Here is a 56,118-nt window from a genome sequence, read left to right on the forward strand (position 1 = left end):
GTGAAGGCCACCTTCATCACGTCTGGCGACAGGAACTCGGCCTTCACGCGATCCCAGGTGTCCCGCTGGCATCGCAGGCCACGGCAGCCCCACCAGCCACACCCGTAAGGCAGCAAGGGAGCTTTACTACCCTTCTTCGCTAGTAAAGCTCCCTTGCTCACCCCGGCGCCCGACTTTGCCGGGGCCCTGACGTTTCAGAGGGATTCTCAATCCACCTGCCGGACCCGCGTGATGCAGGCCGCGGCCAGCAGGGTCGCGGCGGCCGACGCCGTGAACAGCAACCGGTAGGAACCCGGAGCGGCGAGCAGGCCGGTGGCCAGCAGCGGGGCGACGACCTGCGGCAGCGAGTTGGCGATGTTCACCAGGCCGAGGTCCTTGGCCCGGTCCTCCGCCGCGGGCAGCACCTGGGTCAGCATGGCCAGCGCCACCGCCCAGTACGCGCCGAACCCCACGCCCAGCAACGGCGCCGCGACCAGTGCGGCAGGCCAGGTCGGCCACGCCACCAGCACCAGTGCCGCCGACGCCATCAGGCCTGCGGACAGCAGGACGTAGCGCCTGCGCTGTCCCGACCGGTCGGACAGCCGCCCGACGACCAGCGACCCGGCCACCAGCGCCAGCCCGTAGCACCCCATCAGCACCAGCAGTCCGGTGTCCGGATCGGGGTGTCGCGCCGCGTCCTTCAGGAAGAACAGCAGGTAGAGCGTGCCGAGCGCGTTGCCGAGGCCGACGAGGAAGTGACAGCCCCACGCCCAGGCGAACCCGGGATGCCGCCGCGGCGACACCCACAGCCTGCCGACGGCCTGCCGCAGCGGCTGCACCGGCAGGTCGACGGGATCGTCGGGCGTCCTGACGACGAACGCCACCGCCCCGAGCAGCACCACCACCGCGCAGGCGACGTACCCACCGGCCAAGTCGCTGATCAGCACCGTGACCAGGACGGCCCCGAGCACGGTCCCGAGCATCTGGCTGATTCCGACGAACCCGCCGATCTGCGCGCGCTGGCCGACCGGCACGCGGTCCGGCAACGCGGCGGTCAGCGTCGCCAGCATGCCGTTCAGCCCGGCCTGCACCAGGCACCAGGCGACGACCATGACCGGCACCGAACCCGCCGACGCCAGCAGCACCAGCCCGCCCGCGCCGACCACCGCGCCGGCCAGCGTCCACGGGTGCCGCCTGCCCCAGCGGGACCTGGTGCGGTCCGACGCCAGCCCGATGGCCGGGTTCGCCACCAGCGACACCGCCGCTCCCACGCCGGTGACCAGGCCGAACACCATTTCCTTGCCCGCCGCGTCGATCAGCTCGGCCTGCCGGGGCAACAGGACCTGGATGGGGGCGTAGAACCCCAGCCACATCCCGAAGTTCGCGGTGAACAGCAGCGCGACCCAGCCGGGCCGCACCCGCCGGACCGGCTCAGCGAGCGCGGTGTCCACGCACCACGTCCCGGTACCAGCCGAAGGAGTCCTTCGGCGTGCGGACCTGCGTCTCGAAGTCGACGTGCACCAGCCCGAACCGCGGGGCGTACCCCTTCGACCACTCGAAGTTGTCCAGCAGCGACCAGACGAAGTAGCCCCGCACGTCGACGCCGGCGTCCATGGCCTCGCGCAGCGCCGAGAGGTGGTCGCGCAGGAACGCGACCCGTTCGGGATCACGCACCCGGCCGTCGTCGCCGACGACGTCGGGGAAGCTGCAGCCGTTCTCGGTGATGTGGATGGGCGGCAGCGCGTCGCCGTACCGCTCCCGCATGCCGACCAGCAGCTCACGGAACGCGTCGGGCACGATCGGTGAGTCGTTGTTGGTCATCGGGTAGCCCTCGACCGGCCGCAGGTCGAACGTCAGCGGGTTGCCCTCGCTGGGTGCCGCCGCGACCTGCGGCTCGTAGTAGTTCACGCCGTAGAAGTCGAGTGGCTGGGCGATCGTCGGCAGGTCGGCGGCGTAGCCGTCGGGCAGGTGCCCGGCGTACTCCTCCGGGTAACTGCCGAGCAGCACCGGGTCGGCGTAGAGCCGGTTGACCAGTGCGTCCAGCTGCCGTGCCGCCTCCACGTCGGCGGCCGAGTCCGACGCGGGCCAGATCGGCCCGTGGTTGTTGGCCGTCCCGACCGTCTTCGCGCCTGCCGCCCGCAGTGCCTGCACGGCCAGGCCGTGTGCGAGGTGCTGGTGGTGGGCGGTCGGGATCGCGTCGAGCAGCATGAAGTGCCCCGGCGCGTACTGGCCGATGGCGTAGCCGTAGATCGACGTGACCATGGGCTCGTTGAGCGGGATCCACAGGTTCACCCGGTCGGCGAAGCGCTCGCCGACGATCGCGGCGTAGTCGCCGAACCGCTCGGCGGTGTCCCTGGACAGCCAGCCGCCCGCGTCCTCCAGCGCCTGCGGGGTGTCCCAGTGGTAGAGCGTGATCATCGGCGTGATGCCGGCGTCGGCCAGCTCGTCGATCAGCCGGTCGTAGAAGCCGAGCCCGGCCGGGTTGGCCGCGCCCTTGCCGTCGGGCTGGATCCGCGGCCAGGCGATCGAGAGCCGGTAGGCGCCGACGCCGAGCGCGGCCATCAGCGCGACGTCCTCGCGGTAGCGGTGGTAGTGGTCGGCCGCGACCCTGGCGTGTTCACCGCCCGCGATCTTGCCCGGCGTCGCGGTGAAGGTGTCCCATGTGGACGGTCCGCGGCCGTCCTCGTCGACGGCCCCCTCGATCTGGAAGGCCGACGTCGAAACACCCCACAGGAAGTCGGACGGGAAGGTCGGGGTCTGCACCGGCATCGCCTCCGGACACGCCTGGGTGAAATATGAATTGTTCTCGGATATTAGCCATTACCTCGACCGGAGGAAAGGTGCATGACCCGCTACAGTCGGCGAGCAGCAGGGAGGAGAGGCTCGTGTCCACGCTCGGGGGCAACACACCACTACGCAGGCAGCCGGTCCAGCAGCGCAGCGCCAAGCGGGTGGAGCAGATGCTCGACGCAGGCGCGGCGCTGATCGACGAGATCGGCTACGACGCACTCACCACCACGCTCATCGCCAAACGGGCGGGTGTCGCGGTCGGTTCGCTCTACCAGTTCTTCCCCGACAAGCGGGCCGTCGTACGGGCACTGACCCACCGCAACCTCGAACGCTTCATGGCCGAGATCCGCGAGCGCCTGGAAGGCGTCGACCACCAGCACTGGTGGGACGTCGTCGACTCGATCCTGGACATCTACCTGCACATGCACCGCACCGTGCCGGGCTTTTCCAAGGTGCACTTCGGCGACGTCGTCGACCGGCAGCTGCTCGACGAGAGCAAGAGCAACAACAAGGTCATCGCCGACGAGCTCACCGACATGCTGTCGAAGTTCCTCGACGTGCCGGCCGAGCGCGTCTCCTTCGCCATCACGATCGCCAACGAGGCCGCCGACTCCCTGCTCAAGCTGGCCTTCCACCGCGATCCGGACGGTGACGCCGAGGTCGTCGAGGAGACCAAGTTCCTGATCAAGAACTACCTGGCCACCAGGCTCAGCTAACCGAAGGTGCGGCCCTCGCCGCGGTAGGTCGGCACGGTGCGCTCGACCCGATCGCCACTGATCAGGTGATAGTGGGTGAACCGCTCGGCCAGCTCGCCCGCCTTCGCGTGCCGCAGCCACACCCGGTCGCCCACCCGCAGGCGCCGGGCCGCCTGGCCGGTCACCGGCGTCTGCACCTCCCCGGCCCCCTCGATGCCGAGCAGGCGCAGCCCCTCCGGTGAGTACGGCGACGGCAGCCTGGACCGCTGTGCCGAACCGGACGCGACGTAGCCACCGGCGAACAACGTGGCGATGGCGGGGACCGGCTTACGGACGACCGGAAGCGCGAACAACGCGGCCGGCCGCGGGTGGAAGCGGCTGTAGCCGTCGAACAACGTCGGTGCCAGGAAGCCCGATCCCGCGGCGATCTCGGTGACCGAGGAGTCGGCGCCGGTCGTCTCGATGCTTCCGGTGCCGCCGCCGTTGACGAACTCCAGGTCCGCCACCGCACGCACGGCCCGCACGGCGGCGCCGCGCCTGCGGGTCAGCTCGGCCGCGGATCGGCGCTGCATCCACTGCACGACCCGCGTCCGCGCGCCGTTGCCGACGTTGTCCGGCAGGCCGGCGATCTGCCCCTCGTACGCCATCATCCCGACCAGCCGGAATCCCTTGCGGGACACGATGGTCCGCGCCAGCTCGGCGGCCTGCCGGGGAGTGAACACCGGCGAGCGGCGGGTGCCGACGTGCACGCCGGGCAGCGGACGCCAGGACGCGTCCAGTTCCAGGCACACCCGGATCTCCGGGTGATCGTGGCCCAGCGCCGCGTCGACCAGGTCCAGGTGCTCGGCCGAGTCGACCATGATCGCCACCGCGGCCCTGGCCCGGTCGTCGGCGGCCAGTGCCCGCAGTGCGGCGTGGTCGGCGGTCGGGTAGGCGACCACGACGTCGTCGGTGGTGCCCTCGCCGACGAGCCACACGGCCTCGGCGAGCGAGTAACACATGACGCCCGCGAACCCCGGCAGCGCGAGTGCGCGTTCCAGCAGCGAACGGACCCGGATCGACTTGCTGACCACCCGAACGGGCCGCCCGGCCGCACGCCGGGCGAGGTCGGCGGCGTTGGCGTCGAACGCGTCGAGGTCCACGATCGCCAGCGGCGGATCGAGGTCCTTCGTAGCCAGGTCGTACGCGGGGCTCACCAGCGCTACGTTACGACAAAGAGGCTTGAAACGCGAATTCCATTCACTTATCGTTCCGGTAATCACACTGGGAAAGGCCCGCGATGACACGCTGGACCAACTGGGCAGGCACAGCCACCGCGAACCCGCGACGGGTGCACACCCCGCGCAGCGTCGCCGAGATCGCGTCGGTGGTCACCAACGCCGCGGTGGAGAACCGCCGGGTCCGGGTCTGGGGCAGCGGCCACTCGTTCACCCCGATCGCGGTGACCGAGTCCGACGCGATCGACCTGCGTAACTGGACCGGTGTCGCGTCGGTAGACAAACCGGCCGGCTCGGTCACCGTGCGAGCCGGAACGACCCTGCGGGCGCTGAACGCCGAACTGGACCGGCTCGGCCTGGCCATGACCAACCTCGGCGACATCGACGCGCAGACCATCGCGGGCGCGGTGTCCACCGGTACCCACGGCACCGGTGCCCGTTTCGGCGGGCTGGCCACCCAGATCACCGCGCTGGAGCTGGTGCTGGCCGACGGCTCGGTGGTCACCTGCTCCGCCGAGCGCAGGCCGGACCTGTTCGCGGCGGCCCGGGTCGGCCTCGGCGCGCTGGGTGTGATCAGCTCGGTCACGCTGAAGTGCGAGCCGGCGTACGTGCTGGCCGCCGAGGAACGGCCGGAGCCGCTGGAACAGGTGCTGGAGACGTTCCACGACCAGGCCGACAGCAACGACCACTTCGAGTTCTACTGGTTCCCCTACGGCCGAAACGCCCTGGTCAAGCGCAACAACCGGCAGCCGGCCGGAAGCGAGCCGCGGCCACTGAGCAAGGCACGGCAGTTCGTCGACTACCGGATCATGGAGAACACCGCGTTCGGCACGCTGTGCCGGGCCGGGCGCGCGGTCCCCGGCCTGGTCCGGCCACTGGGCAGGCTCGCGTCGAACCTGCTGTCGGCCCGCGAGTACAGCGACCGGTCCCACCGCGTGTTCGTCACCCACCGGGCGGTGCGGTTCGTCGAGTCCGAGTTCGCCGTGCCCCGCGAGTCGGTGCACGACGTGCTGGCCGAACTACGGGCGCTGGTGCCGCGACTGGAGAACCCGGTGGCGTTCCCGGTCGAGGTGCGGGTCGCCGCGGCCGACGACATCTGGCTGTCCACCGCGTACGGCCGCGACTCCGCCTACATCGCCGTGCACCAGTTCGTCGGCATGCCCTACCGCGAGTACTTCGCGGGCTTCGCCGCCATCGCGGGCGAGGCCGGCGGCCGCCCGCACTGGGGCAAGATGCACGACCTGGACGCGAACGCGCTGCGCGAGCGCTACCCCCGGTTCGACGACTTCCTCAAGGTACGCAAGGACGTCGACCCGAACGGGGTCTTCGGCAACGAGTACCTGGAACGAGTGCTGGGTTAGAGGCGCTCGACGGCTTCGGCGATGGGCGTGTGCCCTTCGACCAGCTCCAGCGTGCGGCCGATGCTGCGCGGCACGTCGTCGAGCAGTGCCAGCGTCACCGCGGCAACGTCGTCCCTGCTGATCGAGCCGGGGTCGACCGAGTCGGTCAGGTGCACCTGACCGGTGCCGGGATCGTCGGTCAGGCGGCCCGGTCGCAGGATCGTCCAGTCCAGGTCACGGCCCCGCAGATCCTCCTCGGCGGCGGCCTTGGCCCGCAGGTAGGCGGCGAAAACCGGCTCGGTGTCCGGGTTGCCGGCCCGGTCCAGCCCCATCGCGCTGATCTGGATGTGCCTGCGTACCCCGGCCTGCTGAGCGGCCTCGGCGAACAACGCGGCGGCAGCGCGGTCGACGGTGTCCTTGCGTCCGGCGCCGCTGCCCGGTCCGGCGCCCGCGGCGAACACGGCCGCGTCGGCGCCGTCGAGCACCGCGACCACCTCGGCGAGCCCGGCCGTCTCCAGGTCGAGCACCGCCGGTTCGGCGCTGATGTCGCGCAGGTCGGCCGCGTGGTCGGTGTTGCGGATGATCCCCACGGCGGTGTCACCGCGGGGAGCGAGCAGCTTCTGCAGCCGCAGGGCGATCTGCCCGTGGCCGCCGGCAATGACAACACGCATACCGGCGAGCTTAGGACGCGTTGGCAGCCGTGTCCTGTGCGACGAGCAGCTGCTCGTAGACGGCCTCGTTGACCCAGCGGGACACGGCGTCCTCGCCGAGGACCATCCGCTCGGACCGGATGGCCAGGTCGGTGTCGACCATGCCGGTGTCGTGCGCGGTGAGCACGCCGAGGCCGTAGATGCGGGCCCTCGGCAGGCAGTTGGCGACGTAGTCCTCGGTCATGACGGCGGCCATCGGCAGCACCATCGCGGCGTTGCCGTACCGGACGAACGGCACGGTGCTGGCCATGCCGGTCCGCCAGTGGCGGGCGACGGCGATGACACCGGAGATCTCGGCGGCGGGCGCGGGGGCGGTACCGGCCAGCTCGGGCCAGGTCCAGGTGTCGACGGTGGCGCGGTCCAGCGTCGGGCCGACGCCCATGGCGATCCGCTCGGCGTGCACGTCGGTGCGCAGCCGGGCGACAACGAACACCTTGCGGCCGAGCATGGTCATCTCCGGCAGCAGGTGGCCTTCCCAGCCCAGCGCGGCGGCCGCCTCGGCGGCCAGCGCCTCCGGCTTGCCCGGCAGCTCTAGTGGCGGAACAACCCGCGTGGGAAGCGATCGTGTGCCGTTCGCTCCGCCCGTCACCGCGGTGCGCCCTGGGGTAGCCGCCACGAGTCCGCCTCCTCCGCCGTTCGCCTTCACCATGTCCGCCGCGCCCCGGTGCAAAAGGGCACACACTGTGACTACCAGTGCCACCGGCCGATGACCCCACGGCAACTGGGCACCTGCGATCGGCGGCGCTCAGCGGTCGGTGACCGGTCGATGGGCGGTCAATGGAATTCGGTCGGACGGTGCCGCCTAATGGGTGAGGAACCGCTGAACGGTGTAGTCAGCGCCAGGTGGCGTTCGCGAGGAGCTGTTCCAGCCCCGGTGTGTTCCATTCGTCGAGGACGACCTCCTCGCGACCGGGCACGTACCAGACCTGCTGCGTCACCTTGACCTCTCCGGCGCCGCCCCGGGTGCCCTTCGGCACGCACTGGATTTCCCAGCGCTGGTAGGTGGCCTGCTCACCGGCCACCGTCGACGGCCGCTCCTCCAGCAGCACGGCGTCGCCGTCCTGCCACAGGTCCTTGCGCCCGGCGGCGTTGCACGCTCTGCCGTTCGCGCTGCGCCGGTACGGCTTGCCCGGCTCGTAGCGGGGCTGCTCGGCCGACTCCTTGGTGTTGTCGGTGACCATGAAGTAGGCGCAGTTGGCGTAGCGGCGTGGGTCGGGACAGGACCGGCTCGGCAGGTCGACGACGACGTCCTCCAGTCCCTGCGGCCGGACGGTGAACCGGCCGCCGGACTCGATCACCAGCCTGCTCGCGGCGACTCCCTGCCGCGGCCCGCCGTCCGGCCGTGACGTCGGCGCGGGACCGTCCTTGGGTACGAGCGCCATGATCTCCGGCCGCAGCAGGCCGGCCGCCTCGGTGTACGCCAGTGTCTTCGTGCGGGCGCCGCACGCTGTCGAGCCGCCCAGCGCGGGCATCTCCAGGTCGAACTCCACCCCGCCGGGGGCGAGGGCGAACTCGATGGGCCGCTCCTGGGGGTCCGGGTTGTCCAGGTTCGCGGCCTGGTAGGTCACGCCCGCCGTCTCCGGGCAGTCACGGGGGTCCCAGATCTCGCGCATCAGCCTGGTCACGCCGTCGTCGGTGACGACGCTGTCGGCGAACACGTCCTTGGGGCCGAGCTGCCTGCCGGTACGCAGGTCGATGTTCAGCGTGGTGACCTTCATGTCCCAGGTGGCGTGTGGAGCCCCCTCGGTCCGGTGCTCGTACCGCACGACCAGCAGCGAGTCGGTGTGGGTGCGTACCGAGGCGTTGTTGCGGACCCCGGGGTTGCGGGTGTTCGGTCCCCAGCCGGGCACCGCGTCGCTGATGTAGCGGGTCCAGGCGTCGACCGGCGCCCGCAGCTGCTGGTTGATCCGCTCGGTCAGTGCCGGGTCCGCTCCGCCGGTCACCTGCACCAGCTGCGCGTTGACCGGCACGGTCGACCCGGGTGCCCGGTCGGTGGTGGTGACGACGCTGGCCCGCAGCGGCGCCGCGGCGACGACCGGTGGCGGCGGTTCGTCGCCGCCGCTCACCACGATGACCGCCCCGGTGGCGACCGCGGCGATGCCGGCCGCGATGGCGCCTGCCTTGACCAGGACGCCGCCGCCCGCACCGGTGGCGATGGCCGTCCCGCTGCCCGCGGCGACCGCGGCTCCACCGGGCGCGAGCGCGGCGGTCGCCCCGGCGAGCATGGCCAGCGGGGTGATCGCCACCAGGGCGGCCGCCCGCTGGGCGAGCCGGGTCCGGCCGCGTTCCTCCCAGTCCTCGCCGTAGCCGGCGACGGCGAACCGTTCCAGCTCGCCGAGGAACACGGCGGCGCTGGCGGGCCGCTCGGTGGCCCGTTTGGCCATGCCGAGGTTCACCAGCTCCCGCACCGGCTCGGGTGCCTCGCCGAACGGGATCGGTGCGTACTCGTGCAGGTTGCGCAGGACCTCGGTCTCCTGCGCCTGGTACGGCTTGTGGCCGGTGACGCACTGGAAGAACACGCAGGTCGCGGCATAGACGTCGGTGGCGGGTGTGGCCGGGCCGCCTGCCCACTGCTCGGGCGCCATGTAGGCGGGGGTGCCGACCGGCAGGCCGGTGTCGCCCGCGAGCACGGCTGTTCCGAAGTCGACGAGCTTGCTCTGCCGGTCGCCGGTGACCAGCACGTTGTCCGGCTTGTAGTCGCGGTGCACCACTCCGGCGGTGTGCGCGGCGGCGAGGCCGAGCAGGGAGCCCTTCAGCAGCGCGAGCGCCGCCTCCGGGTCGAGCACGCCGTCGGCCTCCAGGATCGCGCGCAGCGAGACACCCGGCACCGCCTCCATCACGATGGCCGCGCCCTGCGGCGTTTCGAAGAACTCGTACAGCCGCGCGACGTGCGGGTCGGCCACCCGGTGCAGCGCCGCCGCCTCCTGGCGGAAGGCACCCAGCTGGGTGGTGTCGGTGACGAACCACGGGAACAGGTACTTGATCGCCACCAGGTGCCCGGTGACGTCCTGGCGTGCGAGCACGACCCGGCCGAAAGTGCCTTCGCCGAGGGGTTCCAGCTCGGTGAACCCTGGCAGGGCCCAGTGCTCGGTCATGTCCACGCTCCCTGTGCCGGGTGGAGTGTCCCACCGGATCGGGAATCAGAGGTGATTTCCGCCGCAGCGGTTCCCGTGGCACGCCGTTAGGGTTACCAGTCGGTAGGCAACCACCCCGAGGAGTCACGATGCGTTCGCCGAAGGACTTCTTCGCCCCCCTGGCCGTCGGCGCGCCGGAACCGATCAGGCAGATCCCGGCGCTGCCGTCGCGGATGATCCACTTCTTCGACCCGTCGAACGAGAAGATGGCGGCCAAGGTGCCGCAGCTCGCGCCGAAGGTCGACGTGCTGCTGGGCAACCTGGAGGACGCTGTCCGCGCCGACCGCAAGGAGGCCGCCCGCGAGGGGCTGGTCGCCATCGCCAAGGCCACCGACTTCGGCGCCACCCAGCTGTGGACGCGGGTGAACAGCCTGGACTCGCCGTGGGTGCTCGACGACCTGATCACGCTGGTCACCGAGATCGGCGACAAGCTCGACGTGATCATGGTCCCGAAGGTCGAGGGCGCGCAGGACATCCACTACGTCGACCGGCTGCTGGCCCAGCTGGAGGCCCGCGCCGGGCTGACCAGGCCGTTGCTGGTGCACGCGATCCTGGAAACGGCGAGCGGGGTGGCGAACGTCGAGGAGATCGCCGGCGCGAGCCCGCGGATGCAGGGCATCTCGCTCGGGCCCGCCGACCTGGCCGCCAGCAGGCGGATGAAGACCACCCGCGTCGGTGGCGGGCACCCGGGCTACCTGGTGCGCACCGATCCGGTCGGCGACGATCTGACCGAGGGGCGGACGACCTACCAGCAGGACCTGTGGCATTACACGGTCGCGCGGATGGTCGACGCGTGCGCGATGCACGGGGTGCTGCCGTACTACGGGCCGTTCGGCGACATCCGGGACGTGGTGGCCTGCGAGGACCAGTTCCGCAACGCGTTCCTGCTCGGCTGTGTCGGCGCGTGGAGCCTGCACCCGGCGCAGATCGACATCGCCAAGCGGGTGTTCTCGCCCGCGCCGGACGAGGTCGCGTGGGCGCGGCGGGTCATCGCGGAGATGGGTGACGGCACCGGTGCGGTGATGATCGACGGGAAGATGCAGGACGACGCCTCGGTCAAGCAGTGCAGGGTGGTGGCGGAGCTGGCCGACGCGCTGGCCGCGCGCGACCCCGAGCTGGCCGCGGCCTACGAGGAGGCCGGCCGATGAGACCACGCAGATCCGTGCTGTACATGCCGGGTGCGAACGAGCGCGCGCTGGAGAAGGCCAAGACGCTGCAGGCGGACGCGTTGATCCTCGACCTGGAGGACGCCGTCGCCCCGGACGCCAAGGAGGAGGCCCGCGACCGCGTGTGCGCGGCTGTGTCGTCCGGCGCCTACGGCGAGCGTGAGGTGACCATTCGCGTCAACGGCCTGAACACCGAATGGCATGACGCGGACCTGCGGGCCGCCGCCCAGGCCGGTCCGGACGCGGTCGTCGTCCCCAAGGTCGACTCCGCCGCCGACGTGCGCAACATCGAGCGGGCCCTCGAACTGGGCGGCGCGCCGGAGCGCACGGCGATCTGGGCGATGCTGGAGACGCCGGTCGCCATGCTGCGTGCCGAGGAGATCGCGGGTGCCAGCGAGCGGCTCACGGTGCTGGTGCTGGGGACGAACGACCTGGCCAAGGAGCTGCACGCGGAGTTCGTGCCGGGCAGGGCGCCGCTGCTGGGTGCGTTGTCGCTGTGCCTGCTGGCGGCGCGGGCGGCTGGCAAGGTCATCCTCGACGGCGTCTACAACGACGTCGCCGACACCGACGGGTTCGAAGCGGAGTGCCGGCAGGGCAGGCAGTTCGGCTTCGACGGCAAGACGCTCATCCACCCGAAGCAGCTGGAGCCGTGCAACCGCATCTTCGCGCCGTCGGAGGAGGAGGTCGAGCGGGCCCGCCGGGTCATCGCGGCCTTCGAGGAGGCGCGGGCGGCCGGGCGCGGCGTGGTGACGGTGGACGGCCGGATGGTGGAGAACCTGCACGTGGAGGACTCCCGCCGCATCCTGTCCCTGCACGAGGCGGTCACCTCCCGCGCCTGATCCAGCCGGTTGTCGTCCGGTGGCCGTAAAGTGAGCGCATGGCCCACAAGCCGCTGACCGAGATCCAGATCGAGGGGTTCACCTCGATCCGTTCAGCGCGCGTGCGGCTCGGTCAGCTCAACGTCCTTGTCGGCGCAAACGGTTCCGGTAAGAGCAACTTCATCCAGGCATTCGGCCTCCTTGGCCGGATTGTCGATGAGGAACTCGGGTTGTTCGTCGGCCTCAACGGCGGTGCTTCGGCGTTGCTGAACGACACAGCAGCGCGGATCAAATTGGATCTGCACGCTGAGTCCAACGCCTATGAGGCGGTGCTTGTGGCGGCTGCCAACGACGAACTGATCTTCGAGCAGGAGGTTGTCTACTACCAGGGCGAAGGGCACCCACGCCCGTGGAACCTCGTCGTCGGCAAGGGGAACCGCGAAACCCGGCTCCATGAGGAAGCTGAACGGCAACCGGGCCGGGTGGCCGCGCACGTACTCGAACTGCTCCGCGGCTGCCGCGTCTACCACTTCCACGACACCAGCGCTGACGCGCCGGTGAAGCAACTGGTACCGACCGCCGACAACATCAGTCTTCGCTACGACGCCGGTAACCTCGCGGCGGTACTGCTGGCACTCCAGGAAAGCGACCGCGCCGCCTACCGCAGGATCGTCGGGGCGATCCAGCTAGTTGCACCGTTCTTCCGGGACTTCGTCCTCCGACCGGAGACAGGAGACCGGTTGCGGCTCCGCTGGCAGCAGCAGGGTTCGGACACGATCTTCTCCGCCAACCAGATGTCCGACGGCACGCTACGCTTCGTCTGCCTGGCCACGTTGCTGCTGCAGCCACAGCTTCCGGCGCTGGTGGTCCTCGACGAGCCGGAACTCGGCCTGCACCCCTTTGCCATCGTCCAGCTGGCCGGGCTCCTGAAACAAGCCGCCGTCCGCAGCCAGGTCCTGATCGCCACGCAGTCGGTGACGCTGATGAACCAGTTCGCCATCGACGACCTCATCGTCGTCGAGCGAGTCGACGGAGTGTCCACATTCGACCGGCCCGATCCCGACCGGTTCCGGAACTGGCTGGACGAGTACTCCCTCGGCGAACTCTGGGAGAAGAACCTGATCGGTGGACGACCCGGTGAAGGAAGTTCCTCCTGAATGGCTGACTGGCGTGGCCGCCTGCACGTCTTGGTCGAGGGACAGACCGAGGAGATCGTGGTGCGGCAGGTACTGGCTCCGCACCTCCAGGAGCACGGCTGGTCCGTGACCCACTCGCTGGTCACCACGAAACGTCCTGTCACTGGACCGCCGCAGCGCGGTGGCGTGACCAGCTGGGCGAAGGTCGAACGTGACGTCCGGTTGTTGCTGCGGGACACCGGACTGACCGCGCTGACCACGCTCATCGACTACTACGGCTTCCCGGAGGACGGCCCCGGCATGGCCACCCGGCCCAGCGGAACCGCGGTCGACCGGGTCGAGCACGTGGAGCGAGCGCTGGCCGATGTCATCGATGACCAGCGGTTTCTTCCCCACCTCGTGCTGCACGAGCTCGAAACGTGGGTGTTCGCCGCCGCCGGGCAGCTGGGCGAGCTCCGTGACGACACCGCGCTCACTGAGCGGCTGCGTGCCGACGTCAAGGAGGCAGGCGGACCAGAACTGGTCAACGACGACCCGCGAACCGCGCCGTCCAAGCGCCTCGCCGCCTACTGCGAGACCTACCTCAAGACCCTCGACGGGCCGATGGCGATCGAGTTGCTCGGGCTTCCGGCACTGCGCGCGGATTGCCCTCACTTCGACGACTGGCTGACGCGCCTGGAGGCCTGACCGCTCACGCCGCCGTGTGGGCCAGCCAGTGCTCGGCCAGGTCGCGGTCGCCGGTGACGGTGATCCGGTCGAGGGGCAGCCGCCTCGTGAACACCAGCAGCAGGTCGACGACCGGACCGGCCAGCGTCACGTCCGCGGTTCCCGTCGCGCGCTCCCACCGCACGCCGTCAGGGGTGCGGGTGATCAGCCAGCCCGGGCCCGCGCCGGGGTCGAGCGCGACGGTCTGGCCGGTTCCCCGCAGCTCGGCGAAGGCCGGTTTCAACGTCGCCGTGACCGGGTCGGACAGCAACTCCAGCCACTCGCTGATGCCGTCGGCCGCCAGGTCCGGCGCGACGTCGAACGCGCCACCCGTGGCGAGCGCGGCGTCCGCGTGGTGCACGGTGGTGTCGTGCAGCATCCGGCGCAGCCAGAACCTCGCGGGTCCGTCGCCGAAGAACGTCCACACCGGCCGGTCGCCCGCGGCCAGCACCGCGTCGGCGAGGTCCGCGGCGCCGTCGCGCAGCCACTCCGCCCACTGGCCGGGCTCACCGGGGTCGGCATCGAAGGGGTCCGGCACGGGGGTCGGCCCGGACCGGACGATGCTCGCCGACCAGCGGTGTGCCTGGCCGATGTGCCCGACCAGCACCCGCAGCGGCCACTCCGGGCAGGTGGGCACCGTGGCGTCCGGATCGGCGTCCGCCACCGCTTTCGCGAATCCGGCAGTGTGTTCGTGCAGTCCCTCGGCGAGTCTTTCGTCGTCCATGGCCGTACCGTAGGAATTCCACCCGGCTGGAGGTTCAACCGATGGTGACCGGGACCACATTCGGGATCGGCGACCTGGCGAAACGGACCGGCGTTCCCGTCCGCACGATCCGCTTCTACTGCGACGAGGGACTGCTGGAGACCGTGCGCAGCGGCGGCGGCCACCGCCGGTTCGACGCGACCGCGGTCGAGCGGCTCAACCTGGTCCGGCGGCTGCGTGGCCTGGGCCTGGGCCTGCGGTCGATCACCGACGTCCTGGCGGGCCAGCGCTCGCTCGACGAGGCCGTGGCCGCCGAGCGCGCGGCGCTCGACCGCGAGGTGGCGACGCTGGTCTGGCGGCGTTCGGCGCTGCGCGCCGTCGAGGAGGCGCCGCCCGCCGACCGGGCCGGCAGGCTCGAACTGCTGGCCGCGGTCCAGGACGGGTTCGCCGCACACGACATCCTCGTCCGGCTCTGGCGCCCGATGACCACCGGACCGATCCCACCGGACACCGCGAGCATGTTCCTCGACATCAGCGCGCCGCGGCCGCCGGAGCTGCCGACCCCCGCGCAGGTCGTCGCGTACGCCGAACTGGTCCGGCTCGCCGCCGACCGGGCGCTCGCCCGGGACCTGCGGGCCAGCACGCTCGTCGACCACGAGCGGATCGCCGACCTCGGTGCGCTGCATGCCGCCGTCGGCGCCGCCTGCGAGCTGGCATCCCCGCAGGTGGCGGCCGGGGCTCCGCCCGCGCCGGGCGCCGCGCTGGACCGGTTCGTCGCGGCCCACGCCACCGCGCTCGGCACCGCCGACACCCCGGAGTTCCGGCGGAGGCTGAACCGGCGCACCGCCGCCGACCGGCAGCCGCGCCTGCGCCGCTACTGGCACCTCGCCGGCGAGATCACCGGCGAACCCGCGCCGACGGGCGTCACCCACACCTGGCTGCTCGACGCCCTGGACCGCTCGGTGGCCTAGTTCGGCCCTCCGAACAGCCGCTGAGGACGATGTCCGAGAATCGGGGGGTCGACCCCGGCCGTAAGGACCAGCATGAAAGACCTCACCGCGCTACGTGACGAGTACCAGCAGCTCCAGGCCACGGGCCTCAAGCTCGACCTGACCCGGGGCAAGCCCGCGCCCGCGCAGCTCGACCTGTCCAACGCGCTGCTGGATCTTCCGGGCTCGGCCGAACTCAAGGCCGCCGACGGGACCGACATCCGCAACTACGGCGGCCTGCAGGGGCTGGCCGAGCTGCGTGCGATCTGGGGCGACGTCCTCGGCATCCCCGCCGGTCAGCTCGTCACCGGCGGCAACTCCAGCCTCGCGCTGATGCACGACTGCGTGGTCGCCGCGCTGCTCACCGGCACCACCGACGGACCGGCGTGGGCGGGCCAGAGCATCAAGTTCCTCTGCCCCGCTCCCGGCTACGACCGGCACTTCGCCATCTGCGAGCGGTTCGGCATCGAGATGATCACCGTGCCGCTCACCGACGACGGCCCGGACCTCGACGAGGTCCGCCGGCACCTGGCCGACCCGCAGGTCAAGGGCATGTGGTGCGTGCCGAAGTACAGCAACCCGACCGGCATCAGCTACTCCGCCGAGACCGTCGCCGAGCTGGCCGCCATGCCGGCCGCCGCGCCGGACTTCCGGCTGTTCTGGGACAACGCCTACGCCGTGCACCACCTCACCGACGACGAGGTGGAGATCGCCGACGTGCTGAAGCTGGCCGCCAACGCAGGCAACCCGGATCGCCCGTTCGTGTTCGCCTCGACGTCGAAGATCACCCTTGCCGGCAGCGGTATCTCGTTCTTCGGCGGCTCGGCGGCCAACGTGAAGTGGCTGCTCGGGCACCTCGGCAAGCGCACCATCGGCCCGGACAAGGTCAACGAGCTGCGGCACGCCCGCTTCCTGCCCGACGCGGACGCCGTCCGGGCACACATGCGCAGGCACCGGGAGATCATCCAGCCCAAGTTCGACGCCGTTCTGTCCATTCTGGACGAGGAGCTGGGTGACGAGAAGGGCGTGACCTGGACCCGTCCCGCCGGTGGTTACTTCATCAGCCTCGACGTGCCGGACGGCTGCGCCCGCCGGGTCGTCGAGCTGGCCGCCGAGGCCGGGGTCAAGCTCACCCCCGCCGGTGCGACGTTCCCCTACGGCGACGACCCGGCCGACCGCAACATCCGCCTCGCGCCGACGTTCCCGACCCTGGACGACGTCGAGGCCGCCACCCGGGGGCTGGCCGTGTGCGTCCGGTTGGCCGTCAGCGAACGCGCCTAGAAATCGTTTGTCCTGGTCGCACGCACGTCGTTAGCGTGCGACCAGGATGACGAAACTGGGGCGGGACTTCACGAAGTTCTGGACCGCGAACGCGGCCACCAACATCGGCGACGGCGTCGCACTCGCGGCGGGGCCGCTGCTGATGGCTTCGCTGACCGACGATCCCCGGCTGGTGGCGGGCGCGGTGTTCGTCCAGCAGCTGCCGTGGCTGCTGTTCTCGCTGATCAGCGGTGTGTACGTGGACCGGCTCGACCGGCGCAAGCTGCTCGTGCTGGTCAACCTGTTCCGCGGCGTGGTGATCACCGGACTCGCGGTCGCCGTCTGGTCCGGCAACGCGACGGTGTGGGTGGCGTACCTGGCGTTCTTCCTGGTCGGCACGGCGGAGACGCTGGTCGACAACGCCGCGGGCGCGATCCTGCCCAGCCTCGTCCCCGACGCCGCGCTGCCGAAGGCGAACGCCCGGCTGGTCGCGTTGAACCAGGTCGCCAACCACTTCGTCGCGCCTCCACTCGGGGCGGCACTGTTCGCGCTGGCCGCCGCGGTGCCGTTCGGCGTGAACGCCGTGGGGTTCGTGGTCGCGGCGCTGCTGCTGGCGACCGTCCGCGGCGGTGCCCGCACCGTCGAGGAACGGCCGCGACGGCCGATGCTCACCGAGATCGGCGAAGGCCTGCGGTACCTCGCGCGGCACCGGGTGCTGCGGATGCTCGCGCTGTCGATCTGCCTGATGAACGTCACGCTGATGGCCGCGTTCGCCATCCTGGTGCTGTACGCGCAGCAGCGGCTCGGCCTGAACGAGATCGGCTTCGGCCTGCTGCTGACCGCGATGGCCACCGGTGGCCTGCTCGGCGCCGGTGCCGCGACCTGGCTGCGGGGCCGGTTCTCCGACTCGGCGCTGCTGCGGGTCGGACTGATCATCGAGACGGGGACGCACGTGCTGCTCGCCATCGCCGAGACGGCGTGGCTCGCGGTGCCGACGATGGTCGTGTTCGGCTTCCACGGCGCGTTGTGGGGTGTCGTCGGCATGACCTGGCGGCAGCGGGTGGTGCCGGAGCATCTGCGTGGCCGGGTGAACAGCGTCTACCTGCTGTTCTCCGTCGGCGGCGCGGCACTGGGCAGCCTGGTGAGCGGGCCGATCGCGGCCGGCTACGGCATCACCGCGCCGTTCTGGCTGTCGGCGTGCGTGATGGCCGTGGTGACCGCGGTGGCCTGGCGGGCCTTCGGCCGCCACCTGCTGGTCAGGGCCAGCGCCGCTGCGGAGGGCGAAGCCGTTCCAGGGTGAGCGCCATGCCCAGGAGCGCCGGATCGGTGAAGCGGCGGCCCGCCAGCTGGACACCGACCGGCAGGCCGGCGTCGGTGTGCGTCCAGTTGACCGACACCGCGGGCTGGCCAGACATGTTGTACGGCACCGTGAACGCGATGTGCTCGAACGGGCGTGCCGGATCGTTCGTCGGTGACGCCCAGTCGAACGGCGGCGGGGGCACCGGGCTCACCGGCGACAGCACCGCGTCGAACCGCTCGGTCGCCCGCAGCGTGGCGACGCTCATCTCGTCGATCCGCGCGTAGCCGCGGTAGGTCTCGACACCGGACAGCTCGGCACCGCGAGCGGCCCACTCGGCGATGTAGGGCAGCACCATGGCCCTGCGGGACGCCGGCAGGGCCGAGATGTCCGACCAGGCACGCACCCGCCAGAACCGGTCGAGCCCGTCCAGCATCTCGCGGTTCAGGAACGGTTCGACCGGCTCGACGACGGCCCCCTCCCCGGCCAGCGCCTCGGCGGCGGCGGTCACCGCCGACGCGATCGCGGGGTCCACCGGCAGTCCGGCCCCGGCGTCGAGCTGCAGACCGATCCGCAGCCCGCGCAACGACGGCTCACGCGGTGTCCAGTCCAGCTCGGCCGGCGGTAGCGCGAGGTGGTCACGGGGGTCCGGGCGGGCCAGCACTCCCATCAGCAGCGCCGCGTCGGCGACCGTCCGCGTCATCGGGCCGATCACCCTGCCGCGGTAGGCCGGGTCGACCGGCACCCTGCCGAACGTCGGCTTCAGGCCGACCACACCGCACCAGCCCGCCGGCAGCCGGATCGAACCACCGATGTCGGTTCCGACGTGCAGCGGTCCGTAGCCCGCCGCGGCGGCGGCCCCCGCACCCGCGCTGGATCCGCCCGGCGTCAGTTCCGGTGCCCACGGGTTGCGGGCCGCCGCGTGGAAGCTGGACAGGCCGGACGTGAGCATCCCGTAGTCCGGCATGGTGGTCTTGGCCAGCAGGACCGCACCCGCCTCCCGCACCCGCGCCGCGGCGGGCGCGTCCCGTTCGGCCGGCACCAGCTCGGTTGCCGCCGTTCCCAGCGGCGTCGGGACGCCCGCGCTGGCGATGTTCTCCTTCAACGTCAGCGGGACACCGTCGAGCGGGCCGAGCGGTGCGCCCTCCCGCCAGCGTTCCTCCGACGCCTTCGCCTCCGCCCGCACCCGGCACGCGTCGAACGCGTACAGCGCGCGCAGTTCCGGCTCGCGGCGCTCGATGGTGGCCAGCACCGATTCGGCCACCTCCACCGGCGACAGCGTTCCCGCCCGGTAACCGTCGAGCAGCTCGACGGCGGTCAGCTCGTTCATCAAAACCTCCTACGAGGCCGGGGGTTCGTAGCGCCCGTCGACCGCGGTCCACCCGCCGTCGACGGCCAGCACGGCCCCGGTCACGAAGCTCGCCGCGTCGGAGGCCAGGTACACCACCGCTCCGGCCAGCTCGCTCGGTCGCGCCCACCTGCCGAGCGCGCTCTTGCTCGCGTACGCCCGGTACCACTCCGGGTCGCTCTTGATCTGCGCGGTCAGCGGCGTCTCGACCACACCGGGTGCGATCGCGTTGACCCGAACACCCGCCGGCCCGAACTCCGCCGCCGCGGTACGGAACAGCTGCACCAGCCCGGCCTTCGTCGCCGCGTACACGCCCTGACCGGGTTCGACGGTGGTGCCGCGGATCGACGAGAAGCCGATGATGCTGCCGTTCCCCCGGTCCACCATCGGTGCGCCGAACGCCCGCAGTACCTCGAACGTGGCACCCAGGTTCAGGCCGATGACCCGGTCGAACTCGTCCCTGCTGTAGTCGAGCAGCCGCTTGCGCACGTTCGTCGCCGCGGTCAGCACGACGACGTCCAGCTCGCCCAGGTCTTCCGCCGCCCGCACGACGGCCTCGGTGTCGAGCAGGTCGACCTGGTAGGCCTCGCCGACTCCGGTCTCCTTCGCCGCGGCCAGGTCGCGGTCGGCACACACGACGTCTGCGCCGTGTGCGGCCAGCGCGCGGGCGGACTCGCGGCCGATGCCGCTGCCCGCGCCGAGCACCGCGACGCGACGGCCGTCCAGGCGGAACAGGTCGGCGTAGTTCACGGCCGGATCACCGCCATCCGGGTCACGGTCAGCTCCTCGACGGCGAACCGCGGGCCCTCCCTGCCGATGCCGGAGTCCTTCACCCCGCCGTAGGGCATGGTGTCCGACCGGAAGCCGGGCACCTCGTTGATCACCACACCGCCCACCTCCAGCCGGTCCAGCGCGGCGAACGCCGTGTTCAGCGACCGGCTGAACACGCTGGCGTGCAGCCCGTACCGCGACGCGTTCACCACGTCGAACGCCTCGTCCACTGTGGACACCCGGCGCAGGCACACCACCGGGCCGAACACCTCCTCGTCCCAGCAGTCGACGCCGTCGGGCACGTCGGTGAGCACGGTCGGCGCGATCACCCCGCCGTCCACGGTGCCGCCCGCGGCCAGCCCCGCCCCCGCCGCGACCGCCGCCTCGATCCAGGACAGCACCCGGCTCGTCGACCGTTCGTCGATCAACGCGGCCACCCGTGTCGCGCGGTCGCGGGGATCGCCGACGACGACCTCGGGCAGCCGCGCCACGAGCCGCTCGGTGAACGGCTCGGCGATCTCGTCGGCGAGCAGTACCCGCTGCACCGAGATGCACGCCTGACCGGACGCGTAGAACCCGCCGCGCAGCACGGCGTCGACCGCGGCGTCCAGGTCGGCGTCGCCTGCGACGACCAGTGCGGCGTTCGAGCCCAGCTCCAGCAGCGTCTTGCGGGGCGCGGCGTCCCGCGCGATCCGGTGCCCGACGGCGGCGCTGCCGGTGAACGACACCGCACCCACCCTCGGGTCGGTGACCAGCGCTGAGCCCACGGCGACGTCGCCGGTCACCAGCTGCGCGATCTCCGCGGGCGCACCCGCCGCGGCGGCGGCCTCGCGCACCAGGTGCAGCAGCCACAGCGTGGTCAGCGGGGTCGACGGCGCGGGCTTGCAGACGACCGGGCAGCCCGCGGCGATCGACGGCGCGATCTTGTGCGACGCGAGCAGCAACGGGTAGTTGAACCCGGCGATGCCGACGACAACCCCGATCGGCTTACGTGTCCAGAACCCCACCAGCCCGTCGCCGGAGGGCAGCAGGTCCAGCGGCACCGTCTCCCCGTGCAGGCGTGCCACCTCCTCGGCCGCCGCCTGCCAGGTGACCAGCGTGCGGGCCACCTCGACCTCGCAGTCCACCAGCGGCTTGCCGGTCTCGACCACCAGCAGCCCGACCAGATCGTCCCGCCACTGCTCCAGCCGCCGCGCCACGCCGGTCAGCACGTCCCGGCGGACCCGCGAGGACAACTCGCCCACCTGACGCCGGACCCGGACGGCGTGATCGATCGCGGCCCTCGCCAGCTCGGCCGTGCCCACCGGGGCCTGGGCGACCACCGTGCCGTCGTAGGGGAACACCACCGGCTCGGTGTCCGCTGTGGACACCCAGTCGGGTCCGACGGGCAGGCCGGCCGGGTACGGCGGCTGGAACATCAGGAACCTTCCCTCCAGGAGGCGAGCACCCTGCCGAGATCGGGTGCCGCCGCGATCAGCTCACGCGTGTACTCGTGCTCCGGCTGCTCGTAGACCCGCTCGACCGGGCCGAGTTCGACGATCTCGCCACGGCGCATGACGGCGACCGTGTCGCAGACGTGCCGGACCACCGACAGGTCGTGCGAGACGAACACCAGCGTCAGGTCGAAACGCCGCACCAGGTCGTCGAGCAGGTCGAGGATCTGGGCCCGCACCGACACGTCGAGCGCGCTGACCGGCTCGTCGGCCAGCAGCACGCTCGGCCGCGGGGCGAGCGCGCGGGCGATGCAAATACGCTGCCGCTGGCCGCCGGAGAACTGGTGCGGGTACCGCGCGCCGGAGTCGGCCGGCAGGCCGACGGCGTCGAGCAGCTCGGCGACCCGCTCCGCGCGGCCCGCTCCACGCAGCGGCTCGGCGATGATGTCGCGCACCTTCATCCGCGGGTCGAGCGAGCCCATCGGGTCCTGGAACACCAGCTGCAGTTCCTCGCGCAGGAACCCGAGCCGCCGCTCCGGCAGGTCGTCGATCCGCCGGTCGCGGAAGGTGATCCGGCCCGACGTCGGCCGGTCCAGCGCGGCGAGCAGCCGCACCAGCGTCGACTTGCCCGAGCCGGACTCGCCCACGACGCCGAACCGCCGGCCGGCCTCGACCTGGAACGAGACGCCACGCAGCGCCTCGGTGCCGCCGCGGTAGGTCCGGCGTAGGTCGGTCACCTCGATCACGACGCCCTCCCCGACAGGTCCGACGCAGCGAGCAGCATCCGCGTGTACTCGTGCTCCGGCGCGGTGAACACCCGCCGTACCGGGCCTGCCTCGACGATCCGCCCGTCCAGCATCACCAGCACCCGCTCGCACAGCCCGGCGACGACGGCCAGGTCGTGCGTGATGAACAGCAGCGCCGCGTCACGTTCGCTGGTCGCCCGCTCGATCAGGCGCAGGATCCTGGCCTGCACGGTGACGTCGAGCGCGGTGGTCGGCTCGTCGCAGATGAGCAGCGCCGGGTCGTTGGCCAGTGCGATGGCCAGCACGACGCGCTGCCGCTGGCCGCCGGAGAGCTGATGCGGGTAGGACCGCGCCAGGTCGGGCAGGCCCATCCGGCCGAGCAGGTCGGCCGCCCGCTCGGTGGCCGCCCGTTTACCGGTGCCGTGGATCCGCAGTGCCTCGGCGACCTGCGCGCCCACCCGCATCGACGGGTTCAACGCGGTCATCGGCTCCTGGAACACCATGGCCACCTCGCGGCCGCGCAGGCGGGACAGCTCCCGTTCCGGCAGCCCGAGCAGCTCACGCTCGCCCAGCCGCACCGAACCGGTCGCCGCCAGGCCGTGTGGCAGCAGCCCGAGCACCGCCGACGCGGTCAGCGACTTGCCCGAGCCGGACTCGCCGATCAGCCCGACCCGTTCGCCCCGGTCCACCGCGAACGACACGGTGTCCACAACGGACAGTCCGCCCGCGGTGACCGTCAGGTCGGTGACTTCGAGCAGGCTCACCGGCGCACCTCCCGCAGACGCGGGTCGAACCGGTCCCGCAGGCCGTCGCCGAGCAGGTTGAACCCGAGCACGGCCACGGCGATGGCAATGCCCGGCACCAGCGCCAGGCGCGGTTCGACGGCCAGCAGTTCCTGCGACTCCTGCAGCATGCGACCCCACGACGGCGTGGGCGGGCGGGTACCGAAGCCGAGGAACGACAACGCCGCCTCGGCCAGCACGGCGATGGCGAACGACACCGAGGACTGCACGATGATCAGCCCGGAGATATTCGGCAGCACGTGCCGCCAGGCGATGTACCAGCGGGACCGGCCCGCCGAGCGGGCGGCGAGCACGTACTCGGTGCTCATCACGCGCAGCGTGCCGGAGCGGGCGATGCGCGCGAACGACGGGATGGTGGCGATGCCGATGGCCAGCATCGCGGTCAGCGTGTCGGCACCGAACACCGCGCCGAACAGGATGGCCAGCAACAGCGCGGGAAACGCGAGCACCAGGTCGTTGACCCGCATCACCAGCTCACCGAGCCACCGCGACGACATCCCGGCCAGCACGCCCAGCGGCGTCCCGATGACGGCGGCGACGCCGACCGCGACCACGCCGACGTAGAGCGTCGTGCGGGCGCCGACCATCAGCTGGCTGACGATGTCCCTGCCGAACCGGTCCGTGCCGAGCAGGTGATCGCCGGTCGGCCCGACGAGCCGGACGGCGGCGTCGACCCGCAGCGGATCGTGTGGTGTCCACAGGAACGACACGACGGCGGCCAGCACGACGAGGCCGACGAGCACGGCGCCGGTCACCAGGTTCCCGTTGCGCCCGGTCACGCCGGCCCCCGCAACCTCGGGTCGAGCACCGCGTACAGCACGTCGACCAGGTAGTTGACCAGCAGCACGCCGACGACGAGCACCAGCACGATGCCCTGCACGGTCAGCAGATCACGGGCGGCGACGGCGTCCAGCAGCATGCTGCCCAGCCCGGGCAGGACGAACACCCGCTCGACCACCACCGCGCCGACGAGCAACGTGGTCAGCTGCAGGCCGAGCACGGTGACCACCGGGACGGCGGCGTTGCGCAGGCCGTGCCGCCACAGCGCGCGGCCCGGCATCAGCCCCTTCGAGCGGGCGGTACGCAGGTAGTCCTCGCCGAGGACGTCGAGCACGGAACTGCGGACGTAGCGGGTCAGCACCGCGCCCTGCACCAGGCCGAGCGACAGCGCGGGCAGCACCAGCCCGCGCAGGAACTCGCCGGGGTTCTGGGCCGGCGGCGTCCAGCCACCGGCGGGCAGCCACTGCAACCGGACGGCGAACACCTGCACCAGCAGAATTCCGGCGAGGAACGCAGGCACGGCGATGCCGAGCTGGGACGCGCCGGAGATCACCGCGCCACTGGGCTTGCGGTGCCGCGCGGCGGCCAGCGTCCCGAGCGGAACGGCGATCAGCACGGCGACCAGCATCCCGGCGCCGACCAGCCACAGCGTGACGCCGAGCCGGTCGGCCAGCTGCGGGCCGATGACGTCGCGGGTGACGTAGGAGCGGCCGAAATCGCCGGTCAGCACGCCGCCCATCCAGTCCAGGTACTGCGTGATCAGCGGCCGGTCGATGCCGAACTCCTGACGCGTCCTGGCCAGCAGTTCCGGCGTGGCGTTGACGCCCAGCGCGACCTGCGCCGGGTCGCCGGGCAGGACCGAGGTGAACACGAACACGACGATCGAGGCGGCCAGCACACTGGCCGCGAGGATCCCGGTGCGCCGGGCCAGCCGGGCGATCACGTGTGCCCCAGCGCGGTGAGGTCGAACGACTCGCTCACCTGGTTGCGGACGATGCCGGTGACCTTCTTCTTGGCGGCGACCACGTTGGGCACGAGGAACAGCCAGTTCGCCGCGGCGTCCTGGGCGAGCGTACGGGCGACGCGACGCATCACGTCGATCTGCTGGGCCGCGGTGCCGGTGTCGGCCTCGGTGAGCTGCGCGCGGATCCCCGGGTTGTCGTAACCCCAGTAGTAGGCGGGCCTGCCGAACGTCGTGACGTCGCGGGCCTCGACGTGCTGGATGATCGACAGGTCGTAGTCGTGGTCGGTGAACACCTGCTTCAGCCACACCGCGGGGAAGTCCAGCGGCTCGATGTTCACCGTGACGCCGACATCGGCCAGTTGCGCGGCCACCACCTGCGCGGCCGAGACGGCGTAGGGCAGATTCGGGATGCGCAGCCGCAGGGTCGGCAGCGGCCCGGCCTCGGCCAGCAGTGCCCGCGCGGCGGCCGGGTCGTGCGGCACCAGGCCGGACAGGTCCTCGTACCACGGGTCGGTCGGCGGGACCATGCTGCCGAGCACCGTGCCGCGGCCGGCCCAGGTCGTGGCGACCACGGCCTTGCGGTCCACGGCGAGGGTGAGCGCCCTGCGCACGCGTGGGTCGTTCAACGGCGCCTTGGCGTTGTTGTAGGCCAGCACCACCTCGCTGTTGGTGGAACCCTGGGTGACGGTGAACCGGGTGTCGGCCTCGAACTGCGGGATGGAGTCGGGTGCGGCGATCGTGATGACGTCGATGCCGTTGCTCAGCAAGGCGTTGTTGAGCGCCGTCGGGTCGCGGTAGTACTTGAGGTACACCGTGCGGTAGGCGGGCTCGGGCCCGCGGAACGCCGGGTTGGCGCGCAGGACGATCGAGTCGCCGCGCCTGCGGGCGGCGACCTGGTAGGGACCGGTGCCGACGGGCTGGTTGGCCAGGTCGGCGACGCCGGTGGGGCTGAACATGATCCCGACCCTGCTGGTCATGTCGAACAGCCAGTTGTTGCTCGGCCTGCTGAGCACCACCCTGGCGTGCAGCGGGTCGACGACGTCGACCCGGCTGACGACGTCCATCTTGGACTTGAGCGAGATCGTCCAGTCCGTCTTCACCCGCATCAGCGAGAACCGGACGTCCTCGGCCGTGAACGGCGCGCCGTTGCTGAACCGCACGCCCGGCCGCAGGTGGAAGTCGTAGACGGTGCGGTCCTGGCTGACCGTCCAGCGCTGCGCGAGCAGTGGCTGGACGCGCCCCTCGGCGTCGAGCCGGACCAGGCCCTCGTAGACGTTGTAGAGCAGCGCCTGCGGGATGGCGACCCCGTCGCTGCGGGTGAGGTCGAAGCTGGCCGGCTCGGCGGTGAAGCCGACCGCGAGCGTGGAGCCGTCGTCCGGCACGGTGGCCGACGACCCGGCCGAGCAGCCCGCGAGCACCAGCAGCAGCGCCAGGGCCGCGGCGGGTACTCGGCGCTTCATCCGAACTCCTAGCCAGTCTACTGGTCGGACCAGTAGGCTTACACCGGTCCGCTTCGTCGTCAAGGGGTAGAAACGCCATGCAGTTTCAGCCGGTGGCTCCCGTGCACGCCTACCAGCACGTGGTCGACCAGGTGGAGCAGGCGGTGTTCACCGGACGGCTGAAGCCGGGCGAGCGGCTACCCAGCGAGCGCGAGCTGATGAGCCAGTTCGGGGTGAGCCGGTCGACCGTCCGGGAGGCACTGCGGGTACTGCAGGCGGGTGGGATGGTCCGGTCCCGGCCGGGCGACCCGCGTGGCCCCGAGGTGCTGCCCGCGTCGCCCGGTGTGCTGCACAAGTCGATGCACCGGCTGGCCAGAGCGGACACGCTGAGCCTGGCGGAGCTGCTGCAGTTCCGGATGGTCGTGGAGGGCGCGGCCTACGAGCTGGCCGCGAACCTGCGCACGTCCGAGCAGCTGGCGGAACTGGACGCCGCCATGGCGGCCATGCGGGCGGGCGCCGAGCGCGGGTTCGCCGAGTACAGCCGGGCGGACCTGGAGTTCCACGAGATCGTCGCGCGGGCCACCCGCAACACGCTGCTCGTGGTGTGCGGCGAGGTCGTCCGCGGCGTGGTACTGGACCTCATCGAGGAGACGTTGTCGAAGGCCGACGACCGGTCCGCGTTGATGGCGGCCTGGCTGGAGCACCACGAGCAGGTGCTGGACGCCGTCCGCCGCCAGGACGGCCCGCTCGCCGCGCGGCTGGCGAGGCAGGCGCTGTACGACAGCTACGCCGGGCACGTCGCCGAGGCCGACCGGCCGATGTTGTGGCCACTGCTCGATCGGGCACCCGAAGGTGACGACTCGGTGTAACCCACTGCCACTACCGGGGCAGTCCTCCTACGCTCTTCCGCATGACTGCGAGGGGTGAGGTCGGTCTGTGCCTGTCCGGTGGCGGCTACCGGGCGATGCTGTTCCACGCGGGCTCGCTGCTGCGGCTCAACGAACTCGGCTGGCTGCCCAGGCTGCGGGTGATCTCCAGCGTGTCCGGCGGGTCGATCGTGGCTGGCGTGCTGGCGAAGGCGTGGAACGACCTCGACTTCGTCGACGGCGTCGCGACGGATCTGACCCGGCGCGTCGTCGACCCGGTGCGGTCGCTCGCGTCGAGGAACCTGGACATCTGGGTGCCGCTGCGCGGGATGCTGCGGCCCGGCCGCAGTGTCGGCGAGGAGCTGGCCCGCAGCCTGCGGCGGCACCTGCTCGGCGACTTCCTGGTCAACCAGCTGCCGTCGACGCCGGAGTTCGTGTTCAACGCGACGAACCTGTGCAACGGCGAGACCTGGTGGTTCTACAAGGACAAGGAGGCGGCGACGGCCGAGGGGCCGCCGATCGGGCTGGCCACCGCGGTGGCGGCGTCGTCGGCGTTCCCGCCGATCCTGTCCCCGATCCTGGTGCCGACCAGCGCCGCCGAACAGGCCAACGGCATGCCGGAGAAGGCCGTGCTGAGCGACGCGGGGGTGTACGACAACCTCGGGCTGGATCCGGTGCTGCGGTACTGCGACACGGTGCTCGCCAGCGACGCCGGGCTGCGGCTGAAGACCGTCGACAAGGTGGCGAGGGACTGGCCACGGCACCTGTACCGGGTGCTGGGCACCATCGACAACCAGGTGCGCACGCTGCGCAGGCTGTCCCTCGTCAAGTCCTATGTGGACGGCAAGCTGGCCGGTGCGTACTGGTCCTGCCACAGCGAGCTGGACGACTACGGCGTCGAGGACGCCCTCCCGGCGCCGGTCGAGCACTCGTCGGCGCTGGCTGTCACCCCGACGCGCCTGCACCGGATGAAGCCGGTGCTGCAGGAGCGGCTGATCAACTGGGGCTACGCGGTGACCGACGCGGCGATGCGGGCCCACGTCGTCCCGGAGGCGAAGGCGCCGAGCGACTTCCCGTACCCCGGCGCCGCGCTGGGTTGACCTCTACATTAGTTGAGCTTCTACCGTCGTCGGCATGCCATTCACCGAAGCCGAACGGGCTTACCTGGGAAGCCAGCCGCTGGGCAGACTGGCGACGACCGGGCCCGGCGGAGCACCGCAGGTCCGGCCCGTTGCCTTCCAGTTCAACGACGACGGCACGATCGACATCGGCGGCCCGGACAACGCCGCCAGCCAGAAGTACCGCAACATCAAGGCGTCGCCGGAGGTGTCGTTCGTCGTCGACGACATGACGCCGGACGAGCCGGGTGCGCTGAAGCCGGGCTGGGGTCGCGGGATCGAGATCCGCGGCAGGGCCGAGCTGGTCACCGTCGACCCGCCACCCATCGCGCCGGACTTCTTCACCCCGGACGTCATCCGCATCCACCCGAGGCGGGCGGTGTCCTGGCACATCGAGCCGTCGAACCCGGACCTGCACGCCCGCGACCTTTAGGACAGCGTGCGCTCCAGGTCACGCCACAGATCCTCGGGATCTTCGAGGCCGACGCTGAACCGGATGAGCCCGGCCGGTACGTGACTGTCGCCTGCCAGCGCCGCCCGGCGCTCCACACTGGACTCGACGCCACCGAGGCTGGTGGCGTGCTGGATCAGCTGGAAGCCGCGGCAGGCGCGGTCGGCGGCAGCGCCGTCGGCCAGTTCGAACGCGATCATCGTGCCGCTGCCGGGGTAGCGCACCCGCCGCACCGCGGGATGCCCGGCGAGCCGCTCGGCGAGCAGCGCCGCGGTGGCCGACGCCTCGGCCAGCCGGACCGGCAGCGTCCGCAGGCCACGCAGCGCGAGGAACGCCTCCAGCGCGCCGGGGGTGGCGCCGTTGCGGGTGCGGGTGTCCCGCAGCCGCTGTGCCAGCCCGCCGTCCCGGGTGACCGTGACGCCGAGCAGCAGATCGCTGTGCCCGCCGATGAGCTTGGTCGCGCTGTGCACGACGACGTCCGCACCGAGTGCCAGCGGCTGCTGCCCGAGCGGGGTGGCGAACGTGTTATCGACCACCAGCTGCGCCCGTCCCCGCGCGACGGCGGCGATGTCGATGACGTCCAGCGTCGGGTTCGTCGGCGACTCCAGCCAGACCAGGTCAACCTCGTCGGCGGCCCGCAGCCAGTGCTCGGTGTCGTCCGGCTCGACCCTGGTGACCTTCAGCCTGCCGGTACCGGCGGCGTGGTCGAGCAGCCCGCGGGTGCCCGCGTAGCTGTAGACGGGCACCGCGACGTGGGCGCCGACCGGCAACAGGTCCAGCACGGCGGCCGTCGCCGCCATCCCCGACGCGAACGCCGTCGCGTTCCCGCCCTCCAGGACGCCGAGGGCGTCCTCGAACGCCTCCCAGCCCGGCGTGCCGTCCTCCCGGGAGTACGCCCGCTCGGTGCCGGCGTGGAAGTTGCTGGCGGGCGTGAGCGGCGTGTTCAGCGGTTCGCCCTCGGCCTGCGGCCGGCCGGCGACCACGGCCCGGGTGCGGGGCGACCAGTCGTCGAGATCCATGCCCGGCAATCTAACCTCCGCGGTCTACGTCAGGTGCCGTACGCCGCGGATACCGCACCGGGCAGACGCCGCTACCCCTGCGTCGCTGCGAGCCTCGCCTGCATGACGAAACGCAGATACCTTCCGATACTCGGGGCCGCGGCGGCCATGCTGACCGCGGCCGCCATGGTCGCCACACCGGCCGTCGCGGCCGATCCGGTGGTCCGCATCGGCGATGGCGCGCTCCGCGGCAGTGCCGGTGACGGAGTCCACAGCTACCTCGGCATTCCCTACGCCGCGGCGCCGGTCGGCGAGTTGCGCTGGCGGGCACCGCGACCGCCGGAGCCGTGGCAGGGGGTGCGGGACGCGACCCGCATCGGCTCGCCATGTCCGCAACTGGACACCCGCCACCAGCCGCCGACGCTGGTCGGCAGCGAGGACTGCCTGTTCCTCAACGTCGACGTTCCCGCGAACGCCCGCAAGCCCGTTCCGGTCATGGTGTTCATCCACGGTGGACTGATCGGCGGGCAGGGCGGCGCCTACGACCCCGGACGCGTGGTGCGCCAGGGCGAGGTCGCCGTGGTCACGATCAACTACCGCCTCGGCGCGCTCGGTTTCCTCGACCACCCCGGCCTGCGGGACCCGTACTCCGGCAACTTCGGCATCGCCGATCAGCAGGCCGCGCTGCGCTGGGTACGGAACAACATCGGGGCATTCGGTGGCGACCCGCGCAACGTCACGCTGTGGGGTGAATCCGGCGGCGGGTTCAACACCTGCGCGCAGCTGGCCTCGCCGTCGGCACGCGGGCTCTTCGACAAGGCCATCGTGATGAGCGCGCCGTGCGGCAACGAGCTGTTCACCCGCGCCGGCGCGCGGCGCACGGGACTCAAGACCGCGGCCGATCTCGGCTGCGGCGACGCCCGGCACGCCGAGGAATGCCTGCGGGACAAGCCGTTCGCCGAGTTGACCGGGCTGTACCAGGGCCAGCACGGACCGCTGCACCGGCGGATCACCGGCCTGCCGTGGCTGCCGGTCACCGGTACGCCGGCCGTGCCGTTCCAGCCGCTGACCGCGCTGCGCGTCGGCGTCAACCCGGTGCCACTGCTGCACGGCGGCACCCGGGAGGAAGCCAACGCACTGGTCGCCAACAACTACGACCGCAAGGGTCACTCGCTGACGGCCGCGCAGTACCCGGGCGTGGTGCGGGACCTGTTCGGCTCCGACGCCGAGGCCGTCCTGGCCCGCTACCCGGCCGCGAAGTACTCCTCACCGGGTGTCGCGCTGGCGACGATCCTGAGCGACGAGGGCCGCGCGGTCGGCGCCTGCGGTCAGCTGCCCGCCAACGACGCCGCCGCACGCCGGGCACCGGTGTACGCCTACGAGTTCGCCGAGCCGTCGCCCGAGGTTGTCGGCGAGATCCCGATCGCGGCGTCACACGGCGTGGACATCCCGTACTTCTTCAGCGGGCGTGGATCGGCGAAACCGCTGCCACCGCACATGAAGCCGCTGTCCGAGCAGCTGATCGGACACTGGACGGCGTTCGCCAGGACCGGCGACCCCGGCTGGGCGCGCTACCGCGACGGCATCGCCCAGTCACTGGCCGCCGGCCACAGCGGACCGGTGGACGTCGCCCGCAACCACCAGTGCGGGTTCTGGCGGACTAGGTGACGGTGCGCAGCACGGCGGCCACGCCGGCCATCCCGGACCGGCGTGGGTGGTAGCTGGCGGCGGCGAACAGGTTCGTGTCCTTGCCCTGGATCCACGCGGCTGCGCCCGGAGCGCAGGCGTCGTGGCCCAGCGAGGCGGGATACATGTCGACGAACCTGGTCGCCCCGTCAGCCGCCGCCGCGTTCGCCAGCGCGGCGTTCAGTGCCTGCTCGACGCTGTCCAGCCAGCGCACGTCACCGTCGGCGAACGGCAGCACGCTCGGGCAGGTGCCCTCCGGCGGGGCGATCCGGGGGTAACCGACCAGCAGCACCTTGGCCTTCGGCGCCCGCTGGTGCACCCCGCGCAGCACCTCGGTCACCCGGACCTGGGTCTGCTTGATCCGCTCCTTGATGGTGTCGACGCCGTTCACCGTGTACTTGTCCTGGCACGGCGAGCCCGCCGGATCCTGCTCGCGCAGCCCCGGGCAGGTGCCGACCAGGTCGCCGAACACCCCGAAGTCGTTGCCGCCGATGCCGATGGTCACCAGATCGGTCGTCGACCGCAGCGCGGAGAACTGCGGCGGGTTCCAGCCCAGCGGGACGCTCTGACCGGTGGTCATGTTCGTGGTGTCCGCGCCACCGCAGCTGATGTCGGTGAAGGCACGCACCCGCAACGCCCTGGCCAGCATCGACGGATAGTTGTCGGTCGAGCGGGCGCAACCCAGTGGGTCGAGCCGCTGGAACGGGATGAACGGACCGGACGTGTACGAGTCGCCGAGGGCGACGTAGTGCCGGTACGGCGCCGCCGCCGCGCTCACCCCGGCGAACCCGGAACCGAACACCAGCAAGCCGGCGGCCACAGCCGCGAACCTCTTCAGAAACCGCATCGTTTCCCCTGCTCGGACGCGTGAACCTGGCGTGTGAGATATCGGCATGCCGCGGGCCACGCGGCAGGGACCATCCGGACGAACGGGCTGCTCCACGGAGTGAAGCAGCCCGTTCACCGTCAGCGTTTGGTGCGGAACTCCACCACCTGCTGGAACGTCGGCCGGTTCTGCGTGTTGATCTTGCTGTGGGTGATCCCGCCGAGCGGGCGGTGGATCAGCGCGTCGGCACACCACTGGTCACCGGCACCGCAGTCGGCGTCGCCCGGGTACACCTGGTTGACCGGCTGCGCGGCCGCCTGCTTCAGCGTGTCCAGCAGGATCTGCCTGCACGCGTTCGCGTCGCCGCCACCGCAGTACGTGGTGCCGAGCGGCCCGCTCACCTGGTCGCCGAGGACCGTGCGGATGTCCTTGTGCACGTAACCCCACCAGCCCGCCTGGTACGCCGAACCCTGGTGTGGCTGACCGACGTGCTTGCCCGGCACCTCGTTCTGCCAGCCCGACGGCGACTCGTTGATCTTCAGCACGTCGACCATCGCGTCGAACGCCTGCTTGCCCATGCCCGGCTCGAACTGCCCGCGGACGAGCAGCGGCCACCACGCGTCCATGATCTTGATGGCGTCCGCGTCGGCGTAGGCCTTGCTGCCCGGCTTCGTCTCGGCCCGCAGTGCGCCGCGGTCCCGCCACTCCCGCAGCTTCGTCACGGCCGCGGCGGTGGCCGGGTCGGTCACCGGAGCCCGGTCGATCAGCCGCAGCAGCTCCGGTAGCACCCGCTCGGCCCGCAGGTCGGCCAGTGCCGCCTCGGCCATGGCCTGGGTCAGGTTGACCCTGGTGACCTTCTTGCCGCCCGCGATCAGGGCCCGCACCCTGCTGTCGAGCAGGTCACCTCGGTGCACCGAGGACTTCTCGTAACCGCCCGCCGCGTAGTCCTTGGCCTGGGCGTTGTTCCAGCTGATGTAGAAGTCCTGGTTGATCGAGTTCGGGTGCTGCTCGAACGGCGTGTAGTTCGCCCGGTTGCCGTCCGGGTTCCAGCCCTGCCAGTCGAAGCCGGCGTCGCCGCGGATGGGCATGGCCGGGTCGACGACCGGGTTACGCACCGGGTTGGCGCCCGAGTTGAAGTACGCGGTGTCCTTCGCGTCGGCGTAGAACCAGTTGAACGTGTAGTTGATCTTGTGGGCGGCGCGCTGGAAGGCCGCGGCCGACGTGATCGCCGCCGGGTCGTTGATCTCCTGGAAGCCGATCAGCGAGTCGATCTCGTTCAGGTACGTCGACCGCAGCGACGCGTAGGCCACCGGCTTGCCGTCGACCAGCGCGCGATGGGTCACCGGGCCGTAGGCCGTGCGGTAGGCCCGCAGCGTGTACGAGCCCGCGGGGGTGCCGTCGGCGACGGTCGGCTTCCACGAGTTCTGCCGCTCGACGACGTCCATCGGCAGGCACTGGCCACGGAAGCGGTAGGCGTTGGACTCCTTCGTCGGCGTGCCACCGTTCGGCTCACACAGCTCGACGGCGTAGGTGTCGATGATGTCCTGCGCCGAGGTCGTCGCGCTCCACGAGTAGTCCTGTCCCCTGCCGAGCAGCACGTACATGCTCAGGCCCGCGAACGACGCGCCGCGAGCGCTGATGCCCGGCCCCTGCAGTTCCTGCAGCATGAGCAGCTGCGGTGCGAAGTAGCCGGTCTGCGGGCCGAACACCGCGACCGGGTTGCCGCTCTCGGTGTGCTTTCCGGAGACGACGAGGGCGTTGGACATGCCGTGCTTCTCGGACAGCAGGTTCGCCGGCAGCACACCGTCGGCGAACTCGCCACGCAGCGGCTCCTGCTCGGCAGGCGCCGGCACGCGCACCTGCGCGCCCTTGCCGCCGACCTCGTCGAACACCGTCTGCTGCGGGGTGACCGAACCTGGCTGCGGCATCGCCCTGCCCTGGGCGTTGGCCGGCGTCTTGCCGTAGGGGAAGGACTGCCCGTCGTGCAGCGTCCGCACGGTCTCCGGGTCGTCCTCGGCCCGCAGGCCGCGCCAGACCTCCTCGGCCTTCTCGACGCCGTAGCGTTCCTGCACCGCGAGCTTCGCGATGGCGGCCTGCACCTCGCCGCCACCACCGCCACCGAACTGCGCGCCGACGACCGAGGACAGCACCACGAGGTCGGTCAGCTTGAACGGCTCGATCCTGCCCGCGTTGGTGATCGCGTCGACGTGCCCGGTCAGCACGTACTCGCCGGGGAAGTAGCGGCCGTTGTACGCGGCGGTGATGTAGGCGTTGATGCCCGCGATGTAGTCGGTGGCGTCGGCCAGCCCCTGCTTGCCCCGCGGCCCGCTGTTGGCGACCCGGTCGACCTGCGCCTGCAGGTCGGCCTCGGTGTAGGGAGCGGCGCCGAAGAACTGCCGCTCCAGGTCGCGGTTGCCCTGGGCACCGCCGGCGAACGGCGACAGCTGCCCCCTGCCGACCCTGCGGAAGATGTCCATCAGCCACAGCCGGTCCTGCGCGGCCGCGTAGCCCGCGCCGAACTGCAGCCCGGACCGGGTGGTGCCGGTGATGTGCGGGACGCCGGTCGCCTTGTCCCGCACGATCGTGACGTCGGCACGCGGTTTGCTGGTGCTCTCCACCTGATCGGGTGGAACGCCGAACGACGCGTCGTTGAAGAACTTGTTGATCGTGGACGTGGTGAGCCCGCGATAGCCGGAGGCGAGGTCGGCGTACTTGCCGAGCTGATCGGCCGAGTGCGCCGGACGGGTGCCGAGCACCCGGTGGGCGAGGATCTCGGCGAGCGTGGCGTTTCCGTTCTGCCCCGGGGGCAGGATGTCGGCACACTGGTTACCGCAGTGATCGACGACGGCGGGCGCCGGAGCCGCCGCCGCGGGCAGCGCTGCCAGCCCGCCCGCGCCGAGCACGAGGGCCAGTGCCGTGGTCAGGATCCGTGAGGTCCGCTGCATCCTCGCTCCTTGGAAAAAGGTGACGCGGGGCACGTTACCCACGGGTCAATTAATTGTGAATAGGTTTCGCATTCGTTGGCCCTGATGGCGTACGCGCAACGTCGGTGCACGTCGCGTAGCGTGCGGGCGAGAAGCCGATCACGAAGGAGAGCATCCATGGCACCGCAGCGACCCGAGATCGACCGCCCCGAGGGCGCGCCGCCGGCCGAACTGGAGGTCGTCGACATCTCCGTCGGCGACGGACCGGTCGCCGAGGCGGGCAACGCGGTGTCGGTGCACTACGTCGGTGTGTCCTTCTCCACAGGCGAGGAGTTCGACGCCTCGTGGAACCGCGGCGCGCCGCTGGACTTCTTCCTGGGCCGCGGTCAGGTGATCCCGGGCTGGGATCAGGGCGTCCAGGGCATGAAGGTGGGCGGCCGCCGCAAGCTGACCATCCCGCCGCACCTCGCCTACGGCTCCCAGGGCGCCGGCAACAAAATCAAGCCGAACGAAACGCTCATCTTCGTGGTGGACCTCATGGCGGTCCGCTAACCTCCCCTGTGACACCCCTCCCTACCGGTGTCACAGGGGAACGCGATGTGGGGCGCGAACCCCAAACAAGGTGAAGGCCACCTTCATTACGTCTCACGTAATGAAGGTGGCCTTCACGAGCTTTGAACGAAAGCAACCACGCAGCCAAGGTGACAGACCGCACCGTGGGGGATTTGGGGGGCTCGGCCCCCCAACATGATGAGAACACCGGGAGGGAGGCGAGGCGCCAGCCGAGCCTCCCGAACACTGTGGGCGAGGAGGGAGTTGAACCCTCACGTCCTTTCGGACACACGGACCTGAACCGTGCGCGTCTGCCATTCCGCCACTCGCCCTGAGTCACTGCGACAGCTCGATGAGCGTATCAGGGGCCCGGAACGGGTTTTCCCGGGGGTCTGCTCGAACCCTCCGTACCCAGATAGGATCGGGTGCGGAAGCACACGTGTGAGGAGGCGTTGAACCGGTGGGCCGCGTTGAGCGTTTTGATCGACGCCTGGAGGGCCTGGTCGGCAACACCTTCGCGCGCATGTTCGGAGGCAATGTCGTCACCCAGGAGGTGGCGCAGGCGCTGGAGCGTGAGAGTGAGGACAACGTTCGTCAGCTGGCCGGAGGGCGTGAGCTGGCACCCAATCACTACATCGTGTCGTTGGGGCCCGCGGATCACGATCGGATGGCCGGGGACGAGCGTCGGGTCACCCGAGTGCTCGCTGACGCCGTGGCGGCGCACCTCGCCGAGCACGGCTGGGACACCTATGGTGACGTCGTAGTTTCGCTCGAGCGCAACGAGGCGCTGCATACTGGACAGTTCAAGACCCGCTCGTCCGTCGATCCCGATGTCACGGCCGCTGAGACAACGGCCGCCGACAGCGGAAGTCCTGGACGGTCAGCACGACCCAGCAACGCAGGAGACCCAGCAATGAGCCAGCCCCCCGGCTACGGCCAATACGACCAGGGTGACCCGTACGGCCAGCAGGGCCAGTACGGCTACGGACAGGGCCAACCCGGGTACGACCAGGGCGGCTACCAGCAGCAGCCCGGCGGCTACGACCAAGGCGGCTACCAGCAGCCCGGTTACGACCAGGGCGGGTACCAGCAGGGTGGTTACGACCAGGGTGGCTACCAGCAGCAGCCTGGCGGCTACGACCAGGGCGGTTATCAGCAGCCTGGCGGCTATGACCAGGGCGGCTATCAGCAGCCCGGCGGGTACGACCAAGGTGGCTACCAGCAGCCCGGCGGCTATGACCAGGGCGGTTACCAGCAGCCCGGCGGGTACGACCAAGGCGGCTACCAGCAGCCCGGCTACGACCAGCAGGGCGGCGGTGGCTACCCGCCCTCCGGCGGTTTCCAGCAGCCTGCCGACCCGTACGCCCAGCAGGGTGGCGGCTACCCGCCCCCCGGTGGCGGCCGTCAGCTCTCGGCGAGCCTGCAGCTCGACGACGGCTCCAACCGCACCTACTCGCTGAAGCAGGGCGGCAACGTCGTCGGCCGCGGCCAGGACGCCGACTTCCGGCTGCCGGACACCGGCGTCTCCCGCAGGCACCTGGAGATCACCTGGGACGGCCAGAGCGCGACGCTCGCCGACATCGGCTCCACCAACGGCACCACGGTCAACGGCACCCCGGTGCAGACCTGGCAGCTGGCCGACGGGGACGTGATCAGGGTGGGTCACTCCTCGCTGGTGTTCCGCACGCAGGGCTGACCGCAGCCTCTCAGGGCGCCTCCCGCAGAATGGAACCTGCGGGGGCGCTGCAACGCACCCGGAGCACCCGAGACAAGGCAGGAGCTGACACGCACAGTGCCAGAGCTGGTCGTTCAACTGACCAGGGTGGGATTTCTCATCCTGCTGTGGCTGTTCGTGCTGGCCGCGCTTCGGGTCGTCCGCTCGGACCTCTACGCCGCGTCCGGCCTGCGGGTGGCCCTGCCGAGTCTGCGCAGGGGCAAGGAGAAGAAGAAGCCGCAGCGCGGTGGCAAGGTGCCGCGCCAGATGGTCGTCACCCACGGCGCGCTCGCCGGGACGCGGATCGCGCTGGACGGAAGGCCCATCCTGATCGGCCGGGCCGACGACTCAACGCTGGTCCTCGACGATGACTACGCTTCGACCCGGCACGCACGGCTTTCGCTGCGGGGTGAGGACTGGTACGTGGAAGATCTGGGCTCGACGAACGGCACGTACCTCGACCGGGCTAAGGTCACAGCACCCCTCCGCGTCCCGCTGGGGGCCCCCATCCGGATCGGCAAGACGGTGATCGAGCTTCGCCCATGACCCTCGTCCTCCGCTACGCGGCCCGCAGTGACCGTGGCCTGGTGCGTTCCAACAACCAGGACTCGGTGTACGCCGGCCCTCGCCTGCTCGCACTCGCCGACGGTATGGGTGGTCACGCCGCCGGTGAGGTCGCCAGCAAGGTGGTCATCGCCTCGCTGGCTCCACTCGACGACGACGAGCCCGGCGACGACCTGCTCACCCAGCTGCGCGACGCGGTGGCGGCGGGAAACAGCGCGATCGCCGAGCTGGTGGCGAACGACCCCGACCTCGACGGCATGGGCACCACGCTGACCGCGGTGCTGTTCTCCGGTTCCCGGCTGGGTCTGGTGCACGTCGGCGACTCGCGTGCCTACCTGCTGCGCGACGGTCAGTTCACCCAGATCACCCGCGACGACAGCTTCGTCAACGAGCTGCTGGAACAGGGCCGCATCACCGAGGAGGAGGCGGCCACCCACCCACAGCGCTCGCTGCTGCTGAAGGCACTGACCGGGCACGAGGTGGAGCCGAGCCTGACCATCCGCGAGGCCAGGGCGGGCGACCGCTACCTGGTCTGCTCGGACGGTCTTTCCGGCATGGTCAGCGACGAGACGATGGCCGAGGCCATGCTCATCCGCGACCCGCAGGACTGCGCGGACCGGATGATCGAGCTGGCGCTCAAGGGCGGTGGCACCGACAACGTCACGGTGATCATCGCCGACGTCGTCGACGTGGATTTCGGTGAGGACGCCCCGATTCTCGGCGGCGCCGCCGGAGACGGCAGCGACGACTTCAACCACCAGGGCGACTCCCCCGCCGCGCGCGCGAGGGCGCTGACCGCCCCGCCGCCGCAGCCGCGGGCCGAGCAGTCGCCGCCTCCGCCGGACCCGAAGGCCAAGCGGCGCAAGTGGTTCAAGGCGTTCGTGATCGTCGCCGTGATCCTGGTGGTGCTGGCCGCCGCCGGCGTCGGCGTGCGGTACTTCGTGCTGAGCAAGTACTACGTCGGCGAGGGGCCCGACCAGGAGGTCGTGATCTTCCAGGGCGTGACGGGCAGTGCGCTGGGCATCGATCTGCAACGCCAGGTCGAGGGCTCGTGCTCGCCCGGCGCCGCGTTGTGCGACAAGCTGCGGCTGCCCGATCTGCCCGAGGCGTTCCGCGAAGCCGTCCGCAACGGTGTGCAGCGGGAGAACCTCGCCGCCGCCCGCAACTACATCGTCGAGTTGCAGCACAAGCGGCTGAAGGACTGCCCCGAGCCCATGACACAGGGCGGCGGCGCGCCGCCGGACCAGGGTTCGGGCGGCGGTTTCGTGGGCGGCTTCGTCCAGGAACAGCCACCACCGCCTCCGTCGTCGTCCGCTCCGGCGACCTCCAGCCCGGCAGGGCAGCCGGGGGTGGACTGCCGGCCACGTCCCGCGGGTGGCCGCTGATGTGCCGCCACGCGCCAAGAGCGGACGCGGGTGACCATGTCCAACCCTGACCCGGCCGGCCAGTACGTGACGAACCCGCCGCGCGAGCTTCCGAAGCGGCGGGGGACCGAGCTGGTCATGCTGGCATTCGCCGCGTTGATCGTGACGTTCGCGTTCATCCTGGTCGAGGCCAACCAGGAGCATCAGCTCAGCTGGGCGATCCTCGGCTACGGCGCGTGCTACCTGGCCGTGTTCGCCGTGGCGCACCTGGCGATCCGGCGATGGGCACCGTACGCCGACCCGCTGATCCTGCCGTGTGTGGCGCTGCTCAACGGCCTGGGCCTGGTGATGATCTACCGGATCGACCTGGCCAAGGCGGCACAAGGCGAGACGATCGGCAGCGACACCCTCAAGCAGCTGCTGTGGACGGCCATCTCGCTGGTGTTGTTCCTCGGCGTGCTGTTGCTGGTCAAGGACCACCGCACGCTGACCCGTTACGCCTACACGTTCGGACTAGTCGGCATCATCGCGCTGGCACTGCCCGCGTTGCTGCCCGCCTCGCTGTCCGAGGTCAGCGGCGCGAAGGTCTGGGTGAAGGTCGGCGGTCTGTTCGCCATCCAGCCGGGCGAGTTCGCCAAGATCCTGCTGATGATCTTCTTCGCCGCCTTCCTGGTGTCGAAGCGCGACCTGTTCATGTCGGCCGGTAAGCGGTTCCTCGGGGTCGAGCTGCCGAGGGCGCGGGACCTGGGGCCGATCCTCATCGCCGCCGTCGCCTGCCTGGGCATCCTGGTCTTCGAGAAGGACCTCGGCACGTCGCTGCTGTTCTTCGGCGTCGTGCTGATGATGTTGTACGTCGCCACCGAGCGGTTCATCTGGGTGGCGCTGGGCCTGAGCCTGTTCGCCGCCGGCGCGCTCATCGCCTACCAGCTGTTCAGCCACGTCCAGACCCGCGTGGAGAACTGGCTGGACCCGTTCGCGAAGGCCGATGGCGCCGGCTACCAGCCGGTCCAGGCCCTGTTCGGGCTGGGTACCGGCGGCATGGCCGGTACCGGGCTGGGCGCGGGCAGGCCGGAGATCGTGCCTGCCGCCAAGACCGACTACATCAGCGCGGCGCTCGGCGAGGAACTCGGCTTCATCGGCCTGGCGGCGCTGCTGATGGTGTACGTGATCCTGGCGATGCGGGGCATGCGCAGCGCGCTGGCGGTGCGGGACACGTTCGGCAAGCTGCTGGGTGGCGGCCTGTCGTTCATCATCATCATGCAGCTGTTCGTCATCGTCGGCGGTGTCACCAACCTCATCCCGATGACCGGCGTCACCACGCCGTTCCTGTCCTACGGTGGTTCTTCGCTGCTGGCCAACTACATCCTGGTGGCGTTGCTGCTGCGCATTTCCGACGCCGCCCGCAGGCCGCAGGCCGGGCCGAAGCCGAGGCAGCCGCAGCAGCAGGCGCCGCTGGCCGAGGCACACACCGTCATGGTCCAGCGCGAGGAGCTTCCGCAGCTCCAGCAGGGGCAGGCACAGGGACCGCAGGGGGCCAACGGATGAACACACCGCTGCGCCGGGTGAGCATCGCCATGCTGGTCATGGTGTTGCTGCTGCTGGCCAACGTCACCTACATCCAGATGATCGAGGCCGACGACTACCGCACCAACAGCCGCAACCAGCGGGTGCTGCTCGACGAGTACTCCCGCCAGCGCGGGCGGATCATCGCCGCCGGAAACCAGCAGATCCTGGCCGGTACCGAGCCGATCGACGACAAGTACAAGTACGTGCGCACCTACCCGGGCGGTCAGGTGTACGCGCCGGTCACCGGGTACTACTCGATCCGCTACGGCTCCGGTGGCCTCGAGCGCGCCATGGACGAGGTGCTCAACGGCTCGGACCCGCGGCTGTTCGTCCGCAGGCTGTCGGACATGTTCACCGGCCGCGACCCGAGCGGCGGCAACGTGGCGCTGACCATCAACCCCGCCGTGCAGCAGGCCGCGTTCGACGGCATGTCCAAGCGTGGCTACACCGGCGCCGTGGTGGCGCTGAACCCGAAGACGGGCGAGATCCTCGGGATGGTGTCCACGCCGTCCTACGACCCGGCCAAGCTCGCCACGCACAACAGCAAGGAACTGCAGGCCGCCTGGAACGCTTTCGACGCGGACCCGAAGAAGCCCATGCTGAACCGGGCGATCTCGGAGACCTACCCGCCCGGCTCGACGTTCAAGATCCTGACCACCGCGGCGGCGCTGGAGGACGGCATGAAGGCCGACGCCTCCGTCCAGACCGCCGCCAACATCAAGCTGCCCGGCACCAACGCCGACCTGGAGAACTTCGGCGGCCAGACCTGCAAGGGCAGCACGCTCAAGGACGCGCTGGCCTACTCCTGCAACACCGCCTTCGCCGAGATCGCGGGCAACCTCGGCAAGGAGAAGATGCTGGCGATGGCAGGGAAGTTCGGCATCGGCATGAACGGGCTGAACATCCCGATGCGGGTGGCGCCGTCCGGCGTCGGCGACCTCGACGGCAAGCCGCAGCTGTACCAGAGCGGCATCGGCCAGCGTGACGTCCGGCTGACCCCGCTGCAGGTGGCGCTGCTGTCGGCGACGGTCGCCAACGGCGGCACGACCATGAAGCCGCAGCTGGTCAAGTCGCTGCTGGCGCAGGACATGTCGGAGATGGAGAAGTACACGCCGGACGAGCTGACCGGCGACTCCGCGATGTCGGCGAGCAACGCGGCCGTCCTGCGCGACATGATGATCGCCTCCGAGGCCAACACCCAGGGCGGCGGCAAGAAGCCGGAACTGAAGATCGCCTCCAAGACGGGTACCGCCGAGCACGGCAACGACCCCAAGCGGACCCCGCCGCACGCCTGGTACACCGCGTTCGCGCCGGCGGACGACCCGCAGATCGCCATCGCGGTGCTCGTCGAGTCCGGCGGTAACCGCGGGCTCGCCGCCACCGGCGGCACGGTGGCGGCCGAGATCGGCCGGGCCACCATCGCCGCCGCGCTCGGGGGTGGGTGAGCAGATGCTGTCCACGGGTCAGCTGGTCGCCGATCGATACCGGCTCACCAGCCGGATCGCGGTCGGCGGTATGGGCGAGGTCTGGAAGGCCAGCGACACCCGGTTGGACCGCACCGTCGCGGTGAAGGTGCTGAAGGCGGAACTGTCCGGCGACGCCGAGTTCCTGCACCGGTTCCGCACCGAGGCGCGCACGACGGCGTCGCTGAACCATCCCGGCATCGCGGCCGTACACGACTACGGGGAAACCGTCGCTGAGGAGCTCAGCATCGCCTACCTGGTGATGGAACTGGTGGAGGGTGACCCGCTTGCCGCGATCCTGGCCAAGCAGGGTCGGATCTCCGCCGAGTTCACCCTGGACGTGCTCCAGCAGGCGGGCGAGGCACTGCAGGCCGCGCACGAACGCGGGCTGGTCCACCGGGACGTCAAGCCGGGCAACATCATGGTCACCCCGGCAGGCAAGGTGAAGGTCACCGACTTCGGTATCGCCAAGGCCGCGCACGCCGCCCCGGTCACCCGGTCCGGGATGGTGATGGGCACCGCCCACTACATCGCCCCCGAGCAGGCACTCGGCCACGACGCCGAGCCAGCGAGCGACGTCTACTCGCTGGCCGTGTGCGGCTACGAGTGCCTGACCGGCTACCGCCCGTTCCTCTCCGAGAACGCGGTGACGGTGGCGATGATGCACATCAGGGACATGCCGCCACCGCTGCCGCCGGACGTGCCGCCGGGTGCGCGGGCGCTGATCGAGGCGACCCTGGTCAAGGACCCGAGGCAGCGGTACAACAACGGCGGCGAGTTCGCCGCGGCCGTCGCCGCCGTGCGGGCCGGCCACCCCCTGCCGACGCCTGCCGGGCTGGCCGCGTATGTTCCACTGCCGAACCCGCCCGTGGCAATGGCGCCCGTGGCGCCTGCTCCCGTGCCGCACGGGCCGCCGCCGGTCAGCCCGGGCACCCATCCCCGCCTGCAGCCGGTCGCCCCGCCGTCGGGCGGAGTGCTCACGCCACAGCGCCGGCGCAGCCCGGTCGCGCTGTGGGTACTGCTGGGCCTGGTGGTGGTGATTCTCATCGTGGCGGCGGCCCTGGTGCTGCCCAGACTGTTGGGTTCGACACGGACCACACCGCCCGCACCGGACAATATGCCCTCGACCAGCGCAGGCGTTCCGGGGCCACGTCAGGCACCATCAGGTGGTGGCGAAGATGGCGGATACGAGGACAACGCACCGGGTGGATCGCTGCGTTCACCGGATGACAGCGGTGTCGCAGGCACAGCAGGCATGATGAGCACAACCTGGACGGAACGGAAACGGCACGGATAGATGAGCGCACCCAGACTGCTCTCCAACCGCTACCAGCTCGGTGACGCGATCGGGTACGGCGGCATGTCCGAGGTCCACCACGGGCACGACGTCCGGCTTGGCCGTGAGGTGGCCATCAAGGTCCTACGGGCCGACCTGGCCAGGGATCCGCAGTTCCAGGAACGCTTCCGCAGGGAAGCGCAGAACGCCGCGGCGCTGAACCATCCGGCGATCGTGGCCGTCTACGACACCGGTGAGACACCGACCGAGTACGGCCCGCTGCCCTACATCGTGATGGAGTACGTCAACGGGCGCACGCTGCGGGACATCGTCAAGACCGAGGGGCCGCTGCAGCAGAAGCGGGCCATGGAGGTCATGGCCGACGTCTGCGCCGCGCTGGACTTCTCCCACCGGCACGGCATCATCCACCGCGACGTCAAGCCGGCGAACGTGATGATCACGACGACCGGCGCCGTCAAGGTGATGGACTTCGGCATCGCCAGGGCCATGCACGACGGCCAGGCCGCGATGACGCAGACCGCGGCCGTCATCGGCACCGCCCAGTACCTCTCGCCCGAGCAGGCACGGGGTGAGTCGGTGGACGCCCGCAGTGACGTCTACGCCGCCGGCTGCGTGCTGTACGAGCTGGTCACCGGCGAGCCGCCGTTCACCGGCGACTCCCCGGTCGCCGTGGCCTACCAGCACGTGCGGGAGGACCCGCAGCCGCCGTCGGCGGTGAACCCGGCGGTCTCCCCCGAGCTGGACGCAGTGGTGCTGAAGGCGCTGGCCAAGGGCCCTGCCAACCGCTACCAGTCGGCCGCGGAGATGCGGTCGGACCTGGTGCGCACGCTGTCCGGTCAGCATCCGCTGGCGCCGATGGTCATGTCGGAGGACGAGCGCACGCAGGTGATGAACAGCCGTCGCCAGCCTGCCTACGACGACTACCCGCCCGAGGCGTACGACCCGGACGAGGACGACCGGCAGCGCCGCAGGCGCAGGAACAAGATCCTGGCCGCCCTCGCCGTGCTGGGCGTGCTGGCCGTGGCGGGGATCATGTGGGCGACCGGGCTGTTCGACAGCAAGGAGGTCGCCGTCGATGTCCCGAACGTCGCCAAGATGTCGGAGGCGCAGGCCGTCGCCGACCTGAACAAGGCGGGCTTCCAGAACATCGAGAAGCAGTACAAGCCCTGCGTCAAGGACCCGAAGACCAACCAGGAGCCCTGCACCAGCGACGACTACGGCAAGGTGCTCGGCACCGACCCCGCGGCCGGCCAGAAGGTGGCGACCAGCACGAAGATCGTGCTCACCGTCGGCAAGGCCCCGGAGAAGAAGCCGGTCCCCGACCTGGTGGGCAAGTCCAGGGAGGAAGCCGAGAAGGCCCTGATCGAGGCCGGTTTCGCGCTCGACCCGAACATCCAGGAAACCAAGGTCAACGATCCGAACCAGTACGGCAAGGTCCAGAAGCAGAGCCCGACGGCCGGCACCGAGCTGGAGCAGGGTCAGCAGGTCGTGATCACCGTCGGCAAGGAGCCGAACAAGGTCAACGTCCCGAACCAGACCGGCAAGACCTACGCCGAGGCCAAGCGGGCGCTGGAGGCGCTGAACTTCGAGGTCAAGCGCAAGGACGTGGACTCGGACAAGCCGAAGGACCAAGTCGTCAACCAGACCCCCAACGGCGGTCAGCAGCCGGAGGGCACGGAGATCCTGCTCGAGGTGTCCAACGGCGCGGACGCGAAGATCACCATGCCCGACCTGGTCGGCATGACCGAGGACCAGGCGACCCAGGCGTTGCAGAACGCCGGCTGGTCCGGCCAGATCAACACGCAGGAGGATCCGGTCGCGGACAAGGAGGACGAGGGCAAGGTCACCCGCTCCATCCCGGGCAAGGGCAGTGAGATCGAGAAGAACCAGTCGATCACGCTGTTCATCGGCAAGCGCCCGGGCGGCGGGATCGGCATCCCGTAACAGGTCAGCTCCTCCGGGTGGCCACCAGCGCGGTGACCGCTCCGCTGAGGAGCAGCAGGACGACGGCGGCCGCCGTGCTCACCAGCACGGCGGCCGTCGCATTGGGCCGGCCGGCAAGTGCCCGCAGCATCGGGTTGATCACCGGGATCCAGCGGACCAGGATCAGCGCGGTCAGGCCGAGGAACGCCAGCACGACGGTCCAGCCGATCCGCGCGGTCACCAGCTTGGAGCACGGCAGCCCGACCGCGATGCCCGCTGCCGCACAGGCCAGGTGAGCGAGCACGCCGAGCCCGAGATCGCCTGCCGCCAGCCCGCCGTGGGACAACGCCGACCAGGCCAGTGACACGGCCGTGAGGCAACCGGCACAAACGAGGACGGCGAGGACGACCGCGGTCACCAACGTCCACCTGCGCCGTCCGGCGTGGCTCAGCGTCACCAGCCGCTGCACCGGGTCCTCGGCGTCGACCAGCGCGATGGTGAGCCAGCAGGCTACGACGGTCAACGCGCCCGCGCTGACCGTGAACTCCGGCAGCGGCTGGGCGTTGGCGTCGCCGTAGAGGATGCCGAACACGGCGAGCTGGATGAGCAGCGGCGGCAGGTACCGCTGGGAGTGCGCGAGCAGGGCGAGCTGGTAACGGATCATTCGCGGACCTCACGTACCGACCAGCCGCGGCGCAGCGCGGTCAGCAGCACGGCGTCGGACCGGTCGGCGTCGACGGAGAGGTCGACGTGGCCGTTCTCGGCGTTTTCGACGTGCACCCCGGGCTCGGCGGCCCAGTCCCCGGTGCCGCCGGTGAGCCGGATGCGCCTGCGGTGCCCGTGGGCAGGCCGCAGTGAGCCGCCGGACAGTTCCAGCACCCTGCTCGCCTGGCGGTGTGCCAGGTCCGGCCGGTGGTCGGTGAACACGACGCTCGCGCCGCGGTCCCTGGTCTCAGCGATGATCTCGCCGAGTACGCCGTGGCTGACCGTGTCCAGGCCGGACCAGGGTTCGTCCAGCACCAGCAACTCCGGGTCGCCGAGCAGGGCCTGCGCCAGCCCGACCTTCTGCGCGTTGCCCTTGGACAGCCTGCCGATCGGGGTGTCCGGCCCACCGGCCAGTTCGAGGCGTTCCAGCAGCTCAGCGGCCCGGTCGTCGACGCAGGAGATCCTGGCCATGTGCTTGAGGTAGGCCCGTGCGCTCATCCGACTCGCGCCGGGGAAGCGGTCCGGCAGGTAGCCGACCCGCCCGGACCGCGTCGCCGTTCCGGCGGACGGCCGGGATAGCCCGGCCAGGATCCGCAGCAGCGTGGACTTGCCCGAGCCGTTGCGGCCGACGATGCCGACGACCTCGCCGGTCCCGACCTCCAGGTCGACGCCGGTGAGCACCGGCCCGCCCCCGCCGTACCGTTTGCCGACGCCGGCCAGCCGCGCGGGCACGTCAGCCGGCAGCCCGCTGCAACGTCCGGGTCGACAGCTCCAGGGTGTCCACGGTGGACGCGGCGACCGGGTGACCTGCCGCGGCCATCCAGTTGGCCAGCATGCGGTGGCCGCCCTCGGTCAGCACCGACTCGGGGTGGAACTGGACGCCTTCCAGCGGCAGCTCACGGTGTCGCATGCCCATCACCACGCCGGATTCGGTACGGCCGGTGACCTCGAACTCGTCGGAGATGGTCTCCGGGAGCACGGTCAGCGAGTGGTAGCGGGTGGCGGTGAAGGGGTCGGCCAGCCCGGCCAGCACACCGGCACCGTCGTGGTGGACCTGGCTGGTCTTGCCGTGCAGCAGTTCGTCGGCCCGGTCGACGGTCGCGCCGAACGCGACGCCGAGCGCCTGGTGGCCGAGGCAGACGCCGAGCATCGGAGTGCGGCTCCCGGCACAGCGGCGGACCACGTCGATGCTCTGACCTGCCCGTTCCGGGGTTCCCGGCCCCGGCGAGACCAGCACGCCGTCGAAGTCGGGGACGCGGTCGAGGTCGACGACGTCGTTGCGCCACACCGTGCAGTCGGCGCCGAGCTGCGCCAGGTACTGCACGAGGTTGTAGACGAAGCTGTCGTAGTTGTCGACGACCAGAACTCGCATACCGCCACTCTAGCGATGCTCACATGCTGGACGGTCAGGCAGATCACAATGTAAGTTAGCCTTACCTTACTTTACCGTGGTAGGGGTGAGCCGATCTCTTCGTGTCGCCGTGGTGGGTGCCGGTCCCGCCGGCATCTACGCCGCCGACCTGCTGGACAAGTCCGAGACCGACGTGACCGTCGACCTGTTCGAGCGCATGCCGGCGCCGTTCGGGCTGATCCGCTACGGCGTCGCGCCCGACCACCCACGCATCAAGGGCATCGTGACGGCCCTGCACAAGGTGCTGGACCGGCCGAACATCCGCCTGCTGGGCAACGTCGACTACGGCAGCGACATCAAGCTCGACGAGCTGCGCGAGTTCTACGACGCCGTCGTGTTCGCCACCGGCGCGATGGCCGACCGGCCGCTGGACATCCCCGGCATCGACCTGCCTGGCAGCTTCGGCGCCGCGGACTTCGTGTCCTGGTACGACGGGCACCCGGACGTCCCGAGGGACTGGCCGCTGACCGCGAGCAGCGTGGCCGTGCTGGGCGTCGGCAACGTGGCGCTGGACGTCGCCAGGGTGCTGGCCAAGACGGCGGACGAGCTGCTGCCCACCGAGATCCCGCCGAACGTCTACGCCGGGCTGCGGTCGAGCCGGGTCACCGACGTGCACGTCTTCGGCCGTCGCGGTCCCGCGCAGGCCAAGTTCACCCCGCAGGAGCTGCGGGAGCTGGACCACTCGCCCAACGTCGAGGTGATCGTCGCACCCGAGGACATCGAGTTCGACGACGGCTCGATCGCCGCGATCCGCGGGTCCAAGCAGGTCGACCTGGTGGTCAAGACGCTGCAGGAGTGGGCCATTCGGGACGTCGGCACCCGGCGCAAGCGCTTGCACCTGCACTTCTTCGAAAGCCCGGCGGAGGTGCTGGGCACCGAGTCGGTGACCGGTCTGCGGACCGAGCGCACCGAGCTGACCGGCGACGGCAACGTGCGTGGCACCGGCCGGTTCACCGACTGGGACGTCCAGGCCGTCTACCGGGCGGTCGGCTACCTGTCGTCGCACCTGGCCGACATCCCGTTCGACCACGTCTCCGGGACCGTGCCGCACCAGGCAGGCCGGGTGCTGGACCTGGACGAGAACCAGCTGCCCGGCGTGTACTGCACGGGCTGGATCAAGCGTGGCCCGGTCGGGCTGATCGGGCACACCAAGGGCGACGCGGCCGAGACCGTGCGCAGCCTGCTCGCCGACGCCGGCACGCTGGCGCGCCCGGCGCGTCCGGACCCGGAGGAGATCCTGGACTTCCTCGCCCAGCGCGGCGTGCCCTACACAACCTGGGAGGGCTGGGGCCGTCTGGACGCCCACGAGCGGTCCCTCGGTGTGCCGGAGGGCCGCGAGCGGGTCAAGGTCGTCGAGCGCGAGGAGATGCTGCGGGTCTCCCGCGGCTACTGATCCACCGACACGTCGTTGAACGGGAGCAGCGGCTCCAGCCACGGGAACACGACGAACATCAGCAACGCGACGATCCCCAGGACCAGCACGACCGCCTCGACCACCCGCAGCGGCAGCGGCCCCGGCAGGTGCCGCCAGATCCAGGCGTACATCAGGCTTCTCCAATGGCTTTGAGCAGCTCGGCGTAGCCGGTTCCGGGCTGTTTGGCGTACTGGTTGGTCAGCACGCCGTGGATGATGAGCCGCTCGCGGTCGGAGAACTGCGGGTGGCAGGTGGTCAGCGTGATCAGGTGGGCCCGCGCGGCAGGCGGCAGGGCGTCCACCGGGCGGTACGGCACCGGCGCGACCGCGTCACCACGGGTCGGTGCCACGATCTTGCGGCCGTAGGTGTCCTGGTACTCCGGTGGTTCGCGCAGGGTCGGCACCTTCGCGCACCTGGCCTCCCGCCCGCGTCCGGTCAGCCAGCCGTCGACCTCGTCCTCCTTCGGCAGCATGCGGTAGACGAAGAAGTCGGTCGCGGTCTCGACGACGATCGCGTCGCAGGAGTTGAGCAGGTCCAGGTCGTTGAACGGCGCGCCCTTGCCGACCCGGTGACCCGCGACGGCGAAGTTGCCGGTCTCCCCCGGCATCGCCGTGCCCTTGTAGTGGCCGGGGCCGATCTCCAGCGCGTCGGCGCCGACGCCCTCCTGGATGGTGAACTGGTAGTCCGCGCCGAAGCTGGGGATGTAGAGGCGGGCGAACGACTGGCCGTCGGCGGGCGTGCTGTGCAGCTGCCTGCCCTGCTCGGCCCGCCAGCCCTCGTCGAGGCCGGCGCTGGCCGCGCGCTGCTTCTCGGCGGAGAACCAGTTGGTGACGTACAGCTCGTAGACGACGAACAACAGCACCACCACGCCCAGCGTGATGAGCACCTCGCCCACGGTGCGCACGGCCGTGCGCCCACGGGACGGTTCCTTCAGGGCAGTGTCACCGGAGTCCGGGCCGACGTACTCCCTGTCCTCCGCCACACGGGCTCCTTCCGGCGTCCAACTGGGTAACCATCCAGGCCTTCGTCCCCCATACGAGCGCCCGCTCGATTACGTTAACGTGTTGAGGTGGCTCTGGTTGCGCACGAGCCGCTACACGAACGAGCCCAACAGCACGCGAGGACTCCGATGCCCAAGTCCAAGGTCCGCAAGAAGACCGCCTACACCCCGCCCGCCGACCGGCGTACGCCGCAGAAGGTGCGGATGGGAGGCCCATCGCACCCGATCTACAAGGGTGTGATGTTCGGGCTGATGCTGATCGGCCTGGCCTGGCTCGTGGTCAACTACCTCGCCGGCGACAAGATCCCGTTCATGCTCGAGCTGGAGAACTGGAACTTCGCCATCGGCTTCGCGCTGATGATCTCGGGGCTGCTGATGACCATGAAGTGGCGCTGATCGCCGCATTGGTCCGAATGGCGGCTTGACTGTGAATTACATCCGTGTGACTAGTCCCCATTGTGGATAAGCCCTGTGGATAACTCCCCGGCGAGTTGGGCGCCCAAGCCGGCCGTGATCGGCCTGGGCTGGCTGCTCACCGTTTTCGCGGCCGCGGCGACCGTGTTCACCGCCCTGTCCGGCGACCCGGCGGGCCCCATCCTGTTCGGCATCGCCACCGTCGGGCTGCTGGCGTTCACCGCGCTGGGTACCGTGGTGCGCCCCAAGCTGAGCGCGGACACGCACGGCGTGCGGGTCCGGACCCTGACCGGCGACCACCGGCTCGACTGGTCACAGGTGCGGGTCCGGCTAGTGCGCACCCGCCGGTTCGGCCGCGAGGTGGCCACGCTGGAGATCGAGTGCGAGAACGTGCCGCCGCACCTGCTGGTTCTCGGCTGGATCGAACTGGGCACCGACCCTGAGGACGTCGTCGACGTCCTCAGCTCGCTGCGGCCCGGCGCGGCCTGAGCGTCACGCCGCGCAGTAGATCTGGCCCTCGTACACCCCGCACAGCGCCTCGCCGAGCTGGGCGTCGCGGAAGAACACCAGCCCGGCCAGCGCGACCAGCACCGCGAGGAGCATCCCGGTCTGCCACCCCGCCTTTCCCTTGTCCGGGGCGTACACCAGCAGGCCCATCACCAGCGCCCCGGCGGCGAGACCGCCGAGGTGACCCCACAGCGACAGGTTGGGGATGGTGAACGTGATGACGATGTTCAGCCCGATGGTGAGCAGCACACCGCCCGCGTTGAGCTTGAGCCGCAGCACGGCCACCAGGAGGGCGCCCAGCAGGCCGTAGATGGCACCGGAGGCGCCGACCGTGGGCAGGATGGGGTTCTCCAGGTAGAACACCGCGACCGAGCCGCCCAGCAGGGACAGCAGGTACAGCGCGAGGAAGCGGACCCGGCCGAGCACCGGTTCGAGGTCGCGGCCGAGGATCCACAGCGAGAACATGTTGACCGCGACGTGGATGATCCCCGCGTGCAGGAATCCGCTGGTCAGCAGCCGCCACCACTCGTCGAGACCGCTCACGGCGAGCGACTGGAGGCTGCCGTACTGGTAGATCTCCGACCGCTGGTTGTTCATCGGGTCGCCCGACTGGTACGCGGTCAGCACGTAGACGATCACGTTGACGGCGATCAGCAGCGGGGTGACCACGGGGGTCTGCACCGGCCGGGCGCCGACGAGCGTCCGCGCGCCGTAACCGGCCCTGCGGTACTGGACCTGGTGGGTGCGGTCCTGCTGCCGGCCGGCCTGCACGCAGTCGATGCACTGCGAGCCCACCGACGCCTCGCGGAGGCAGTCCGGGCAGGCCGGACGCTCGCAGCGGGTGCACCGCAGGCCGGTCGGCCTGTTCGGGTGCCACCAGCAGCCCGGCATGACCGGCTGGCTCGCCGCGTCCGGCGGGAACGGAGGATACGGGGGCTGAGTCACAGTGCTTCCCAACCTACCCGCATCCGTCCCGAGGTTTCAGCCCGTGCTCAGCGGGAAACCGACACCCGTTCGATGACGATGTCGTTCAGCGGACGGTCCTGCGGACCGGTCGCGGTGGTGGCGATCTTGTCGACGGTGTCGCGCGACTCCTGGTCGGCCACCTCGCCGAAGATCGTGTGCTTGAAGTTGAGGTGCTTCGGCGTCGTCACGGTGATGAAGAACTGCGAGCCGTTGGTGCCCGGGCCGGCGTTGGCCATGGCCAGCAGGTAGGGCTTGTTGAACAGCAGATCGGGGTGGAACTCGTCGCCGAACTCGTAGCCGGGGCCGCCGCGACCGGTACCGGTCGGGTCGCCGCCCTGGATCATGAACCCGTCGATGACCCGGTGGAAGATCGCACCGTCGTAGAACGGCCCGGAGTTCCCGCCCTTGGCGTTCGGCCGGGAGTACTCCTTGGTGCCCTCGGCGAGCCCGACGAAGTTCGCCACCGTCTTGGGAGCGTGGTCAGGCAGCAGATTGATGCGGATGTCGCCCTGGTTGGTGTGCAGAGTCGCCTGCAGACCGCCACCAGAGGGAGTGTCATTACTTGCAGTCACGCGCCCAATCGTGCCATCTGCGGCACGATTGGCCGAAAAGGGGCACGATAGGTTACAGGCAACGGAGCAGTACCGAAACGATTGACGAGGTGAAGCATGGCTCGGACCGCAGAATCGGCGGGGGAGTCGGTCAAGACCAACTTGCTCGCGGCGGGCCGCCGCGCCGTCGAGGGTGCGGAGCTCGTTCGGGAAGAAGCACGTAAAGCCGGTGACAAGGGGGGCGAAAAGGTGAAGGCCAAGTCCAAGAAGGCTCGCAAGGAACTCGCACGCAGCACCAAGGCCGCGCGCAAGGAGGCGATGGAGCGGCTCTCCGAGATGCGCAAGCCGGGCCGTAAGGCCAAGAAGGCCGCCATCAAGGCCGCCAAGGCCGCCGGTGAGTCGAAGCGTCGCGGCAAGAAGGACTTCAAGGCCGCCAAGAAGGACTTCAAGGCAGCACTGGTCGAGGCCAAGCTCGCCGCGAAGGGTGGCAAGAAGCGGCGCAAGTGGCCGTGGATCCTCGGCCTCGGCGTGCTCGCCGCCGCCGGATACGCCGCGCTGAGCCGCAAGCCGGAGCCGCCGGTCGCGCCGGCCCCGCCGCGGACCAACGCCGGTGGCAGCACGAACGGGTCGAGCGCGCCCAAGCCGGCCACCAACGCCGCGCCGAAGGCCGCCGAGCCCGCCACACCCGCCTCCAAGCCGTCGCCCCAGACCAAGGGCGGCTCCGGTGGTGGCAAGCCGCAGGCTTCCAACGGACAGCAGTCGTCCAGCTCGCCGAGCAGCGAGAAGAAGAACTGACCCCGCACGCGAGAAGGGCCCCGGTCGTCGACCGGGGCCCTTCTCGTTGGGTGGATCAGGCGTTGGCGGCGTGCTTGTCGATCAGCTTGCCGAGGCGGGGCAGGGCCTCCTCGACGTTCTTCTTGCCGTTCGGGCGCAGCTTGCCGTAGACCTTCTTGATGCTGTCCCGGCTGCTCTTCTCCGCGCGGGCGTCGGTCACGCCGAGCAGCGCGTCCGAGGCCTCGTCCGACCGGTTGGTCAGGTAGGCGCCGAAGTCGCTGCCGCCCTGGGCGCGGAAGTCGCCGTAGAACGGCTCCAGCGCACCGGCGAAGTCGTCCAGCAGGCTGTCGACCGCGGCGGGGATGATGCCGGGCTTGATCTTCTTGACGGCCGCGTAGCCGGTCTTGACGACGGCGCCGGACACGCCGCCCTTCTCCGAAACCTCTTCGTCGACCAGGGTCTGCAGGTCGGTCACGACGGCCGGACGCCGGTTGGTGTCGAGGAGGATTTCCTTAAGGGATGCAGCCACTGATTCTGTCCTTCTGCGAATCGATTAACCGACTGTTGCCAACCCTCACACCGGGTAACCCGGAGGGGGATCGAGGGTTGGATGCGCTGGTACTCGGGCACCTCCGCGCGTGGCGGTCAGGGTAGTACAAGATCAACTTGCGACTTTTCCCGGGAACCCTTACCGGTGAGTTCCCGATCACCACCCCAACCGGGTGACGATCTCCCGGGTGAGTTCACGTGCCTTGACCGTCTGCGCCTGGTTGGTCGTCACGACGACCGCGGCACCGCCCTTGGCCACCGCGTACACCGCTCCGCCCTCGACCGGCTGCGCGCCGCCGCTCCATCCCGCCGGCTCGTCGGCGGGGTTGGACGTGCCGACCGGCGCCGCCTGGTCCACCAGTGCCTTCGCGACCTGCGGGTCACCGGAGTAGACGCGGGTGGTCACCTGGACCTTGCCGGTCAGCGCCGAGAAGAAGCAGGCCGGGTTCGGCTGGTCGGCCGACAGCCGCACCTTCGACACCCGCTGCCCGTTGGTCCGGGCGACGAACCCGCTGTCCAGGTAGGGACAGTCGCCGTCCCTGGTGGCCTCGGGCGCGGGCGGGACGGTGACCGGCGCGGGTGGCGGTGGCGGCGGGGCGGGCGGCGGCACGGGTTCGGCCGCCTGACCACACCCGCCCAGCAGCAGACCGGCGGCGATCAGAACACGCTTCAGTGCCATCGGGCCAACGTACTGTGCCGTTGGCGTGTCAGTATGGGCACGTGCTCACCCCTGACCAGTACCTGAGCGTGGTCACCGAACGCATCCAGCGCACCGGTGGCCAGCTGCGGCAGGTCCCGATCGGCCCGGTCACCGCTGTCGTCGGCCTGTGGACCGAGTCGGTCATGCTGTCGACGATGAACTACGCGGTCGTCGCCGCTCCCCTGCCGGAGATCAGCGCCGCCGCGCTGCACAGCTTCACCGGGCAGGCCTCCCAGATCGCCCGGTCGAACGTGGTGGGTTCGGTCGGCTGGACCGCAGCGTCGGTGGTGATCGCCGGTCTGGTCGGCACCCGGGTGTACCCGGACGCGGCACAGGTGGCATCGGCGAAGTCGAGCAACCAGTGGGGCGGCGAGACCCGGATGGTCGCAGTGGACCTGTCGGCCGGGCACGCCCACATGTTCATCGGCACCAAGATGTGGGGTGCCGCCATGCACAGCTCGATCAACGCGAAGGTGACGTTCGGTTTCCCTCAGCCCGCCGAGGCGGAGGCCCAGTTCCAATGGCAAGCCCAGCAGCAGGGCGGTCAGCCTCAGCTGCAGCAGAGCTTCCCGCAAAGCGGACCCCAGCCCCAACAGCCCTATCCCCAGCAGCCGCAACCGCAGCAACCGCCATACCCGCAGCAACCCGGCCACACCCCGCCGTTTCCCGGCGGGTACCGGCACCCGCCCGGCTACCAACAGCCGGGCCCGTACGGCTACTGAGCCGTTCCGGGCCGTGTGCCGAGGACCGGCTGCCGCTCGTCCGGCTCGGAGTAGCCCTGCTCCCAGGGGAAATAGCCCCAGCGGTCGTCGGTGACGACCTGCAGTGCGGGCACCGGCGGCTCGCCGGGCTCCCGGTAGACGCGGTTGGCCGCGACCAGGTGGGTCGCCGAGTCGGGTACCTCGATCAGCAGCGCCCGGTGGACGCCCTCCTCGAACGCCACGATCCGGCCGTCGTACATCCGGTCGCCCTCCCGGATCCGCGCGCCCAGCTCGTTGAGCATGTAGCCGGTGTTGGCCGTCCCCCAGCCGAACAGGATCAACTCGGGATGCTCGTACCCGGATAGGCCGACCGTGTAACCGAACGGCGGGCCCGAACGCTGCGAGCCGTACACGTACTCGATCGCCCAGCCGTACCTCCGGATCATGTCCCGGGTCCTGGCGTCCTCCTGGTCCAGGAAGTGGATCAGCTGCGCAGGCGTCGGCATGACACCCCCTTAGTCAATCGAACCTTTGTTCGATTGTAGCGCGTTCTCGCACAGGGTGTGGACCTCTCGGACGATCTCGGTCAGGTGATCCGGTGCGGGCGTCGCCGAGGCCAGCAGGTCGTCGACGCCGGTCAGTCCCGCCTTCGTGAGCAGTGTCTTCTCGTTGGTCACCCACTCGCCGCGCGCCGCGAGGACGGCGTGTGCGGCCTGGGAGGCGCCCTGGGCGAGCAGGCCGAGGCACTGGGCGTACCGGCCGTACGGCGCGTGGTTCGCGGCCGCGTAGGTGAACAGCAGGCTCGCGGTCCCCCACCACACCGTGGGGGCGTTCTCCCGCAGCGCGGGCGGGTAGTCGGGCCGCGGCAGCGTTCCGTGCAGCACGCGGTTC

55 protein-coding genes and 1 tRNA gene (1 of these 56 only partly in view) are annotated in these 56,118 nt (G+C 70.6%); 26 read left to right on the forward strand and 30 right to left on the reverse strand.

Annotation, left to right across the window (positions count from 1 at the left end; genetic code table 11):
* Positions 1–206 precede the first annotated feature (206 nt).
* Together EWH70_RS03210 and EWH70_RS03215 are read right to left on the reverse strand one after the other, a co-directional pair.
* A complete protein-coding gene (locus EWH70_RS03210) occupies positions 207–1,430 on the reverse strand; it encodes an MFS transporter (protein ID WP_130473725.1) in 1,224 nt (407 codons plus the stop codon).
* Positions 1,411–2,742, reverse strand: a complete 1,332-nt coding sequence (locus EWH70_RS03215; protein ID WP_130473726.1) for a GH1 family beta-glucosidase — start codon at positions 2,740–2,742, stop codon at positions 1,411–1,413. The genes EWH70_RS03210 and EWH70_RS03215 overlap by 20 nt, the downstream gene beginning before the upstream one ends.
* Before the next feature lie 122 nt (positions 2,743–2,864).
* On the opposite strand from EWH70_RS03215, the gene EWH70_RS03220 reads away from it, so the two are divergent.
* On the forward strand, positions 2,865–3,485 hold the full coding sequence (locus EWH70_RS03220) for a TetR/AcrR family transcriptional regulator (RefSeq protein ID WP_240686772.1): 621 nt from the start codon (positions 2,865–2,867) through the stop codon (positions 3,483–3,485).
* On the opposite strand, the gene EWH70_RS03225 is transcribed toward EWH70_RS03220, so the two are convergent.
* Complete coding sequence (locus EWH70_RS03225; protein WP_240686773.1) at positions 3,482–4,660, reverse strand: amino acid deaminase/aldolase; 1,179 nt, start codon at positions 4,658–4,660, stop codon at positions 3,482–3,484. The two genes, EWH70_RS03220 and EWH70_RS03225, sit on opposite strands and share 4 nt — an antisense overlap.
* A gap of 83 nt (positions 4,661–4,743) precedes the next feature.
* Here EWH70_RS03225 and EWH70_RS03230 point away from each other — a divergent pair, with 83 nt between their 5' ends.
* The gene (locus EWH70_RS03230; RefSeq protein ID WP_130473728.1) at positions 4,744–6,042 is read left to right on the forward strand and encodes a D-arabinono-1,4-lactone oxidase; all 1,299 of its coding nucleotides are present in this window, start codon (positions 4,744–4,746) and stop codon (positions 6,040–6,042) included.
* On the opposite strand, the gene EWH70_RS03235 is transcribed toward EWH70_RS03230, so the two are convergent.
* The 3 genes from EWH70_RS03235 to EWH70_RS03245 all read right to left on the reverse strand — a co-directional run bounded on the left by EWH70_RS03235 (position 6,039) and on the right by EWH70_RS03245 (position 9,826).
* Entirely contained in the window at positions 6,039–6,692 is a 654-nt protein-coding gene (locus EWH70_RS03235) for an NAD(P)H-binding protein (RefSeq protein WP_130473729.1), read from the reverse strand. The genes EWH70_RS03230 and EWH70_RS03235 overlap by 4 nt on opposite strands.
* A 10-nt stretch (positions 6,693–6,702) precedes the next feature.
* A complete protein-coding gene (locus EWH70_RS03240; RefSeq protein ID WP_130473730.1) occupies positions 6,703–7,347 on the reverse strand; it encodes a hypothetical protein in 645 nt (214 codons plus the stop codon).
* A gap of 217 nt (positions 7,348–7,564) precedes the next feature.
* Positions 7,565–9,826, reverse strand: a complete 2,262-nt coding sequence (locus EWH70_RS03245; protein ID WP_165436136.1) for a serine/threonine-protein kinase — start codon at positions 9,824–9,826, stop codon at positions 7,565–7,567.
* 128 nt (positions 9,827–9,954) lie between these two features.
* Between EWH70_RS03245 and EWH70_RS03250 the strand changes: the two genes are divergently transcribed.
* The 4 genes from EWH70_RS03250 to EWH70_RS03265 are packed head-to-tail and all read left to right on the forward strand — an operon-like array spanning position 9,955 to position 13,672.
* Complete coding sequence (locus EWH70_RS03250) at positions 9,955–11,013, forward strand: HpcH/HpaI aldolase/citrate lyase family protein (protein ID WP_130473731.1); 1,059 nt, start codon at positions 9,955–9,957, stop codon at positions 11,011–11,013.
* Positions 11,010–11,870, forward strand: coding sequence for an HpcH/HpaI aldolase/citrate lyase family protein (locus EWH70_RS03255; RefSeq protein ID WP_130473732.1), 861 nt, complete (start codon positions 11,010–11,012; stop codon positions 11,868–11,870). The genes EWH70_RS03250 and EWH70_RS03255 overlap by 4 nt, the downstream gene beginning before the upstream one ends.
* Before the next feature lie 38 nt (positions 11,871–11,908).
* Positions 11,909–13,006 carry an AAA family ATPase gene (locus EWH70_RS03260; protein WP_130473733.1) on the forward strand — a complete coding sequence of 366 codons (1,098 nt, stop codon included), beginning with the start codon at positions 11,909–11,911 and terminating at the stop codon, positions 13,004–13,006.
* Entirely contained in the window at positions 13,007–13,672 is a 666-nt protein-coding gene (locus tag EWH70_RS03265) for a DUF4276 family protein (protein ID WP_130473734.1), read from the forward strand.
* A gap of 4 nt (positions 13,673–13,676) precedes the next feature.
* Here EWH70_RS03265 and EWH70_RS03270 read toward each other — a convergent pair whose 3' ends face one another.
* A complete protein-coding gene (locus EWH70_RS03270) occupies positions 13,677–14,414 on the reverse strand; it encodes a maleylpyruvate isomerase family mycothiol-dependent enzyme (RefSeq protein WP_130473735.1) in 738 nt (245 codons plus the stop codon).
* Between the two features lie 41 nt (positions 14,415–14,455).
* Between EWH70_RS03270 and EWH70_RS03275 the strand changes: the two genes are divergently transcribed.
* From EWH70_RS03275 to EWH70_RS03285, 3 genes are all read left to right on the forward strand, one after another.
* Positions 14,456–15,364 carry a MerR family transcriptional regulator gene (locus EWH70_RS03275; protein WP_240686774.1) on the forward strand — a complete coding sequence of 303 codons (909 nt, stop codon included), beginning with the start codon at positions 14,456–14,458 and terminating at the stop codon, positions 15,362–15,364.
* Between the two features lie 72 nt (positions 15,365–15,436).
* Positions 15,437–16,663, forward strand: a complete 1,227-nt coding sequence (locus EWH70_RS03280) for an aspartate aminotransferase type Ic (RefSeq protein ID WP_130473736.1) — start codon at positions 15,437–15,439, stop codon at positions 16,661–16,663.
* Between the two features lie 46 nt (positions 16,664–16,709).
* On the forward strand, positions 16,710–17,942 hold the full coding sequence (locus EWH70_RS03285; protein ID WP_130473737.1) for an MFS transporter: 1,233 nt from the start codon (positions 16,710–16,712) through the stop codon (positions 17,940–17,942).
* Here the strand turns inward: EWH70_RS03285 and EWH70_RS03290 are convergent.
* From EWH70_RS03290 to EWH70_RS03325, 8 genes are read right to left on the reverse strand one after another with little or no spacing between them, the layout of a single operon-like run.
* Positions 17,899–19,269 (reverse strand): amidase, encoded by a 1,371-nt coding sequence (locus EWH70_RS03290; protein WP_130473738.1) that lies wholly within the window; start codon positions 19,267–19,269, stop codon positions 17,899–17,901. The genes EWH70_RS03285 and EWH70_RS03290 overlap by 44 nt on opposite strands.
* A gap of 9 nt (positions 19,270–19,278) precedes the next feature.
* Positions 19,279–20,037 (reverse strand): SDR family NAD(P)-dependent oxidoreductase, encoded by a 759-nt coding sequence (locus EWH70_RS03295; RefSeq protein WP_130473739.1) that lies wholly within the window; start codon positions 20,035–20,037, stop codon positions 19,279–19,281.
* Positions 20,034–21,476, reverse strand: a complete 1,443-nt coding sequence (locus EWH70_RS03300; RefSeq protein WP_130473740.1) for an aldehyde dehydrogenase family protein — start codon at positions 21,474–21,476, stop codon at positions 20,034–20,036. Before EWH70_RS03300 ends, EWH70_RS03295 begins: the two co-directional genes overlap by 4 nt.
* Positions 21,476–22,237 (reverse strand): ABC transporter ATP-binding protein, encoded by a 762-nt coding sequence (locus EWH70_RS03305; RefSeq protein ID WP_130473741.1) that lies wholly within the window; start codon positions 22,235–22,237, stop codon positions 21,476–21,478. The genes EWH70_RS03300 and EWH70_RS03305 overlap by 1 nt, the downstream gene beginning before the upstream one ends.
* Entirely contained in the window at positions 22,234–22,977 is a 744-nt protein-coding gene (locus EWH70_RS03310) for an ABC transporter ATP-binding protein (protein WP_130474211.1), read from the reverse strand. The genes EWH70_RS03305 and EWH70_RS03310 overlap by 4 nt, the downstream gene beginning before the upstream one ends.
* A 20-nt stretch (positions 22,978–22,997) precedes the next feature.
* Positions 22,998–23,819, reverse strand: a complete 822-nt coding sequence (locus EWH70_RS03315) for an ABC transporter permease (protein ID WP_130473742.1) — start codon at positions 23,817–23,819, stop codon at positions 22,998–23,000.
* A complete protein-coding gene (locus EWH70_RS03320) occupies positions 23,816–24,763 on the reverse strand; it encodes an ABC transporter permease (RefSeq protein WP_130473743.1) in 948 nt (315 codons plus the stop codon). The genes EWH70_RS03315 and EWH70_RS03320 overlap by 4 nt, the downstream gene beginning before the upstream one ends.
* Positions 24,760–26,244, reverse strand: a complete 1,485-nt coding sequence (locus EWH70_RS03325) for an ABC transporter substrate-binding protein (RefSeq protein WP_130473744.1) — start codon at positions 26,242–26,244, stop codon at positions 24,760–24,762. Before EWH70_RS03325 ends, EWH70_RS03320 begins: the two co-directional genes overlap by 4 nt.
* Positions 26,245–26,321: 77 nt before the next feature.
* On the opposite strand from EWH70_RS03325, the gene EWH70_RS03330 reads away from it, so the two are divergent.
* The 3 genes from EWH70_RS03330 to EWH70_RS03340 are packed head-to-tail and all read left to right on the forward strand — an operon-like array spanning position 26,322 to position 28,640.
* Positions 26,322–27,092 (forward strand): FadR/GntR family transcriptional regulator, encoded by a 771-nt coding sequence (locus tag EWH70_RS03330; protein WP_130473745.1) that lies wholly within the window; start codon positions 26,322–26,324, stop codon positions 27,090–27,092.
* A 41-nt stretch (positions 27,093–27,133) separates the two neighbouring features.
* Positions 27,134–28,189 carry a patatin-like phospholipase family protein gene (locus EWH70_RS03335; RefSeq protein ID WP_130473746.1) on the forward strand — a complete coding sequence of 352 codons (1,056 nt, stop codon included), beginning with the start codon at positions 27,134–27,136 and terminating at the stop codon, positions 28,187–28,189.
* A 34-nt stretch (positions 28,190–28,223) separates the two neighbouring features.
* Positions 28,224–28,640, forward strand: a complete 417-nt coding sequence (locus EWH70_RS03340; protein WP_130473747.1) for a PPOX class F420-dependent oxidoreductase — start codon at positions 28,224–28,226, stop codon at positions 28,638–28,640.
* Here the strand turns inward: EWH70_RS03340 and EWH70_RS03345 are convergent.
* Entirely contained in the window at positions 28,637–29,677 is a 1,041-nt protein-coding gene (locus EWH70_RS03345; protein WP_130473748.1) for a trans-sulfuration enzyme family protein, read from the reverse strand. The genes EWH70_RS03340 and EWH70_RS03345 overlap by 4 nt on opposite strands.
* Before the next feature lie 102 nt (positions 29,678–29,779).
* On the opposite strand from EWH70_RS03345, the gene EWH70_RS03350 reads away from it, so the two are divergent.
* Positions 29,780–31,324 (forward strand): carboxylesterase/lipase family protein, encoded by a 1,545-nt coding sequence (locus EWH70_RS03350; RefSeq protein ID WP_130473749.1) that lies wholly within the window; start codon positions 29,780–29,782, stop codon positions 31,322–31,324.
* Here EWH70_RS03350 and EWH70_RS03355 read toward each other — a convergent pair.
* The gene (locus tag EWH70_RS03355; protein ID WP_130473750.1) at positions 31,317–32,189 is read right to left on the reverse strand and encodes an SGNH/GDSL hydrolase family protein; all 873 of its coding nucleotides are present in this window, start codon (positions 32,187–32,189) and stop codon (positions 31,317–31,319) included. The genes EWH70_RS03350 and EWH70_RS03355 overlap by 8 nt on opposite strands.
* A 119-nt stretch (positions 32,190–32,308) precedes the next feature.
* A complete protein-coding gene (locus EWH70_RS03360) occupies positions 32,309–35,113 on the reverse strand; it encodes a penicillin acylase family protein (RefSeq protein WP_130473751.1) in 2,805 nt (934 codons plus the stop codon).
* A gap of 156 nt (positions 35,114–35,269) precedes the next feature.
* Here EWH70_RS03360 and EWH70_RS03365 point away from each other — a divergent pair, with 156 nt between their 5' ends.
* Entirely contained in the window at positions 35,270–35,644 is a 375-nt protein-coding gene (locus EWH70_RS03365; protein ID WP_130473752.1) for an FKBP-type peptidyl-prolyl cis-trans isomerase, read from the forward strand.
* 249 nt (positions 35,645–35,893) lie between these two features.
* On the opposite strand, the gene EWH70_RS03370 is transcribed toward EWH70_RS03365, so the two are convergent.
* Positions 35,894–35,976: transfer RNA gene (locus EWH70_RS03370), tRNA-Leu, on the reverse strand.
* 128 nt (positions 35,977–36,104) lie between these two features.
* Here EWH70_RS03370 and EWH70_RS03375 point away from each other — a divergent pair.
* The 7 genes from EWH70_RS03375 (at position 36,105) to pknB (ending at position 45,556) form a co-directional block, all read left to right on the forward strand.
* Complete coding sequence (locus EWH70_RS03375) at positions 36,105–37,340, forward strand: DUF3662 and FHA domain-containing protein (protein WP_130473753.1); 1,236 nt, start codon at positions 36,105–36,107, stop codon at positions 37,338–37,340.
* Between the two features lie 96 nt (positions 37,341–37,436).
* Positions 37,437–37,904 (forward strand): FHA domain-containing protein FhaB/FipA, encoded by a 468-nt coding sequence (locus EWH70_RS03380; RefSeq protein WP_130473754.1) that lies wholly within the window; start codon positions 37,437–37,439, stop codon positions 37,902–37,904.
* Complete coding sequence (locus EWH70_RS03385; protein ID WP_130473755.1) at positions 37,901–39,307, forward strand: PP2C family protein-serine/threonine phosphatase; 1,407 nt, start codon at positions 37,901–37,903, stop codon at positions 39,305–39,307. The genes EWH70_RS03380 and EWH70_RS03385 overlap by 4 nt, the downstream gene beginning before the upstream one ends.
* 36 nt (positions 39,308–39,343) lie before the next feature.
* Positions 39,344–40,831 (forward strand): FtsW/RodA/SpoVE family cell cycle protein, encoded by a 1,488-nt coding sequence (locus EWH70_RS03390; RefSeq protein WP_130473756.1) that lies wholly within the window; start codon positions 39,344–39,346, stop codon positions 40,829–40,831.
* Positions 40,828–42,297, forward strand: a complete 1,470-nt coding sequence (locus EWH70_RS03395; RefSeq protein ID WP_130473757.1) for a peptidoglycan D,D-transpeptidase FtsI family protein — start codon at positions 40,828–40,830, stop codon at positions 42,295–42,297. The genes EWH70_RS03390 and EWH70_RS03395 overlap by 4 nt, the downstream gene beginning before the upstream one ends.
* 4 nt (positions 42,298–42,301) lie before the next feature.
* Positions 42,302–43,612 carry a serine/threonine-protein kinase gene (locus EWH70_RS36455; RefSeq protein WP_165436137.1) on the forward strand — a complete coding sequence of 437 codons (1,311 nt, stop codon included), beginning with the start codon at positions 42,302–42,304 and terminating at the stop codon, positions 43,610–43,612.
* Positions 43,613–45,556: a Stk1 family PASTA domain-containing Ser/Thr kinase gene (gene pknB / locus EWH70_RS03405; RefSeq protein WP_130473758.1), complete on the forward strand. Its 1,944-nt coding sequence runs from the start codon at positions 43,613–43,615 to the stop codon at positions 45,554–45,556.
* A gap of 4 nt (positions 45,557–45,560) precedes the next feature.
* Here pknB and EWH70_RS03410 read toward each other — a convergent pair whose 3' ends face one another.
* The 3 genes from EWH70_RS03410 to EWH70_RS03420 are packed head-to-tail and all read right to left on the reverse strand — an operon-like array spanning position 45,561 to position 47,612.
* Positions 45,561–46,199: a hypothetical protein gene (locus EWH70_RS03410; protein ID WP_130473759.1), complete on the reverse strand. Its 639-nt coding sequence runs from the start codon at positions 46,197–46,199 to the stop codon at positions 45,561–45,563.
* Positions 46,196–46,972 carry an ATP-binding cassette domain-containing protein gene (locus tag EWH70_RS03415; protein WP_130473760.1) on the reverse strand — a complete coding sequence of 259 codons (777 nt, stop codon included), beginning with the start codon at positions 46,970–46,972 and terminating at the stop codon, positions 46,196–46,198. The genes EWH70_RS03410 and EWH70_RS03415 overlap by 4 nt, the downstream gene beginning before the upstream one ends.
* A gap of 1 nt (position 46,973) precedes the next feature.
* Positions 46,974–47,612: an aminodeoxychorismate/anthranilate synthase component II gene (locus EWH70_RS03420; protein ID WP_130473761.1), complete on the reverse strand. Its 639-nt coding sequence runs from the start codon at positions 47,610–47,612 to the stop codon at positions 46,974–46,976.
* Positions 47,613–47,724: 112 nt separating this feature from the next.
* Between EWH70_RS03420 and EWH70_RS03425 the strand changes: the two genes are divergently transcribed.
* Positions 47,725–49,044 (forward strand): FAD-dependent oxidoreductase, encoded by a 1,320-nt coding sequence (locus EWH70_RS03425; RefSeq protein ID WP_130474212.1) that lies wholly within the window; start codon positions 47,725–47,727, stop codon positions 49,042–49,044.
* On the opposite strand, the gene EWH70_RS35375 is transcribed toward EWH70_RS03425, so the two are convergent.
* Both EWH70_RS35375 and EWH70_RS03430 read right to left on the reverse strand, forming a co-directional pair.
* The gene (locus tag EWH70_RS35375; protein WP_165436138.1) at positions 49,038–49,196 is read right to left on the reverse strand and encodes a hypothetical protein; all 159 of its coding nucleotides are present in this window, start codon (positions 49,194–49,196) and stop codon (positions 49,038–49,040) included. The genes EWH70_RS03425 and EWH70_RS35375 overlap by 7 nt on opposite strands.
* Complete coding sequence (locus EWH70_RS03430) at positions 49,196–50,047, reverse strand: class E sortase (protein WP_130473762.1); 852 nt, start codon at positions 50,045–50,047, stop codon at positions 49,196–49,198. Before EWH70_RS03430 ends, EWH70_RS35375 begins: the two co-directional genes overlap by 1 nt.
* Before the next feature lie 147 nt (positions 50,048–50,194).
* Between EWH70_RS03430 and crgA the strand changes: the two genes are divergently transcribed.
* Both crgA and EWH70_RS03440 read left to right on the forward strand, forming a co-directional pair.
* A complete protein-coding gene (gene crgA, locus EWH70_RS03435) occupies positions 50,195–50,461 on the forward strand; it encodes a cell division protein CrgA (protein ID WP_130473763.1) in 267 nt (88 codons plus the stop codon).
* Between the two features lie 114 nt (positions 50,462–50,575).
* Positions 50,576–50,968, forward strand: coding sequence for a PH domain-containing protein (locus EWH70_RS03440; RefSeq protein ID WP_338078557.1), 393 nt, complete (start codon positions 50,576–50,578; stop codon positions 50,966–50,968).
* Positions 50,969–50,971: 3 nt separating this feature from the next.
* Here EWH70_RS03440 and EWH70_RS03445 read toward each other — a convergent pair whose 3' ends face one another.
* Together EWH70_RS03445 and EWH70_RS03450 are read right to left on the reverse strand one after the other, a co-directional pair.
* Positions 50,972–51,931 (reverse strand): rhomboid family intramembrane serine protease, encoded by a 960-nt coding sequence (locus EWH70_RS03445; protein ID WP_240686775.1) that lies wholly within the window; start codon positions 51,929–51,931, stop codon positions 50,972–50,974.
* A 47-nt stretch (positions 51,932–51,978) separates the two neighbouring features.
* Positions 51,979–52,533 (reverse strand): peptidylprolyl isomerase, encoded by a 555-nt coding sequence (locus EWH70_RS03450; RefSeq protein WP_130473765.1) that lies wholly within the window; start codon positions 52,531–52,533, stop codon positions 51,979–51,981.
* Positions 52,534–52,620: 87 nt separating this feature from the next.
* Here EWH70_RS03450 and EWH70_RS03455 point away from each other — a divergent pair, with 87 nt between their 5' ends.
* On the forward strand, positions 52,621–53,298 hold the full coding sequence (locus tag EWH70_RS03455; RefSeq protein ID WP_240686777.1) for a hypothetical protein: 678 nt from the start codon (positions 52,621–52,623) through the stop codon (positions 53,296–53,298).
* Between the two features lie 55 nt (positions 53,299–53,353).
* On the opposite strand, the gene EWH70_RS03460 is transcribed toward EWH70_RS03455, so the two are convergent.
* Together EWH70_RS03460 and EWH70_RS03465 are read right to left on the reverse strand one after the other, a co-directional pair.
* Positions 53,354–53,806, reverse strand: a complete 453-nt coding sequence (locus EWH70_RS03460) for a DUF6918 family protein (protein ID WP_130473766.1) — start codon at positions 53,804–53,806, stop codon at positions 53,354–53,356.
* A 177-nt stretch (positions 53,807–53,983) separates the two neighbouring features.
* Positions 53,984–54,505, reverse strand: coding sequence for a DUF2020 domain-containing protein (locus EWH70_RS03465; RefSeq protein WP_205669019.1), 522 nt, complete (start codon positions 54,503–54,505; stop codon positions 53,984–53,986).
* 41 nt (positions 54,506–54,546) lie between these two features.
* Between EWH70_RS03465 and EWH70_RS03470 the strand changes: the two genes are divergently transcribed.
* Positions 54,547–55,248 carry a hypothetical protein gene (locus EWH70_RS03470; protein WP_130473767.1) on the forward strand — a complete coding sequence of 234 codons (702 nt, stop codon included), beginning with the start codon at positions 54,547–54,549 and terminating at the stop codon, positions 55,246–55,248.
* Here EWH70_RS03470 and EWH70_RS03475 read toward each other — a convergent pair.
* Together EWH70_RS03475 and EWH70_RS03480 are read right to left on the reverse strand one after the other, a co-directional pair.
* On the reverse strand, positions 55,242–55,733 hold the full coding sequence (locus EWH70_RS03475; protein ID WP_130473768.1) for a DUF4262 domain-containing protein: 492 nt from the start codon (positions 55,731–55,733) through the stop codon (positions 55,242–55,244). The genes EWH70_RS03470 and EWH70_RS03475 overlap by 7 nt on opposite strands.
* Before the next feature lie 9 nt (positions 55,734–55,742).
* A protein-coding gene (locus EWH70_RS03480; RefSeq protein ID WP_130473769.1) for a nucleotidyltransferase domain-containing protein crosses the window boundary here: on the reverse strand, positions 55,743–56,118 show its 3' portion. It continues 392 nt past the right edge of the window; 376 of the gene's 768 nt are visible here — the last part of the coding sequence; its start codon lies beyond the right edge, outside the window; the stop codon is at positions 55,743–55,745.

It is taken from the genome of Amycolatopsis suaedae (genome assembly GCF_004214935.1).
Classification (GTDB): Bacteria; Actinomycetota; Actinomycetes; order Mycobacteriales; family Pseudonocardiaceae; genus Amycolatopsis; species Amycolatopsis suaedae.

Coding starts and splice junctions, on each gene's coding strand:
- EWH70_RS03330 (WP_130473745.1), top strand. CDS start 26,322: ATGCAGTTTCAGCCGGTGGCTCCCGTGCACGCCTACCAGCACGTGGTC.
- EWH70_RS03455 (WP_240686777.1), top strand. CDS start 52,621: ATGGCTCGGACCGCAGAATCGGCGGGGGAGTCGGTCAAGACCAACTTG.
- EWH70_RS03360 (WP_130473751.1), bottom strand. CDS start 35,113: ATGCAGCGGACCTCACGGATCCTGACCACGGCACTGGCCCTCGTGCTC.
- EWH70_RS03260 (WP_130473733.1), top strand. CDS start 11,909: ATGGCCCACAAGCCGCTGACCGAGATCCAGATCGAGGGGTTCACCTCG.
- EWH70_RS03395 (WP_130473757.1), top strand. CDS start 40,828: ATGAACACACCGCTGCGCCGGGTGAGCATCGCCATGCTGGTCATGGTG.
- EWH70_RS03250 (WP_130473731.1), top strand. CDS start 9,955: ATGCGTTCGCCGAAGGACTTCTTCGCCCCCCTGGCCGTCGGCGCGCCG.
- EWH70_RS03300 (WP_130473740.1), bottom strand. CDS start 21,476: ATGTTCCAGCCGCCGTACCCGGCCGGCCTGCCCGTCGGACCCGACTGG.
- EWH70_RS03355 (WP_130473750.1), bottom strand. CDS start 32,189: ATGCGGTTTCTGAAGAGGTTCGCGGCTGTGGCCGCCGGCTTGCTGGTG.
- EWH70_RS03365 (WP_130473752.1), top strand. CDS start 35,270: ATGGCACCGCAGCGACCCGAGATCGACCGCCCCGAGGGCGCGCCGCCG.
- EWH70_RS03390 (WP_130473756.1), top strand. CDS start 39,344: ATGTCCAACCCTGACCCGGCCGGCCAGTACGTGACGAACCCGCCGCGC.
- EWH70_RS03345 (WP_130473748.1), bottom strand. CDS start 29,677: ATGGATCTCGACGACTGGTCGCCCCGCACCCGGGCCGTGGTCGCCGGC.
- EWH70_RS03290 (WP_130473738.1), bottom strand. CDS start 19,269: ATGAACGAGCTGACCGCCGTCGAGCTGCTCGACGGTTACCGGGCGGGA.
- EWH70_RS03275 (WP_240686774.1), top strand. CDS start 14,456: ATGGTGACCGGGACCACATTCGGGATCGGCGACCTGGCGAAACGGACC.
- EWH70_RS03325 (WP_130473744.1), bottom strand. CDS start 26,244: ATGAAGCGCCGAGTACCCGCCGCGGCCCTGGCGCTGCTGCTGGTGCTC.
- EWH70_RS03270 (WP_130473735.1), bottom strand. CDS start 14,414: ATGGACGACGAAAGACTCGCCGAGGGACTGCACGAACACACTGCCGGA.
- EWH70_RS03465 (WP_205669019.1), bottom strand. CDS start 54,505: ATGGCACTGAAGCGTGTTCTGATCGCCGCCGGTCTGCTGCTGGGCGGG.
- EWH70_RS03235 (WP_130473729.1), bottom strand. CDS start 6,692: ATGCGTGTTGTCATTGCCGGCGGCCACGGGCAGATCGCCCTGCGGCTG.
- EWH70_RS03280 (WP_130473736.1), top strand. CDS start 15,437: ATGAAAGACCTCACCGCGCTACGTGACGAGTACCAGCAGCTCCAGGCC.
- EWH70_RS36455 (WP_165436137.1), top strand. CDS start 42,302: ATGCTGTCCACGGGTCAGCTGGTCGCCGATCGATACCGGCTCACCAGC.
- EWH70_RS03410 (WP_130473759.1), bottom strand. CDS start 46,199: ATGATCCGTTACCAGCTCGCCCTGCTCGCGCACTCCCAGCGGTACCTG.
- EWH70_RS03255 (WP_130473732.1), top strand. CDS start 11,010: ATGAGACCACGCAGATCCGTGCTGTACATGCCGGGTGCGAACGAGCGC.
- EWH70_RS03340 (WP_130473747.1), top strand. CDS start 28,224: ATGCCATTCACCGAAGCCGAACGGGCTTACCTGGGAAGCCAGCCGCTG.
- EWH70_RS03420 (WP_130473761.1), bottom strand. CDS start 47,612: ATGCGAGTTCTGGTCGTCGACAACTACGACAGCTTCGTCTACAACCTC.
- EWH70_RS03350 (WP_130473749.1), top strand. CDS start 29,780: ATGACGAAACGCAGATACCTTCCGATACTCGGGGCCGCGGCGGCCATG.
- EWH70_RS35375 (WP_165436138.1), bottom strand. CDS start 49,196: ATGTACGCCTGGATCTGGCGGCACCTGCCGGGGCCGCTGCCGCTGCGG.
- EWH70_RS03335 (WP_130473746.1), top strand. CDS start 27,134: ATGACTGCGAGGGGTGAGGTCGGTCTGTGCCTGTCCGGTGGCGGCTAC.
- EWH70_RS03475 (WP_130473768.1), bottom strand. CDS start 55,733: ATGCCGACGCCTGCGCAGCTGATCCACTTCCTGGACCAGGAGGACGCC.
- crgA (WP_130473763.1), top strand. CDS start 50,195: ATGCCCAAGTCCAAGGTCCGCAAGAAGACCGCCTACACCCCGCCCGCC.
- EWH70_RS03385 (WP_130473755.1), top strand. CDS start 37,901: ATGACCCTCGTCCTCCGCTACGCGGCCCGCAGTGACCGTGGCCTGGTG.
- EWH70_RS03265 (WP_130473734.1), top strand. CDS start 13,007: ATGGCTGACTGGCGTGGCCGCCTGCACGTCTTGGTCGAGGGACAGACC.
- EWH70_RS03245 (WP_165436136.1), bottom strand. CDS start 9,826: ATGACCGAGCACTGGGCCCTGCCAGGGTTCACCGAGCTGGAACCCCTC.
- pknB (WP_130473758.1), top strand. CDS start 43,613: ATGAGCGCACCCAGACTGCTCTCCAACCGCTACCAGCTCGGTGACGCG.
- EWH70_RS03230 (WP_130473728.1), top strand. CDS start 4,744: ATGACACGCTGGACCAACTGGGCAGGCACAGCCACCGCGAACCCGCGA.
- EWH70_RS03285 (WP_130473737.1), top strand. CDS start 16,710: ATGACGAAACTGGGGCGGGACTTCACGAAGTTCTGGACCGCGAACGCG.